47 protein-coding genes and 1 pseudogene (1 of these 48 only partly in view) are annotated in these 46,980 nt (G+C 66.3%); 26 read left to right on the forward strand and 22 right to left on the reverse strand.

Features of this window, described 5'->3' with window-relative positions; translation table 11 throughout:
* Both PHA81_RS04675 and PHA81_RS04680 read left to right on the forward strand, forming a co-directional pair.
* Window positions 1–910: the 3' portion of an acetyl-CoA acetyltransferase gene (locus PHA81_RS04675; protein ID WP_005044680.1), read on the forward strand. The gene continues 248 nt to the left of window position 1, outside the view; the window shows 910 of its 1,158 coding nt (coding positions 249–1,158); its start codon lies off the left edge, out of view; it ends in the stop codon at window positions 908–910.
* Window positions 907–1,320 (forward strand): OB-fold domain-containing protein, encoded by a 414-nt coding sequence (locus tag PHA81_RS04680; RefSeq protein ID WP_005044682.1) that lies wholly within the window; start codon window positions 907–909, stop codon window positions 1,318–1,320. Before PHA81_RS04675 ends, PHA81_RS04680 begins: the two co-directional genes overlap by 4 nt.
* A gap of 53 nt (window positions 1,321–1,373) precedes the next feature.
* Here the strand turns inward: PHA81_RS04680 and PHA81_RS04685 are convergent, their stop codons facing one another.
* A complete protein-coding gene (locus PHA81_RS04685; RefSeq protein ID WP_005044683.1) occupies window positions 1,374–2,066 on the reverse strand; it encodes a hypothetical protein in 693 nt (230 codons plus the stop codon).
* Between the two features lie 120 nt (window positions 2,067–2,186).
* Between PHA81_RS04685 and PHA81_RS04690 the strand changes: the two genes are divergently transcribed.
* Window positions 2,187–2,378: a hypothetical protein gene (locus PHA81_RS04690; RefSeq protein WP_005044685.1), complete on the forward strand. Its 192-nt coding sequence runs from the start codon at window positions 2,187–2,189 to the stop codon at window positions 2,376–2,378.
* A gap of 385 nt (window positions 2,379–2,763) precedes the next feature.
* Here PHA81_RS04690 and dpsA read toward each other — a convergent pair whose 3' ends face one another.
* Window positions 2,764–3,321 (reverse strand): DNA starvation/stationary phase protection protein DpsA, encoded by a 558-nt coding sequence (gene dpsA / locus PHA81_RS04695; RefSeq protein ID WP_005044687.1) that lies wholly within the window; start codon window positions 3,319–3,321, stop codon window positions 2,764–2,766.
* Window positions 3,322–3,578: 257 nt separating this feature from the next.
* Here dpsA and PHA81_RS04700 point away from each other — a divergent pair, with 257 nt between their 5' ends.
* The 3 genes from PHA81_RS04700 to PHA81_RS04710 are packed head-to-tail and all read left to right on the forward strand — an operon-like array spanning window position 3,579 to window position 5,029.
* A complete protein-coding gene (locus PHA81_RS04700) occupies window positions 3,579–3,752 on the forward strand; it encodes a hypothetical protein (protein WP_169317825.1) in 174 nt (57 codons plus the stop codon).
* 39 nt (window positions 3,753–3,791) lie between these two features.
* Window positions 3,792–4,265: a YbaK/EbsC family protein gene (locus tag PHA81_RS04705; RefSeq protein ID WP_005044689.1), complete on the forward strand. Its 474-nt coding sequence runs from the start codon at window positions 3,792–3,794 to the stop codon at window positions 4,263–4,265.
* 38 nt (window positions 4,266–4,303) lie between these two features.
* Window positions 4,304–5,029, forward strand: a complete 726-nt coding sequence (locus PHA81_RS04710; RefSeq protein WP_049910276.1) for an alanyl-tRNA editing protein — start codon at window positions 4,304–4,306, stop codon at window positions 5,027–5,029.
* Window positions 5,030–5,277: 248 nt separating this feature from the next.
* Here PHA81_RS04710 and PHA81_RS04715 read toward each other — a convergent pair whose 3' ends face one another.
* Together PHA81_RS04715 and purL are read right to left on the reverse strand one after the other, a co-directional pair.
* Window positions 5,278–5,856, reverse strand: a complete 579-nt coding sequence (locus tag PHA81_RS04715) for a DUF998 domain-containing protein (RefSeq protein ID WP_005044694.1) — start codon at window positions 5,854–5,856, stop codon at window positions 5,278–5,280.
* Window positions 5,857–5,925: 69 nt separating this feature from the next.
* Complete coding sequence (gene purL, locus PHA81_RS04720) at window positions 5,926–8,169, reverse strand: phosphoribosylformylglycinamidine synthase subunit PurL (protein WP_005044696.1); 2,244 nt, start codon at window positions 8,167–8,169, stop codon at window positions 5,926–5,928.
* 737 nt (window positions 8,170–8,906) lie between these two features.
* Here purL and PHA81_RS04725 point away from each other — a divergent pair.
* Window positions 8,907–9,593 (forward strand): PHP domain-containing protein, encoded by a 687-nt coding sequence (locus PHA81_RS04725; RefSeq protein WP_005044698.1) that lies wholly within the window; start codon window positions 8,907–8,909, stop codon window positions 9,591–9,593.
* A 135-nt stretch (window positions 9,594–9,728) separates the two neighbouring features.
* On the forward strand, window positions 9,729–10,799 hold the full coding sequence (locus PHA81_RS04730) for a phytoene/squalene synthase family protein (RefSeq protein ID WP_005044701.1): 1,071 nt from the start codon (window positions 9,729–9,731) through the stop codon (window positions 10,797–10,799).
* A gap of 77 nt (window positions 10,800–10,876) precedes the next feature.
* Here the strand turns inward: PHA81_RS04730 and PHA81_RS04735 are convergent, their stop codons facing one another.
* Window positions 10,877–11,353: an NUDIX domain-containing protein gene (locus tag PHA81_RS04735; RefSeq protein ID WP_005044703.1), complete on the reverse strand. Its 477-nt coding sequence runs from the start codon at window positions 11,351–11,353 to the stop codon at window positions 10,877–10,879.
* Between the two features lie 68 nt (window positions 11,354–11,421).
* Entirely contained in the window at window positions 11,422–12,435 is a 1,014-nt protein-coding gene (locus tag PHA81_RS04740) for a transcription initiation factor IIB (protein ID WP_273835511.1), read from the reverse strand.
* A 207-nt stretch (window positions 12,436–12,642) separates the two neighbouring features.
* On the opposite strand from PHA81_RS04740, the gene PHA81_RS04745 reads away from it, so the two are divergent.
* From PHA81_RS04745 to PHA81_RS04765, 5 genes are all read left to right on the forward strand, one after another.
* The gene (locus tag PHA81_RS04745) at window positions 12,643–13,224 is read left to right on the forward strand and encodes an IS6 family transposase (RefSeq protein ID WP_273835513.1); all 582 of its coding nucleotides are present in this window, start codon (window positions 12,643–12,645) and stop codon (window positions 13,222–13,224) included.
* A 120-nt stretch (window positions 13,225–13,344) separates the two neighbouring features.
* Entirely contained in the window at window positions 13,345–14,706 is a 1,362-nt protein-coding gene (gene dinB / locus PHA81_RS04750; protein WP_005044711.1) for a DNA polymerase IV, read from the forward strand.
* A 30-nt stretch (window positions 14,707–14,736) separates the two neighbouring features.
* Entirely contained in the window at window positions 14,737–15,297 is a 561-nt protein-coding gene (locus PHA81_RS04755; protein ID WP_005044713.1) for a DUF420 domain-containing protein, read from the forward strand.
* Window positions 15,298–15,415: 118 nt separating this feature from the next.
* Entirely contained in the window at window positions 15,416–17,056 is a 1,641-nt protein-coding gene (locus PHA81_RS04760) for a hypothetical protein (protein WP_241430409.1), read from the forward strand.
* 95 nt (window positions 17,057–17,151) lie between these two features.
* A complete protein-coding gene (locus PHA81_RS04765) occupies window positions 17,152–17,778 on the forward strand; it encodes a uracil-DNA glycosylase family protein (RefSeq protein ID WP_005044716.1) in 627 nt (208 codons plus the stop codon).
* Window positions 17,779–17,954: 176 nt separating this feature from the next.
* Here PHA81_RS04765 and psmA read toward each other — a convergent pair whose 3' ends face one another.
* The 6 genes from psmA to PHA81_RS04795 are packed head-to-tail and all read right to left on the reverse strand — an operon-like array spanning window position 17,955 to window position 21,225.
* The gene (gene psmA, locus PHA81_RS04770; RefSeq protein ID WP_005044718.1) at window positions 17,955–18,704 is read right to left on the reverse strand and encodes an archaeal proteasome endopeptidase complex subunit alpha; all 750 of its coding nucleotides are present in this window, start codon (window positions 18,702–18,704) and stop codon (window positions 17,955–17,957) included.
* A gap of 3 nt (window positions 18,705–18,707) precedes the next feature.
* Window positions 18,708–19,184, reverse strand: a complete 477-nt coding sequence (locus PHA81_RS04775) for an Rpp14/Pop5 family protein (RefSeq protein ID WP_005044720.1) — start codon at window positions 19,182–19,184, stop codon at window positions 18,708–18,710.
* Window positions 19,181–19,867, reverse strand: a complete 687-nt coding sequence (locus PHA81_RS04780) for a class I SAM-dependent methyltransferase (protein WP_005044723.1) — start codon at window positions 19,865–19,867, stop codon at window positions 19,181–19,183. The genes PHA81_RS04775 and PHA81_RS04780 overlap by 4 nt, the downstream gene beginning before the upstream one ends.
* Window positions 19,851–20,579: an RNase P subunit p30 family protein gene (locus PHA81_RS04785; protein WP_005044725.1), complete on the reverse strand. Its 729-nt coding sequence runs from the start codon at window positions 20,577–20,579 to the stop codon at window positions 19,851–19,853. Before PHA81_RS04785 ends, PHA81_RS04780 begins: the two co-directional genes overlap by 17 nt.
* The gene (locus PHA81_RS04790; RefSeq protein ID WP_005044726.1) at window positions 20,580–21,005 is read right to left on the reverse strand and encodes an RNA-binding protein; all 426 of its coding nucleotides are present in this window, start codon (window positions 21,003–21,005) and stop codon (window positions 20,580–20,582) included.
* A 37-nt stretch (window positions 21,006–21,042) separates the two neighbouring features.
* Window positions 21,043–21,225 carry a DUF1918 domain-containing protein gene (locus PHA81_RS04795; protein WP_005044728.1) on the reverse strand — a complete coding sequence of 61 codons (183 nt, stop codon included), beginning with the start codon at window positions 21,223–21,225 and terminating at the stop codon, window positions 21,043–21,045.
* A 179-nt stretch (window positions 21,226–21,404) separates the two neighbouring features.
* Between PHA81_RS04795 and PHA81_RS04800 the strand changes: the two genes are divergently transcribed.
* Window positions 21,405–21,959, forward strand: a complete 555-nt coding sequence (locus PHA81_RS04800; RefSeq protein ID WP_273835526.1) for an NUDIX domain-containing protein — start codon at window positions 21,405–21,407, stop codon at window positions 21,957–21,959.
* Window positions 21,960–21,999: 40 nt separating this feature from the next.
* On the opposite strand, the gene PHA81_RS04805 is transcribed toward PHA81_RS04800, so the two are convergent.
* Window positions 22,000–22,815 carry an MOSC N-terminal beta barrel domain-containing protein gene (locus tag PHA81_RS04805; protein WP_005044732.1) on the reverse strand — a complete coding sequence of 272 codons (816 nt, stop codon included), beginning with the start codon at window positions 22,813–22,815 and terminating at the stop codon, window positions 22,000–22,002.
* 253 nt (window positions 22,816–23,068) lie between these two features.
* On the opposite strand from PHA81_RS04805, the gene PHA81_RS04810 reads away from it, so the two are divergent.
* A complete protein-coding gene (locus tag PHA81_RS04810; RefSeq protein ID WP_005044733.1) occupies window positions 23,069–24,382 on the forward strand; it encodes a polysaccharide deacetylase family protein in 1,314 nt (437 codons plus the stop codon).
* Window positions 24,383–24,514: 132 nt separating this feature from the next.
* Here PHA81_RS04810 and PHA81_RS04815 read toward each other — a convergent pair whose 3' ends face one another.
* The 5 genes from PHA81_RS04815 to pyrB form a co-directional block, all read right to left on the reverse strand.
* Window positions 24,515–24,898: a hypothetical protein gene (locus PHA81_RS04815; RefSeq protein ID WP_005044735.1), complete on the reverse strand. Its 384-nt coding sequence runs from the start codon at window positions 24,896–24,898 to the stop codon at window positions 24,515–24,517.
* A 71-nt stretch (window positions 24,899–24,969) separates the two neighbouring features.
* Window positions 24,970–25,791 (reverse strand): hypothetical protein, encoded by an 822-nt coding sequence (locus tag PHA81_RS04820; protein ID WP_005044737.1) that lies wholly within the window; start codon window positions 25,789–25,791, stop codon window positions 24,970–24,972.
* 44 nt (window positions 25,792–25,835) lie between these two features.
* A complete protein-coding gene (locus PHA81_RS04825) occupies window positions 25,836–26,042 on the reverse strand; it encodes a hypothetical protein (RefSeq protein ID WP_273835530.1) in 207 nt (68 codons plus the stop codon).
* A gap of 289 nt (window positions 26,043–26,331) precedes the next feature.
* A complete protein-coding gene (gene pyrI, locus PHA81_RS04830; RefSeq protein WP_005044740.1) occupies window positions 26,332–26,799 on the reverse strand; it encodes an aspartate carbamoyltransferase regulatory subunit in 468 nt (155 codons plus the stop codon).
* A complete protein-coding gene (pyrB, locus tag PHA81_RS04835; protein ID WP_005044742.1) occupies window positions 26,796–27,767 on the reverse strand; it encodes an aspartate carbamoyltransferase in 972 nt (323 codons plus the stop codon). The genes pyrI and pyrB overlap by 4 nt, the downstream gene beginning before the upstream one ends.
* 205 nt (window positions 27,768–27,972) lie before the next feature.
* Between pyrB and PHA81_RS04840 the strand changes: the two genes are divergently transcribed.
* The 6 genes from PHA81_RS04840 to PHA81_RS04865 all read left to right on the forward strand — a co-directional run bounded on the left by PHA81_RS04840 (window position 27,973) and on the right by PHA81_RS04865 (window position 35,232).
* Window positions 27,973–31,020 carry an oligosaccharyl transferase, archaeosortase A system-associated gene (locus PHA81_RS04840; protein ID WP_005044743.1) on the forward strand — a complete coding sequence of 1,016 codons (3,048 nt, stop codon included), beginning with the start codon at window positions 27,973–27,975 and terminating at the stop codon, window positions 31,018–31,020.
* Window positions 31,017–31,967, forward strand: coding sequence for a DUF368 domain-containing protein (locus PHA81_RS04845; protein ID WP_005044744.1), 951 nt, complete (start codon window positions 31,017–31,019; stop codon window positions 31,965–31,967). Before PHA81_RS04840 ends, PHA81_RS04845 begins: the two co-directional genes overlap by 4 nt.
* A 155-nt stretch (window positions 31,968–32,122) precedes the next feature.
* Window positions 32,123–33,352 carry a cytochrome P450 gene (locus PHA81_RS04850; RefSeq protein WP_005044746.1) on the forward strand — a complete coding sequence of 410 codons (1,230 nt, stop codon included), beginning with the start codon at window positions 32,123–32,125 and terminating at the stop codon, window positions 33,350–33,352.
* Window positions 33,353–33,557: 205 nt separating this feature from the next.
* The gene (locus PHA81_RS04855) at window positions 33,558–33,965 is read left to right on the forward strand and encodes a hypothetical protein (RefSeq protein ID WP_241430410.1); all 408 of its coding nucleotides are present in this window, start codon (window positions 33,558–33,560) and stop codon (window positions 33,963–33,965) included.
* Between the two features lie 63 nt (window positions 33,966–34,028).
* Window positions 34,029–34,670 carry a transcriptional regulator GfcR gene (gene gfcR / locus PHA81_RS04860; RefSeq protein WP_273835535.1) on the forward strand — a complete coding sequence of 214 codons (642 nt, stop codon included), beginning with the start codon at window positions 34,029–34,031 and terminating at the stop codon, window positions 34,668–34,670.
* A gap of 82 nt (window positions 34,671–34,752) precedes the next feature.
* Window positions 34,753–35,232, forward strand: a complete 480-nt coding sequence (locus PHA81_RS04865; RefSeq protein WP_005044756.1) for a hypothetical protein — start codon at window positions 34,753–34,755, stop codon at window positions 35,230–35,232.
* A 19-nt stretch (window positions 35,233–35,251) separates the two neighbouring features.
* On the opposite strand, the gene PHA81_RS04870 is transcribed toward PHA81_RS04865, so the two are convergent.
* Together PHA81_RS04870 and PHA81_RS04875 are read right to left on the reverse strand one after the other, a co-directional pair.
* Window positions 35,252–36,643 carry a nucleotide pyrophosphatase/phosphodiesterase family protein gene (locus PHA81_RS04870; RefSeq protein ID WP_005044758.1) on the reverse strand — a complete coding sequence of 464 codons (1,392 nt, stop codon included), beginning with the start codon at window positions 36,641–36,643 and terminating at the stop codon, window positions 35,252–35,254.
* Window positions 36,640–37,920, reverse strand: coding sequence for an inositol-3-phosphate synthase (locus tag PHA81_RS04875; protein ID WP_005044761.1), 1,281 nt, complete (start codon window positions 37,918–37,920; stop codon window positions 36,640–36,642). The genes PHA81_RS04870 and PHA81_RS04875 overlap by 4 nt, the downstream gene beginning before the upstream one ends.
* 399 nt (window positions 37,921–38,319) lie before the next feature.
* Here PHA81_RS04875 and PHA81_RS04880 point away from each other — a divergent pair, with 399 nt between their 5' ends.
* The 5 genes from PHA81_RS04880 (at window position 38,320) to folP (ending at window position 44,396) form a co-directional block, all read left to right on the forward strand.
* Window positions 38,320–39,123 carry a TatD family hydrolase gene (locus tag PHA81_RS04880; RefSeq protein ID WP_005044763.1) on the forward strand — a complete coding sequence of 268 codons (804 nt, stop codon included), beginning with the start codon at window positions 38,320–38,322 and terminating at the stop codon, window positions 39,121–39,123.
* A complete protein-coding gene (locus tag PHA81_RS04885) occupies window positions 39,120–39,950 on the forward strand; it encodes a sugar phosphate isomerase/epimerase family protein (RefSeq protein WP_005044765.1) in 831 nt (276 codons plus the stop codon). Before PHA81_RS04880 ends, PHA81_RS04885 begins: the two co-directional genes overlap by 4 nt.
* A gap of 4 nt (window positions 39,951–39,954) precedes the next feature.
* Complete coding sequence (locus tag PHA81_RS04890; RefSeq protein WP_005044767.1) at window positions 39,955–40,875, forward strand: UbiA family prenyltransferase; 921 nt, start codon at window positions 39,955–39,957, stop codon at window positions 40,873–40,875.
* A 49-nt stretch (window positions 40,876–40,924) separates the two neighbouring features.
* The gene (locus tag PHA81_RS04895) at window positions 40,925–41,773 is read left to right on the forward strand and encodes a sugar phosphate isomerase/epimerase family protein (RefSeq protein ID WP_005044770.1); all 849 of its coding nucleotides are present in this window, start codon (window positions 40,925–40,927) and stop codon (window positions 41,771–41,773) included.
* A gap of 145 nt (window positions 41,774–41,918) precedes the next feature.
* The gene (gene folP, locus PHA81_RS04900) at window positions 41,919–44,396 is read left to right on the forward strand and encodes a dihydropteroate synthase (RefSeq protein WP_005044772.1); all 2,478 of its coding nucleotides are present in this window, start codon (window positions 41,919–41,921) and stop codon (window positions 44,394–44,396) included.
* 29 nt (window positions 44,397–44,425) lie between these two features.
* Here the strand turns inward: folP and PHA81_RS04905 are convergent.
* Both PHA81_RS04905 and PHA81_RS04910 read right to left on the reverse strand, forming a co-directional pair.
* Window positions 44,426–45,010, reverse strand: a pseudogene (locus PHA81_RS04905) (IS6 family transposase).
* 195 nt (window positions 45,011–45,205) lie between these two features.
* A complete protein-coding gene (locus PHA81_RS04910) occupies window positions 45,206–46,333 on the reverse strand; it encodes a methyltransferase (RefSeq protein ID WP_005044776.1) in 1,128 nt (375 codons plus the stop codon).
* Between the last annotated feature and the right edge of the window lie 647 nt (window positions 46,334–46,980).

The following is a 46,980-nucleotide window of genomic DNA, read 5'->3' on the forward strand; positions in this document are numbered from 1 at the left end:
GACCTCTTCGTCGGGTGGGGCCGGGATGTACGCCGCGTGGCAGTCGATCGCCTCGGGCGCGAGCGAGATGACCTTGCTGGTGGGCGGCGAGAAGATGACCCACCGCTCGACGAGCGAGGCCACCGACGTCATCGCGTCGCTCACCCATCCTGTGGAGTACAAACACGGTGTCACGCTCCCGAGCTTTGCGGGCCTCACGGCACGCCTGTACCTCGATCAGTACGACGCACCGCGCGAGAGCCTCGGGAAGGTCGCGGTCAAGAACCACAAAAACGGCGTCGACAACCCCCACGCCCAGTTTCGAAAGGAGGTCGATCTCGACACCGTCCTGGAGAGCCCGATCGTCGCCGATCCCCTCCGACTGTACGATTTCTGTCCCATCACCGACGGGAGCGCGGCGCTCCTGTTCTGTCCGGAGTCCGTGGCGAAGGAGTACACCGACGAGTACGTCGTGATCGCGGGCGTCGGCGGCGCGACCGATACCCACGTGGTCCACGAGCGCAGTGATCCTACCACCATGGGCGGCGTGGTCGAATCCGGTCGCGAAGCCTACGAAATGAGCGGGTACGACCCCGACGACATCGACGTTGCCGAACTCCACGACATGTTCACGATCCTCGAGTTCCTCCAGATGGAGGGGCTCGGCTTCGCCGAGCCTGGCGAAGCGTGGCGCGCGACCGAGGATGGCCGGACCGAGCGCGACGGCGACCTCCCGATCAACACTTCGGGAGGGTTGAAGTCGAAGGGCCATCCCCTCGGCGCGAGCGGCGTCGCACAGGGCTACGAGATCTACAAACAGCTGCTCGGCGAGGCCGGCCCGCGTCAGGTCGACGCCGATGTCGGACTCGCGTGCAACGTCGGCGGGTTCGGCAACTGCGTCATCACCACGATCATGGAGGCGAGCGCATGAGCCACGAAAACGACGGCGCGCCCGACCGCGACGCCGACGCGGGCGAGACGCCCCCGATGGAAGCGACTCGGTACGCCGACGGTTCGATCACGTACCCCGGCCACACGATCGGGCCCGGCGGGGCGGAGCCGGTCGAAACCGTGGATCTGAGCGAGCATACCGCGACGGTGGTGACGTGGACGACGAGCACCGCGCCGCCGCCCGGCGTGGACGCACCCAACCATCTTGCGATCGTCGCATTCGACATCGATGGCGAGACGGTCCGAGCGCTCGGCCAGGTCACGACCGACGAGATCGCAATCGGCGACGACGTCACGCCGGTGTACGCTGCGGAACTCCGCAACCCCGAAGCCGGAATCCGCGAGCCCGAGAGTCAGGACTGGGACGGGTATCGGTTCGAACCGGTCTAATTTGCGGGGCCGGCTGTCAGAGCGAGTGTTCGAGCCAGGACGACCGCCCGTCGCTACGAGTCTTCCTCGTCGTCGTCGCCGTCGACCTCGTCGCGGATCGAGTCGAGTTCGGAATCGACATCGATAGTGACGCTCTCGCCGGCAGGGTCGTCGGTCGCGCCCGACTCCGCGTCCTCAGGCTCGCCGTCAGCGGAGCCGCGCGGCCGCGTCGTGTCCGCTCGGGAGCCGTCCTCGTTTCCGGCCTCGTCGAGGCGATCGTCGATCTCGCGCCGAAGTTCGCGGGCGTCGTCGAGCAGGGTTCTGGCCTCGGGGTTTTCGGGACGGCCGTCGAGCGCGTCCTGAAGGTCCACGAGCACGTCGTCGAGCCGATCGAGACCGTCGCGGCCGAGCCGTTCCGTCCGCGATCGCATTTCGCGCCCGCGCTCTCTGGCTTCCTCTCCGGTGCGAGCCAGCCGGATGACGCCCTGGAGTGCTTCGAGCAGCCGGATGTTGGCTTCGAGCACCGCGATCGCGGTGGGGATGGTGTACTCGTCGGTGAACCGGACGAGCTCGCCGGCTGTCGGCGGCCGCGGCAGCCCGAGCGGCCCCCGTGGCGGACCGCGCTCGCCCTCCAGCTCGTCGCGGAGATCGTCCAGCGTGGTCGAGAGATCGCCGGCCAACCGCCCGAGATCCTGGTCAGTCCCTCGGTCGCGGTCGCGCCGTCGATCGTCGCTGGATCGCCGATCGCCGTCCGGTCGGTCACTCATACCGATTCGTTGGCGGCGCGCGGTGAAAAGCACGGGTGCTCGCGGTCGGTCGCTGCTCGTTCGTGGATGGAGCTAGGGCGACCAAAACCCTTTTAGAATTAGGCCCGCCTAAGCATTCGTATGGCAGTCCCCGCCCACGAACAGGACGCCGACGCCGATTCCACTTCCGACGGCCGTGCCGAACCCGACTCCTCCGCACCGGAAACGGCCGTTTCGATGCACTCGACACGACCCGAACGCACCGTGTTCGTCGAAAAAGACAACACCGACGGCTGGATCGCGACCGATCTGACCGTCGAGTTGTGGCAGTAAACACGCGAGTCGATTCGGCTCGTTTCGACTATCGTCGTCGGAATCACTCTTCTTCTGCGATCTATCGGCCCTTCTTGCGGCCTATCGTCGATGCTTTCGTGACCGCACTGATGCCGGTACATCTGAGAACCGTCCAGCACCGCAGCTGCCCACGAGCCTCCCCAGTCGACTCACTCCGCTCGCGTCGCTCACTCCGTTCATCCACCGTCAGAGCTTCGCTCTGACGGGCCTGCGTTCGCTTCGCTCACGCAGACCTCGCACGCCGATCCGTGCTTGGTGTTCGCGTTAGAGGCGCTCCCGCTGGTCGCGCCTCGTTGCTCACACACACGAGCGCGCGCCGACGCACGTCACCAAAGAAAAATCGGGTCGTCGATATCGCCGTGTCTCAGTGGGTCGCCTCGTCGAGCACGAGGGTGTCGTCTTCGAGGTAGTGTTCGAGATGGTGGGCGTACTCCTCGTAGTCGGCGATCGCACCGCGGACCACTTCCTCGGAGGTGTAGTCGCCGAGGTTGTTCGTGAGTTCGATGTGGTCACGCATCCGCTCGATGATGTCGGCGAACATCTCCATGTCGCTGCGGAGCGACGTCCGGACGTCGTAGACGTCCTCGCCCTCGAACTCGACGTAGCTGTGTTCGGCGTGGGCTTCGGGCCCGGCGATCGGGACGCCTCCGAGCGCCTGGGCGCGCTCGGCGATCACATCGGAGTGGTGCTCGACGGCCTCGTAGGCCTCTTCGAGGAACCGATGGACTTCGAGGAACTCTGCGCCTTCGACGTTCCAGTGGTGTTTCTTGAGCTGGTGGTACAGCACGTACGACGACGCGAGGTCGGCGTTCAGCGCGTCGACGATCTGCTCGGCCCGGTCGCCTTCGATCCGGAGTGCCGGCGATTCCTCGACGGTCCCGAACTCCTGCTGGAGTTGCGAATCGGATTTCTGTGCGCTCATTACACTCCCAGCTACACCCTCCTCCCACTTAGGTATTGCTATCGAGAAAAATACTTTCGGTTAGCCAAAACAGAGTTTGTCTTTGCCGCAGTCGATTTTGTTATGCCACGGCAGGCGATCGTCGATGGCCGAGTGGATCATCGACGAACACCACCGCGGCGTTCGTTCCGGGTGGTGGGGGTGGCAACCTTTATCACGATCTGGCCCGTTCGTTCAATCGTACAGCGAGTACCAAACAGGCCCCCTATACCACGACAATGAGCACGTCCCCGCACGAGACCCCCTCCGAGTCGTCCAGTGACGCGCCCGCTCCGATAGAGCGCATCGCCGCCTTCGAGCGCGACGACGGCGCGATCGTCATCTACGACGAGCGCGAGCCAACGGCGTGGATCCAGTCGAGCGGCGCTGTCGACGTCGACGAAGCGCGCTGACCCCGCAGTCTTTTCTCACGAGCGGTGTGAGCGATCGGTATGCATCCCCGAGCACGTGCGTTCGCCGACCGCGCCGCCGCAGAACACGACCTCGACGTCGACGTTCACGAGTTCCCGGAAGGAACCAAGACGGCGGCCGACGCCGCCGACGCGATCGGGTGTGACGTCGCCCAGATCGCGAGTTCGCTCGCCTTTCATGCGCCCGACCTCGTCGTCGTGGTCACGAGCGGAGCCAACCGGGTGAGCGAGGCGCGCCTCGCCCGGATTCGAGACGTTGCCGAGAGCGAGGTCGAAATGGCCGACGCCGACGACGTACGCGAGACGCTCGGCTGGTCGATCGGCGGCGTCCCACCCTTTTGCCACGAGTCGGACGTGCCGGTGTATCTCGATGAGACCCTCACCGGGTTCGAGACGGTCTGGGCCGCCGCCGGCACCCCCGAAGCGGTGTTCCCAGTCGCACCGGACCGGCTCGAAGCGCTCGCGAGCGCGCGATCGGTCGACGTGGCCGAATGAGGCACAATCCCGATACCCTTCCGCGCCGAACCCGTGGTGTGAGCGACCAGCGCTATCTCCCCGACGACGAGTACACCCGCGAGTTCGAAGCTCGCGTGACGAGCATCGACGAAGCGGACCACACCGTGGTTCTCGACGGCACGTACTTCTACAAGGAGGGTGGCGGCCAGCCCGCCGATCACGGGAGTCTCTCGTGGGATGACGGCTCGGCGCGCGTGGTCGACGTCCGCCAGGATCACGGCGAAATCCGCCACACCCTGGAGGGTGATCTGCCCGAATCCGGAACCACGGCTCACGGCGAACTCGACTGGGAGCGCCGCTACGCCCACATGCGCTACCACACCGCCCAACACGTCGTCTCGAAGGTCGTCCTCGACGAGTTCGACGCGAGTACGGCGGGCAATCAGATTCACGCCGATCGCGCCCGGATCGACTTCGAGCCCGCACAGTTCGACGCAGAGGACCTCCGGACGATCGAGCGACTCTCGAACGACCTGATCGAGCGCGATCTCCCGGTCGAAAAATCCCGTCGCTCGCGCGACGCTCTCGAAGCCGAAACTCCCGATGGCCGGACCAATCTCGATCTCATCCCCGAGCACGTCGACCCGCTCCGGGCGGTCGCGATCGGTGATGTCGATGTCTGTCCGTGCGGCGGCACCCACGTCGACAGCCTCGGCGAGCTCGGCCGAATCGAGATCGTTGAACGAACCTCGAAGGGAGCGGATGTCGACCGGATCGAGTTCGTTCTCCACGATCCCGACTGACACCGCCGGCGTCGACTGCCGCGGACGACGCTCCCTCGCCATCGGGCCACAACGTTCGCCGGAAACGGCTCGCCGTGACCCTCTCTTCGACCGTCGGCCACACAAAGCTTATTACAATACCTCGAAAAACGTTCAGATGGAGCCCGACTGGCTCCGCATCGACGGGGACGACTCCGCTGCCTGGCATCATACCCTCCCCCTCCCCTTTCGTCCCCGTTTTTCCGCCACACAGCGCCGCTGACCGTCGGCTACGCCCGAATTTCGGACGAGCGGAGCTGCAACGCGACTCCCCACACCCAGATCGCGAACAGCACTGCGCCGATCGCTTCGGGGATCGCGAGCCCCGATCCAGGACGGACACCGGTGCTCCACGCGGCCCACGAGCCGATGTGGACGAGCGCGAGCCCGAGGGCGGCGAGACCCCACGTCCGCGCGCCCGCTCGAAGCGCCCCGATCCCGTCGACCAGCATCGTCAGGGTCGCCCCGAGATAGAAACTGAGCGCGACCGGGAAGTGAAGCGGGTGTCCCGACCGGAAAACCCCAACAAGCGCCATCGAGACGGCCGTGAGACCGAACACCGCTCCCAGAGTCGATCGACCATCGGCTGCGAGCACCCACGCGAGCGGGAGCGCGAGCACGCCGCCGGCGACGAGACCGCCGTTGAACGCGAGCGCGCTCGCGGGCGTCACGCCGAGGTCCGAGAGTGCACTTCCTGCCCACGAGAACGTCGGTGAGAGGGCGGTTCCGAGAAAGATCGATCCGAGCGCGACGACCGGAGCGAGCGCACCCGAGACCACGACGAGACGCCGATCGAGCGAACCGTTCACGCGCAGATCTCCCGACGCGGCGGACGAAACAGTTGTGGTACGCCGTCGTCGTTCTCGCGGTCCGTCCGCTCAGTCCATCTCGCGATCGAGCACTGCCCGACGTTCGGCGACCGTCTCGGCCGACATCGAGAGTTCGGTGTCGCCGACGCTCGCTTCGAGTCGGCCGGTGTCGGTCGTCGACCCGAGTTCGTGGACCGGCGCGACGCCCGTGAACGCCTCGCGGACCGCCTCCGGGTCCCGGGTCTCGATCACTGCCCGGCCTGGCTGTTCGTGAAAGAGGTGCTCGGCCGGACTTGCTGGGCCCTCGATCTCGACAGCCGCACCCACAGCCGGCGTGACCATCTCCGCGAGCGTCACCGCCAACCCCCCGTGGCTCGCGTCGTGGACCGCGGTCGTCGCCTCGTGAGTCGCCACCGTCGCGAGCGCTTCGACGAGCGCGGCCGGATTCGCCGGCAGCGAGGCGAATCGGTCGGAGCCCTCCGGAGCGAGATACGCCGATCCGCCGAGTCCTGCCTGTTCGCCGTCGAGAACGCGATCGCCGACCACGAGGAGCGCCCCCTTGCCAGCGAGCGCGGTCGACGGCCCGGCGTCGGCGTGCGTCGGTCCCTCGTTGGCGTTCGTCGGTCCTTCGTCGGTGCTTGCGTCCTGGCCGTCGTCGTCCCATGCTCGCGTGCCGACCATCGCGAGCGTCGGTGTCGGCGGGATCGGGCCCGCCACCGAGTCGTTGTAGAGCGAGACGTTGCCGCCCACGACCGGCACCGAGAGGTCGCTGCACATCTCGGCGAGGCCGTCGACGATCGCCGAAAAGCCGCCGTAGACGTCGGGGTTCTCGGGGTTGCCGCCGTTGAGACAGTCGACGGCGGCGAGCGGCTTTGCCCCTGTGGCGGCGAGATTCGTGGCGTTTTCGAGCGCGATCGCGCACGCACCCTCGTAGGGGGCGGCGCTCGTCCAGCGCGGCTCCGCGCCCGCCGAGATCGCGAGGCCGACGCCGGCCTCGTGGAGGTCCATCACCGCCGCGTCGTCGCCCGGTCGGACGGCGGTCCGAAGCCCGACTTCGTGATCGTACTGGCGGTAGACCCACTCCTTACTCGCGGTGTTCGGATCGCTCAGAACCCGCTCGAACGCCGAATCGACCGGGCTGCCGGGGAGATCGCGCTCGGGTTGCGTGGGTGGTTCGGCGGGAAGGTCGTTCATCGGTGCGCCGTCGGCGAGGTAGGTCGCGGGGACGTCGACGACGGTCTCACTGTCGAACGAACAGGTGTAGTTCCCCCCGGAAATCTCACCGATGACCGAACATCCCAGATCGAACCGCTCGGCGATCTCCTGCACTCGATCGGTGTCCTCCGGTCGGACCTCGTAACACATCCGTTCCTGAGACTCGGCGAGCAGGATTTCGGTCGCGTTCATCCCCGGCTCGCGCCGGTGGACTGCTTCCAGATCGATCTCGGCCCCGAAACCCCCCTTGGCGATCAGTTCGGAGGATGCTCCGCCGAGTCCGGCGGCTCCAAGATCCCGCGCCGCCTGCACGAGGTCCTCGTCGATCAGCGCCTCGTTCGCCTCGATCAGGAGTTTTTCAGTATAGGGATCGCCGACCTGAACCGCCGGTCGATCCTCGGTTTCGGCGTCCTCCGCGAGGTCCTCACTCGCGAAACTCGCCCCGCCCAGTCCGTCGCGCCCCGTGGCGTTCCCGACGAGCACTAGCTTGTTCCCCGCGCGCTGTGCCTCGGCGGTAACGAGCCGATCCGCAGAGAGGAGGCCTGCACACGCCACGTTCACGAGGGGGTTGCCCTCGTAGTCGGGATGAAACGCGACGCTGCCGCCGACGGTCGGCACGCCGATCGCGTTGCCGTAGTCCGCGATCCCCTCCACGACGCCGTCGAACAGATAGCGGGAGTGTTCGGCGTCGAACGCACCGAAGTAGAGCGAGTCGGTCAGCGCGATCGGGTACGCCCCCATCGAGAGCGTGTCGCGGACGATCCCGCCGACGCCCGTCGCCGCGCCGTCGTACGGATCGACGTACGAGGGATGGTTGTGGCTCTCGATCCCGAGCGTGACGTAGAGGTTGTCGATGTCGTCGTTCCCATCCGCACCGTCGGTTCCATCGGGCGTCGGCACGGCCACCACGGCGGCGTCGTCGCCTGGGCCGATCACCACGTCCTCACTATCGCTGTCGAACGCCGACAGTAGTGGGCGCGAGGAGCGGTACGCACAGTGTTCACTCCAGAGATTCTCGAACAGTGCGGCCTCCGCCGGCGTCGGCTCGCGGCCGAGCTCCGCGACGATCCGCTCGCGGTCGGCCTCGGGAAGGGGCATATCCGTGCATTCGCGACATCGAGTAAAGCGCTTGTGATGGCCCGAGAGCACGGGACCGTCGCAGTGGGCTGAGTTACTGTCGGGCAAGACCGGTCGAACGACAGCACGAGTTCGGCGACGATGGCTGACTCGTCTACGACGATCATGACTCACATGAGAGGCCGCAGGCCACGCCCTCCCCAACCGATTCCTTCGCTCGCTCACTCCGTTCGCTCGGCTCAGTCATCCACCGTCAGAGCGACGCTCTGACGAGCCTGCACTCGCTGCTCACGGCTCGCTTCGTCTGCTCGCGGGCGAAGCCCGCTCGCATGGTCCGAGGGACCGAAGGTCCCTCGCTACTCGCCGTTCGCATTCGAGGTCGTCCGAGAGAGCGAAGCTCTCTCGTGATGACGAAAGACGCGAAGCGTCTTTCGAACCACGCTCACTCCGTTCGCGCCTCGCACCGCTCGCGCAGACCTCGCACGAGTCGCGCGTCTTCGGCGTGCTCACGGGTCGGCCCTCCCCGTTCGCGTCCGCGGCCCTCCCTTCGGTCGCGCCGCGCTCCGCTCCCGCGCTCACGGGTCGCTGCGCTCCTCGTTCGCGCATTCGGCGGCGCTCGCTCCGTTCGCGCCGCCCGCGCGCCACCGCCCCTAAAAGTGACGGCATTGCGAACACAAGTGTACCCATGCAGTCCGGCTGGTGACGGGGGAACGTTGGGAACCGGGACGCTTTTGCTCTACCGACCGATGATCTCACCCGTGCTGTCGGCCGAGCTCCACTGTCACTCAGAACTCTCCTTCGACGGCCGTGATCCGGTCGACCTTCTGCTCTCCCAGGCCGAGGCCGTCGGTCTCGATGTGCTCGCCGTCACCGACCACGACGAGATCGACGCCAGCCTCGCGGCCGCCGAGCGGGCGTCGGACTACGGTCTCATCGGGATTCCCGGCTCCGAGGTGAGTAGCGCCGCCGGCCACGTGCTCGCGCTCGGAATTGACGAACGGGTTCCCGCGGGGCTGCCGTTCGAGGAGACCCTCGCGCGCATCCGCGAGCAGGACGGGATCGCGGTCGTTCCCCATCCGTTCCAGCGCTCGCGCAGCGGCGTCGCCCCCCACATCACCCGCGACACGCTCGCGAGCGCCGACGCGATCGAGACGTACAACTCCCGGCTGCTCACCGGGCGCTCGAACCGCCGGGCCGAGCGCTTTGCGGAGACGAACGATCTCCCGATGACGGCGGGCAGCGACGCCCACATCGCGGAGCTCGTCGGTCAAGCCGTCACGGAGATCGACGCCGACGAGCGGTCGGTCGAAGGTGTGCTCGACGCGATCCGTGCGGGCCGCACCAGAGTGGTCGGCAAGCGGACCCCGTGGCGGATCAGTTTCCGCCAGGCGAGCGGCGGCGTCAAACGCCGGATCAAGAACCGACTCGCGAGCGTCTTCGGGTAGGGGTTCGGTGTGGTGTCGCTCGGACGATCCGCGACGACCAATCGTCGACACGGTTGTGGACCGGGCGACGATCGGTCGAAAACGGGCGTTCGTTTCTCAGGGCTTTTGTAGCTCAACCCCGAACATCGGGGCGAGATGACTGCTGGCTCCGGCGAGTCGACGGACGCGGAGCGTCGACAGTGGTGTCACGATGCGCTCGACGGGACCTCGCGCACGTTCGCCATCACCGTCGACGTGCTCGACGAGCCGATGGCCACCCAGATCTGCGTCAGCTATCTCCTCTGTCGCGTCGCCGACACCGTCGAGGACGCCGGCCACATTCCCTCCGATGTCCAGGTCGATCTGTTAGAGACGTACGACCGCGCGCTCGATCCCGACGACACGACCGGGATCGAGGCGTTCGCCGAAGCAGTCGAGCCGTGGCTCCCCGCCGATCCCGACGCCGACTGGACCGTGGTCGCTCGTGCCCCGCGCGTCGTCCGGGCATTCGAGGACCTCGATCCGAGCGCGCGCGAGGCAGCCCGCGATCCCATCCGCGAACTCGTCTCCGGGATGGCGATGTTCGTCGAACGCTACGCCGATACCGAGGGCATTCGAATCGAAACCGTCGACGAACTGGAGGAGTACTGCTGGTACGTCGCGGGTACGATCGGGACGCTGATCACGAACCTCCTCGCACGGGACGCCTCCCCGGAGCGGACGCGCCAACTCCGTGAGAACGACCGCTCGTTCGCCCTCCTGCTCCAGCTCGTGAATGTCGCGAAGGACGTCACCGACGACTACCGCGAGGAGAACAACGTCTATCTCCCCGCGACGTGGCTCCGCGAGCACGGCGTCGAGCCCGACGGGGTCTGTGACCCCGAGAACACCTCCGCGGTCGCGAGCGTGATCCGGCGGGTCGCCGACCACGCGTCGGGCTACGTCGACGGCGCGCGAACCTACCTCGAAGCGACGCCCGAGACCCGCGGCAACACGCTCGCGGCGTGGACCGTCCCTTACCTGCTCGCGGTCGGCACCCTCCGCGAACTCGACGAGCGTGCCGAGGACGTCGTCCGTGATGGGGGTGTGAAGATCTCGCGAGCGGAGGTACTCGCGATCGTCGATCGCTTCTCGGACGGCGTCGACCGTGCCGCGATCGAACGGCTCCGAACACAGATCGCCGCCGCGCCCTTCCACCAGCACGCAAAACGCCAGCAGTCGAACTGATCGTTCATCGAACTGAGCGCTCACGATCGATTTTCTGCCCCCGCCCCCGGTCGCGACAGCAGCCCCACTCGATCCCATCAGATGTCGTTCCCGACGGTAGCGATGGCTTCACAACCGATCTGCACCGTGTCGGCGTCGAGGTCACTCGTGTGGAGATCGTCGGACGCGTACCACGCCCACGCGTCCGATCCGGGCTCGTCGTCGCCCGCGGGTTCGATCTCGCGACGATCCACACGGGCGAAGTAGACGAGATCGATATGCTGGTGGCTCACTCGACCATCGGGATGCACGTCGACGTCGTAGAGCATCCGGTACCGCGGCTGTGGGAGCGCCCGTCCGGCAGGCGCGTCGATGTCCGGCACGCTGGCGACGAGATCGGCGTCGAGCCCCGTCTCCTCGTGGACCTCACGGAGTCCCGCCTCGTACGGTAGTTCGTCACGGTCGACGTGGCCGCCCGGTGGGATCGTGATACCGAGTCGAGGATGTTCGTGGAGCGCCGTCGCTCCGTCGTTGACGACGTACACCGTCGCCGTGAGATGGCGGGTCGTTTCCATGATCGACGAACACGACGGTCCGGTTTCGGCTTTGCGACACGCGAACGAGCGGCTGAGGAGAACGCGATCTACGGAGCCTGAACCTGCTCTTCGGCTTCGAGGAGTTCGTGATATCGGTTGCGGATGGTGACTTCGGAGATGTCGGCGACTTCCGAAACAGCGCCCTGGGTGACTTTCTCGTTGGTGAGGAGCGCAGCGGCGTAGACCGCAGCAGCCGCCAGCCCGACGGGGCTCTTCCCGCTGTGGACGCCCTCTTCTTTGGCAGTGTCGAGGAGCTGTCGGGCGCGGCGCTCGGACTCCTCGGAGAGGTCGAGATCGGAGGCGAAGCGGGGGACGTAGCTCGCGGGGTCGGCGGGCCGGATCTCCAGGCCGAGCTCGCGTGCCACGTACCGGTACGTCCGGGCGACCTCGCTCTTTTCGACCCGAGAGACGGTAGCGATTTCGTCAAGCGAGCGAGGGGTACCGGCCTGCCGTGCCGCCGCATACAGCGCACTGGTCGAGACACCCTCGATGGAGCGCCCAGGCAGAAGGTCCTCGTCGAGCGCGCGGCGGTAGATGACGCTCGCGGTCTCGCGCACGCTGTCGGGAAGCCCCAGAGCGGAGGCCATCCGATCGATCTCGCCGAGGGCCTGTTTGAGGTTTCGCTCCTTGGAGTCGCGGGTGCGGAAGCGCTCGTTCCAGGTGCGGAGGCGCTGCATTTTCTGGCGCTGACGGCTGGAGAGACTGTTGCCGTAGGCGTCCTTGTCCTGCCAGCCGATGTTGGTCGAGAGGCCCTTGTCGTGCATCATGTTCGTGGTGGGCGCACCCACTCGCGACTTCTGATCGCGCTCGGCGGAGTCGAAGGCGCGCCACTCGGGGCCGCGATCGATCTCGTCGGCCTCGACGACGAGTCCGCAGTCAGTACAGACGGTCTCGCCGTGTTCGGTGTCGCTGACTAGTCGGCCGCTACACTCCGGACACACCAGCTCGTCCTCGGGGGCCTCCTCTTCGTGTTCTCGTTCCTGATCTACCTCACTTTCGCGTTCGGTTTCGGCGTCGCTCTCCTCCTCGGCCTCTCGTGTGCGTTCGCGCGTATCGGCCATGATGCTGGATGCTCGAATGGTGTGATCGACGACACTACAGAACGTTCGAAGTGTTTTTCAGTTTGGGGTCGAGCAATATAACTCCTTCGCTGGTTCTCAGGGCGGTGTTCAGATACGGCTGAACAGTGAGGCGCGGTGTGATTTCAGTGATCCATGCGGAAATCCACCCGCCTCAACGGTTGTTTGGACGAGATCGAGTGAGGTTTTGTGAAGCGAGAAGCAACGCCACGACTGTTGATGAAGCTCGGAATCCAGTTGCATCTCGCCGGTCTTTCGCTTTTAAATACTGTCTCGATTCTCGATGTGTTCGGCGTTAGTCGCGCTCGATCCACGATCAATAACTGGGTTCACAAGGCGGAGTTACAGCCAGAGTCCGGCAGGACGCCGGATCACGTCGCGGTCGACGAGACCGTGATCCGACTCGACGACGAGCGCTACTGGCTGTACGCTGCGGTCGATCCCGAGTCGAACGAACTGCTGCACACGAAGCTTGATCCCACCAGAAACACCGCTCTCGCTCTGGCTTCTCCGCCGAACTCCGTGAGAAGCACCACGTCGATGACGCCACGTTTCTCATCGACGGCGCAACACCGCTACACGAAGCCTGCCGCCGCCGACAGCCTCGATTTCCGCTCCGAACGACACGGAAATCGTAACAGCGCCGGACGTGTCTTCCGCGAGGGAAAACGACGTACCGCCTCGTTCTCGAACTGTTTCAGTCATGCCGGCGCAGCAACTGCCGACGAGTGGTTGCGATCGTTCGCCGTCGCATCGAATCTGCGTATCTGAACACTACCCTGGGAAAACGACAGTTTCGACGATCCATCGACCCTCGATTCAGTGCCATCACGGAACGCCGTACGTCCAGCGAGTCCGAACGCTCATGACGACCGCCGGCCTCCTTGATGTATGGCCGAGCGTGGCGATCCGCGCCTGCCGGGCGTCGCTGACGACGACCCCGACCGCGTGATCTGTCACGTCGACATGGACTGTTTTTACGCCGCGTGCGAGCGCCTCCGCAAGCCGGAGCTGCGTGGTGAGCCCGTGGTCGTCGGGATGGGCTACGAACCCGGCGAGTCCCACGGTGCGGTTGCGACTGCGAGCTACGAGGCCCGTGCCCACGGGATCGAGAGCGCACAGGGGATCACGACGGCGCTCGACCGCCTTCCGCGCGTCGAAGACGTCGACGATCCCGACGACACCGACGCGGTGGGTCACTACTGTGCGGTCGACATGGAGTTTTACGAAACCATAAGTGACGAGGTACGATCCGTCCTCGACGACTGCGCCGACACCGTCCGGGCGGTGAGCATCGACGAAGCGTATCTCGACGTCACCGACCGCACAGGATGGGAGCGCGTCAACGACCGGACGCTCGCCGAGGGGTACGCCCGCCACGTGAAAGAGCGCATCCACGAGTCCGTGGGTGTGGTCGCGAGCGTCGGCGTCGCGCCCACGATGAGCGCCGCGAAGGTCGCGAGCGACCACGACAAACCCGACGGGCTCGTGGTCGTCGAACCCGGCGAAGTCCGCGAGTTCTTCGCGCCGCTCGATGTCGAGGCCGTTCACGGGGTGGGGCCCGTCACGGCCCGCGAACTCCGCGAGATCGAGATCGAGACTGCGGGCGATCTCGCGGCGGCCGATCCCGACGTACTCGCCCCCTTCGGCGAGCGCGGTCGGGAGATTTGGGAATTCGCCCGAGGCGACGACCACAGGCCGGTGACGCCCGTCGGTCGGCCGAAGAGTCTCTCGCGTGAGTCGGCGTTCACCGAGGCGACCGCCGACACCGACGCGAAACGCGACCGAGTGACGACGCTCGCGGCGGCGGTCGCCGACCGTGCCGACCGCGAGGACGCGCTCTACCAGACGATCGGTATCAAGGTCGTGACGCCGCCGTTCGACGTCAACACCCGCGCACGCTCGCTGCCCGGTCCCGTGGCCGACGCCGATCTCGTCGACGATGTCGCGCTCTCCTTGCTCTCCGAGTTCCACGAGGCCGACGTCAGAAAGCTCGGCGTCCGGGTCTCGAACCTCGCGTTCGCTGCGGGCGAACAGTCCGACCTCGACGGCTGGGAGACGGTCGAGCCCGTTGACGAACAGGCCGACGGCCGATCGGACGGCGGAACCGATCCGACCGACGAGACCGGATCAATAGGCGCGGCCGAACTGACGGAGTGGACGAACGAAGATTCGAACACCGACGAGGAACGCTCCGGCGCTGGGTCGAGCCAGGGACAGCGAACCCTCGGTGAGTTCGACGCAGACGGGTAGGTACAAGGGTTTCACGAGCCAATCGGAGCTATGGAGCTCCGCGCTCGCGATCACGTCCCCGCGCTGACCGGTGTGCTCTCCGCGATCTCGCTCGCGCTCGTGTTCGGAGCCGTTCTCGGGGCCCTCCCCGTCGAATCGCTCCCGCGCGTCCCCGCCGGAATCGTCGACGCGATCCCGCACGTGAACGCCGCCATCAGCCTCGTCGCCATCGGCACCATCACGACCGCGTGGCGCGCCATCCGTCGCGGCAACGTCGACCGCCACCGCGCGCTCATGCTGGCGTCGCTCGTTTTGTTCGTCGCCTTTCTCACCCTCTATCTCTACAGGGTCGCACTCGTGGGCACTGCGCCCTTCCCTGGCCCCGAGACGATCTACCAGTTCGTCTATCTCCCGGTCCTCGCGATCCACATCACGCTCGCGATCGTCTGTGTGCCGCTGCTGTACTACGTCCTCTTGCTCGCGCTCACGCGACCGATCGAGGAGCTCCCGCAGACGAGCCACCGCCGCATCGGGCGCGTCGCCGCGAGCCTCTGGCTGGTTTCGTTCGCTCTCGGCGTGGTGGTGTACGCGATGCTCTACGTGATCTACTGACGGTCGTTCCGGTTGGAAAGTATTTTGTTCGAGCTTACACGACCGGGTGCATGGCCGATCCGCCCCATTCTGGACCTCGATCGACGAAGCCTCCCGGCCGACCGAACGGGATGGCATCGTGACGACACTGCCTTCGGTCCGCAATGCACGTCTCGTCGCACGGATCGAGATACGGCGGTCGTGGCGCAAACTCCAGGCGAACCCCGGTCGACTCGCGCTGCTCGGGCTCGCGATGATGTTCCCCGCGTTGCTCGTCGTCGCCGCGCCGTTCGGGGCGTACTTCCTCGGACGTGCACTCCACGAGGGCGGACTCTCGTTCCCGCTCAGTCCGATCCGCGGAGTCACGACGTTTTTCCTCCTGCTCAGCGCCGTTGGCAACGCCTATCGCGTGCTCCAGCAGACCGGCGATCTCGACGAACGCGAGGGAATCTTGACCACGATCCCCGCACGCGACGCCGCTGCCGGGGTGCTCCTCACGGAGTTCGCGCGACTGCTCGTCATCGGCATCGTGCCGGTCGCCGGCGTCGCGATCGGGTTCGCACTCGGCGCGCGCTCCCCGCTCAGCGCGGTAGTGCTTCCCGGAGCGGTGCTGGGACTCGCTGCCCTCGGAGTCACCGCCGGATTCGCGCTCGGGATGGCGCTGAAGCTCGGGTTCGCCCGCTCGCAGTTCCTCGCGAGCCACAAGACCGCCATCGGCGCGGTCGCTTTTCTCGTGTACATGGCGGTCGTCTTCTTCCCACAGTTCGCGAGCATCACGGGCAGTTCGTTCGATCTCTACGCACTGCTCGGCGGGCTGCCGACAGGCTGGCTCGCGGATCTCGCGCTGCTCGGCGCGCCCGGCGCGAGCGTGAGCCCACTGCGGGCCGGATTCGCCGCAGGCACGCTACTCGTCGGCGTCCCGGCGTTCACCGGTCTCTCGATCCGGCTCGCGGGCCGGTACTGGTACGCCGACGCCATCCAGCCCGACGACGATGGCAACGCTGTGGAGGCGAGCGGGATCGACGATACACCAGTATCGATTTTCGAAGGTATCGTTGCACGGCCCACGCTCGCGGTCGCGAGGAAGACGTGGCTGCGTGCGCAGCGCGCGCCGATCACCCTCAGCTACGTGCTCTACCCGGCGTTCGTGTTCGTTGTCCCGCTTCAGAACGCCGTCCGCACGGGCGCGGTCCCGCCGACACTCCCCGCGCTCGTCGCGATCTACGGTGCGTGGATGACCGGTGCGGCGTTCGCACTCAATCCGATCGGCGACGAGAGTGCGACGCTTCCCGTCACGCTCACTGCGTCGGCATCCGGCACGCGGCTGGTCCGGGGAAAGATCCTCCCTGGAGTCGCGATCGGCGCGCCCGCAACGACGATCACGACGGTCGTCGTGGGTGCTTTCAGTCCGCTCGATGCCGTCTCGATCGCCGCTCTCGCCGTCGCCGCAGTGACGTGCTGTGTGGGTGGTTCGGGGCTCGCGGTCGGCATCGGGGCCGCCTTTCCTCGATTCGGGAGTGTAACCATCACGGGGAATCGTGAGGCGGTCGTCCCGAGCCTCACGGCGTTCGCAGTGTTCTCACTCGGCTTGTTCGTGTTCGCGCTGCCCGCTCTCGCCGTTGGTGTCCCATCGATCGCACCGGGAATCGCCACAGCCATCGACGTCTCGCCCACGACGGTAACGACGGTCGGTGTTCTGCTCACCGCGCTGTCGATCGGCGTCGTGGGCTGGCTCGCCTCCCGGTACGCCGGACGGACGATCGACGGGTACACGCTGTAGTGTTCCGGTCGCGTACCGTCGATCGATGTTTCCATGGTCGTTGGGCTCCCGTCGCGAACCGTACCACCTTTTGACCACGACTGCGGACACCGACCGTGCAGAACGTCACCGACCGCACGAGCAACCCCTTCGGGATGCGCCCGCCGTGCGAGCAGTTCGTCCCCGGCTACGGCGACGCCAACGCCGATTTCCACGTCATCGGCGATCATCCCGGCGTTCACGGTGGCGTCGAAACTGGCGTTCCCTTCACGAACGCCGCCGGCCGTCGCCTCCAACGCGTTCTCCATGCAGCCGGACTACTCGACGAACCAGACTCCGACGCCCCAACGACCGACGAGACCTTCTTCTCGTATCTCCACACCTGCGTCGCCGACGAACCCACGCCGGCGTCGTACGCCGACTGTGAGCGCTTCTTCGACGCCGAACTCCGCGCGATCAGCGCCCACGTCCTCCTCCCGGTCGGCGAGCGCGCGACCAGATACGTTCTCGAACACTACACCGCTCGCCCGGTGGCTGGCGATCTCGATATGGACGCACTCCACGCGACCGAACTCCGCGGCGGCGGCTGGCTCGTCCTCCCGGTCACCGAACTCGCGGACTGGACCGAGGACGACGCCGATCGGCTGACCCGCGCGCTCGAAACCCTCCTCGCGACCGACTACCGGCGCGAGACCGATCTCGGCCGGTTCATCCCCGGCGGTGACTCCTACCGCGTCCGGTGACGATTCCGACACCACTCACTGGCAAGCTGCTGCCGAAGACCCCACCGGCGGAACACTGACGACCGAGACGTAGCCTAGCAGCCACACTGATCGGCCAATCGGTGACAGCCGCAACGGTCGCTCACGACCCAAAACAGAACTGTGGCCCGAGAAGGGAACCGGGAACGTGGTGTCCGTTATTCCTCGGCCGACTCGTCGACGTCCAGCTCGAGTTCGTCGATGTACGAGTCGATCTCGTCGTCGTCGAGCTGGGCGAGGCGTTCGGTCTCGACGTCGACGGTGGCGACGCCGATCTCGGCGGCGTCAGGCTCGTCGTCGGTCGCGGTCGCGAGGGTTTCGAGCGCGAGCCCGACCCCGGCGTCCAGGTCCATCTCCTCGCGGTAGTTCTCTTCGAGGTGATCGAGCATCTCCGCGCGGCCTGACCCGACCGCGAGCGCCTGCCATTCGCTCGCCGTCCCCGACGGATCGGTCTCGTAGAGACGGGGTTCGCCGTCCTCGACGCCACCGATGATGAGTGCGACGCCGAACGGGCGCGCACCGCCGACCTGGGTGTACTGCTGGATGTGGTCGGTGATGTCCTTGGTGAGCGTCTCGACGCCGACCGGCTCGCCGTACCGGAGCTGGTTGACCTGGGCCTGCTGGCGGGCGAAGTCGATGAGCTGGCGGGCGTCGGCGACGTGGCCCGCGCTGGCGATACCGATGTGATCGTCGGCCTTGTGGATCTTCTCGACGCTGGAGCGCTCTTCGAGCGGCGACCGGAAGCGCTTGTCGACCGCGAGCACGACACCGTCCGGCGTCCGGACGCCGATGCTCGCCGTGCCGCGCTTGACCGCCTCGCGAGCGTACTCGACTTGATAAAGCCGCCCGTCCGGTGACCAGATCGAGACCCCGCGGTCGTAGGCCTGTTGTTGGGATTGTCCCTGCATAGTTCAGATATCGAGCGACGTCGCTCCCACGAACCCGGGTTCCCCGTGAACGTCGAATCGCCCGTTCCGCACGACAGCGGGCCGCTGTGAGTCCGCGAACACGACGTTTCTCTCGGCCGCTCCTCGGGACGCGCGACCTATATACCTTTCTTCACAGGCACGAACCGTCCCGCTCACTCCGAGCACCCGAACGCCGACCGGCGACCCCGAGATCTCGTCGACGCACGCGATCGCAGCGCGCGCCCGCTCGACCTCCCCGTGTCGCACACGGACGATCGCGGTCCCGTCTCCGTCGGCGAACGAGAAGTCGAGAACCCGGAGATCGACGTCCGCGGCTCCCGGATCGCCAAGCAGGTTCTGGGCGGCGTACCAACACGCGCGCTGGAACGCGTGTTTCCCGGGATCGGCGTCGGGCCACGCCTCGATCGCGATCGCGAGATACCGCCGGCGCGGCCGGAGGTGTTTCGGGAGGTGTTTCATTCCTCCGCGTCCGCCCCGTCCAGCCCGAACGCCCCTGACGCGCCGTCCGCAGCCGTCGCGTCGACACCGTCGCCGACTGCGGCACGTTCGGCGACCAGCACGCCGACCTGATCGTGGACGCGCTCGACCGCGGTGAGCGAAAAGCCCGCGTCGGTCAGCGCGTCCGCGAGCGTCCCGACGGTCGCGGGATCGTCGACCTCGGGGCTGTAAAACGGTGCGTCGGGATCGGCCTCGCCGAAGAGCATCACGTCGCCGAGGACGAATTTGTGGGGAGCCAGCCCCGCGATCGTCTCGATCGCCTCGCGCTTTTCGTCGTCGCTCAGGTGATGCATCGCGAAGTTCGAGACCACGATATCCACGGGATCGTCGACGGCGGGCTCTCGGAAGCTTCCCTCCGCAAGCGCGAGGTTGTCGATCCCGACCTCCTCGGCCTTCGCTTGGGCTTCGTCCATCATCCCTGCGGAGATATCTCGGCCGACGACGCGCTCGGCGTCGGGCGCGAGTGCGAGCGCGATCGCCCCCGTCCCTGTCCCGAGATCGAGCACGGTGTCGTCGGGCTCGGGGCTGGCGTGTTCCACGACGAGAGAGGCACACGCCCGGTACTCGTCGCTGTCCTGACTTTCGTCGTAGGCCGTAGCGTGATCGTCGAACCGTGCCGCGTGCTCCTCAATCGTCTTCTTCATACCGACCACGTTCGACCCCTGGCTCAATGAACGACTCGCTTAGGCGCTCACGATTCCGCGCGGCGAGTCGACTCCATTCGGCGAGCCCCCGCTCGATGTCCTCGCGATCGAACCCGATCGTCTCGCCGATCGCGAGGAGTTCGCGCGGTGCGCGGAGCTGAAGGTGGTTCTCTGGGCTCGCGCTCACCACGTACGGCGCGTCGTACTGGAAGGCGATCTCGCGGAGCTTCCGGAGGTCGGCAAGTGCCTGGACTCGCCGACCGCCGCTCAGCCGGAGCACTCGCCCGAAATCGAACTCGAAACGCACGCCGTTCCGTGCGGCCGCACGCGCGAGGACGTGGTTCACGTCGCCGTCGGCCATCGGACCGGCGAGCACGTCGACGCGGGGTTCCTCGCACGCGAAGCGGTTCAGCGCGCGTGATCCCTCGACCAGCACCAGGGTGCGCTCGTCGCGACAATCCTTGACGCGCGCGCTCGCCGCGGAAGCGTCGTCGGCCTCGATCCCGATCGCGTCAACGACATCGACGTCGTACTCCGCAGCGATCTCTTCGCCGTCCGGCCCGTCGCGATTGGATTCGTCGAGCAGTCCCGCTTCGGCTGCGTTTCGGACCACGATCCCGTCGAACTCGTACTCCGCCGCGGTCTGGGCGAGCCGTGCAGCGGTGCTCTCGCCGTCGGGAGACGCCCGGACTGCCTCGTAGTAGTTGACCATCTACGACCGCGCTTCGAGCGCGTCGGCGGCGTTCTCGACCGCCGCTTCCTTCTTCGCGGGGTAGGCTTCGATCTTCCCCCGGAGTTCGAGTCCCTCGCCCCGCTCGACCCGGCCCTTGTAGGCCGCCTGCTTGTCGAGGCGCATGAACAGCGCGCAGTTGTCGTTCACCCGGTCGCCGAGCTCGTCGCGGATCCGATCGAGGTCGAGGTCCGCGAGGCGGTCGAGAACGTGACGGACGTCGTCGGCGTTCTCGGCGCGCGCCGAGAGCACCACGATCCGGTCGCCGTGATGGCCCTCGCTCACGGCTCGGTTGATCTCGAACTCATCCGGCAGGAGGGTCCGAAGCGCGCGCTCGACACGAGCCTCGTCCTCGGTGGCGTAGCAGAACGAACGAAGATCGACGTAGTGGAAGGGAACCTCAGTCATATAGTCAGTACGGTGGTGCGGGTAAAAGGAACTGCGTTCAGTCCTCGGCGGGTTCGAGCGAGTCCTCGGGGACGCCCGATTCCTGGCCGTCCTCGAAGTTCACGGTGTAGGTCGGGTCGCCGAACATCGTCTCCATCACCTGCGTGACGGTGCCGGTTTCGCCGTCGTACTCGCTGTGCTCGTCGTGAAAGAGTACCTGATCGTCTTCCTCGAAGCTCATGGCTCCGCTACCGCTCGGTCGGATAAAAACAGCGTGGATTCGCCCGGTCGGACTCTCGCCGGCTGAACGTTTATGTCAGGGGCCGACGAACCCACCTCCATGATTTTGCATGTTCGATCACTGGTGTCGTCGAACCGTCGCAGTCCATGGAGCCCACCGCTCCGTCCCGACGCCGAACGATGACCCTCGACGAGCTCTGGTTTCTCGCCGACGAGGCCGACCAGCGCGCGGCGCGGGCCCACCACGACCTCCTCGACGGCCGCGAGCCGACAATGGAGACCACCCACCACCGTCGGGTGTCGCGACAGCGGTTTCGCACTCTCGCCGAGCGCATCCGCGAGACCGGCGCGCCGTACGGCGTACACACCATCGTCTATCAGCCATCGGGCGAACTCCTGCTGTGTCGCCACGAGGGCGTCGGACTGTGGGTCCTCCCTGGCGGCGAGATCGACGGCAACGAGGGGTTCCGGGCGGCCGCCGAGCGCGAACTCGCCGAGGAGGCCGGAATCGAGGCGCACTACGATGGCCTCGCCATCGCCGCGCGGATCGAGGTTCGGTGTGACGACCACGCCACGTGGGGCGTGATGCCAGTGTTCGCCGCCGTGGCCGAGACCACCGCCACCACGGTCGCCGATCCCGACGACGAGATCTCGGCCGCCGAGTGGTTCAGCGACCTCCCTGCCGACACTCGCGATCGTGAGGACCTGGTTGCGTGGCGCGAGCGAACGCGCTGAACGACTCCACGACGAGACGTAACGGGACTCGCTGTCGCTCTTACGCTGACTCGGAACGCTTCTCCATCGGCCGTTCGCCGAGAATCTCGACCTCGTCACCGACCGCGAGTTCTGCTCCCCAGTCCGACTGGGGAACCTGCGTGTTGAGCATCAGCCGAAAGAAGTGATCGAATCGGTCGGAATCCGTCCACTCGGGCAACGTCTCCTCGCGCTTCTCGACGAAGACCCGCTGGAACTCGTCGTGACTCTCGCCGGTGTGTGGATCGCGTGTCGGCACGACACATCGTTGACACGGGTTGATCCCCTCGAACACGACGTCACCGATCTCGAACGCGACGAGGTGGTCGTGATCCGCGAACAGACGGTCCTCCCAGAACGGCGGAACGCCGTCGATTTCGAGGTTCGCCCGCAGTCGGAGCCGCAGCTCCTCGACATCGATCTCGGGGAACCACGAGGCGACCGCACGGAGCGTCCCAGTGCTGATGAGCGTCGGTCCCGAGAGGTCGGTATCGTCGGGGAACCCGCCGGCTGTCTCCCGCTTTAGCCGGGCTGGCGGATCGAAATGGGTGCTCAGCCAGTTCTCGGCCGATTCACGATCGGCTTCGAGATCGAACCGCTCGGCACTATCGTCGCCCTCCCGACGGAGCGCGACCTCGGTGAATCCGGGGTCGAACGATGAACGGATCCGATGGACCTTCGCAGTGCGCTTCCCGTTGATGTAGCGGCCGTCGTCGTCGATCATGGCGTACTCGCGGTCGTGTTCGAGCCCGCCGTTTTCGACGATCCGTGCCGTGTCGCACGCGACGGGATCGAGCGATTTGATCGGAAAGACGGCGATGCGTGCCAATCGGACCATTCGTGTTCCGCGACGATTGCACTGTGACTGACTACCGCGTTTCGATTCGTCGTGATGCGGCCAACGCAGTCGTCTCGTCTTCCGCCTCGTTGGTGGGGCGGTTCGGTCACAGCGACGGCAGCGATCGCAATCAAGCGTACTCGTCTCACCCGGAATCGTCGCAAACGGATTCCTGATTGCACGGATACACTATCGGTAGAAAGTCGTTGGTGAAACAGAAGACAGATGCCGAAATCATTCGAGAAACGAGCGAATGGACGAGCTTCGACGCCGCGACGCCCTCACGGTGTTTGGGTCGCTGTCGGCGTCGTTGGCAGCGATGTTCGGGGTAACGATGGCGGACTCGGCCCGAGAGGATGCAGACGAGCCATCATCGTCCGGTGAATCGCCCACAGACTCCAACAGTTCGTCGTCCCAAACGAACAGCAGCGCCGAGCAGCTCGCGTACGCGCACGACGTTCGAGCACGTGCTCGTGCGGCCGGCAGGCCACTGTCTACCGTCACCGATCTCGGGGAGTGGACGGCCACTAACGGGAAGATCACGCCGACGGACTGGCGAGACGACGGGACGGAAACCGCTGTGCGACTCGATTCGCCGGCGAGCGCGACGCGAACGGGAATCTCGACGACGTTCGATAGGGAAATCGACCTGACTACTGCGGCGCTGTCGCTGGGTATCGAACTCGAACGGGCCGCCACGGAGACCCTCCGGATCCGGCTGTTCGCGCCAGATGAACGCAACCAGTTCACCATGCAGCGCTACTGCAAACGGCGGCAGGGGGCCATCCGCCTCGACGTTGCTCCGGGAGAGACGATCGGTGCGCCCGATCCGACCGCCGTCCGCGGTCTGTCGGTCGAATCGTACACCGGCGGTGGGAAATCGCTCGGTCTCACGACAGGCGCGCTTCGGGTCAGGGACTCGCCACAACGCCGCCATGGCGCGGTTATTCTGACCTTCGACGACGGCGATCGCACCCAGCTGGAAGCCGCGAAACCACTGATGGACGAGTACGGTTTCGCCGGCACTGTCGGCGTGATCCCGTGGCTGGTGGGCGAGGACAACCGGATCGGCCGGCAGGAGCTCCACGAGATGGCGGCCGACGGCTGGGAGATGGCCTCCCATCCCCAGCGTGAGGGATCGCCGCTCCCGTCGCTATCGAAGTCCGACCAGCGCGCCCTCGTCGAGCGATCGAAGCGCTGGCTCCTCGACGAAGGGTTCGAGCAGCGCGGTGAGAGCCTGATCTGGCCGTTCGGCGCGTTCGACGAGCAAACGCTCGACCTCGTCGGCGAGTACCACCGGCTCGCTTTCGCCGGTGGCTCCTCGACGGCCCCGTGGGCGATCACCGAGCCGGGATGGGTGCCACGAGTGAACGGCGACGATTCGAACGCCGTCAAACGGGCCATCGACATGGCCGAGCAGTTCGGGAGCGTTGCAACCCTGATGTACCACACGATCGGAGAGACACGCCTCTCGATCGATGGGTTTCGCGAACAGCTCCGATACATCGATCGGGCCGACGTCGACGTGATCGTCCCGTCCGCACTCGCGAACGCACAGCCGTACTGACCGCTGACCGATCGCTGTCCCGCCGGCCGGCCGCCGTGACGGCAGTCGGCGATTCGTCGCCCATCGAGTTCTCACTCCCTCTCGCGCCCCGGTGTTCGGCCGTCGGAGCACTCAGCCGTGCTCGTGGTCCGCTCAGGCCGTCTCGTCGGGATCGATCTCGACGTGCCGTCCGCCACGAGCGAGGTCGACACCGATGAATCCGAGCACGAGCGCGAAGCCGACCATCCACACGGTGGAAAACGTCGCTCCCTCGTCACGGAGGAAACCGAACGTGGCGTTCAGGACGAGTGCAACCGCCAGCAGGAAGTAGGCGGCCCCACAGAGACGGTGCCAGCCGACCAGCGCCGTGAGTGGGGTGTCGAAACCAGCGAGCACGAACAACACGCCAGCCACGAGAAAACAGCCCAGCGGGAACGCAATGCCGACCGATTTCGGCACGCCAACGACGGCGAGAAATCCGCCCACAACGGCGAAATCCACGAGACCGAGCCACCGCGACACTCGACGATAGTTCATGGACGCATGCTCGCCGCCGACGAAATAGTGCTGTCGGCATCACGATCCGTTTTCCGTGGACCGATGCTTGACTACCCGTGGGATTTTCCCTCTCGCGTCTCGGCATTCAGCCGCCGGATCGCGGCCTGGGCGTTGCTCGCGTCGTAGCCGAAGAGGACGTCGGTCGCGTAGGCGTCGGCGACCTCGGCGGCGTGGACCAGATTCTCGATCTCGATGTCGACGGCGTAGAGTTCGATCGCGAGCGGTGCGTCGAGCGCGTCACGAAACCCGCTCGCGATCGATTCGAGCCAGTAGGTCGTGCCGTAGGCCGTGTCGTAGAGCGGGACGACGAACTCGTCGACGTGTTCGGAAAGCCCATCCAGATCGAGTCCCGATCGCTCGTGGAGATGCCCGGGGTAGGGATCGGGGTGGAGCGTGAGCGAGAGTTTGCCGGGAATCCGGTCGGCGGCCTCGCCCACGAACTCGGTGACGACCGACGCGCGCCACGCGAAGCGGTCGTCGTACTCGCTCGTTGCGAATCGCTCGACGCAGCGATCGCAGAAACAGTACTCGGGTCGGGGGAAGCCGACGTCGTCGAGGCGGACGTCGCCGCTCGTGTCGGCCGCGTCCGCGATGGTTTCGAGCAGGCCCTCGCGGTAGTCGGGATGGGTGGGGCAGACGTACCCCCAGTCGAAGTACTGGCGTTCGCGGGTGGCGAGGTCGCCGTCCTCGGTCACGGGGGCGAGCTCGGGGCTCGCGTCGGCGGCCGCGGTGTCGGCGTGACACGCGATCATGCTCGTCGCGCCGGCGATCGGTTCCCTGGCCTGGCCGCTCACTGACTTGACCTCGTAGCATCGCCGATCGAACGTCGGCCAGTCGAGCTCCTCGGCGTTGCGCGTCACGACCCCGAACATACCCGTGCTGGGAGCCGCCACGGGGTAAGCGGTTCGTTCGGACGCTACTTCGAGCCGGTGGCAGCGAGCACGACACCGAACAGGAGCCCGACGACCAGTAACCCCCCACCGCCGAGGGCGTAGAGCTCGGTGGTCGTGAACTGGAACCGGTCGCCGTAACGGACGATTCCCGCCGTGAGCAGTAGTGTGTGTCCTGATCCAACGAGCGTCGTCACGAAATCGAACCCGAATCGAGCGCCAGGATCGGCCATACTTCCTCCGCTCCCCGCCACGAGTTCGTTCTTCGGGTGGCTGTTGCAAGCCATCGATCCGCCCGCCGAACCGTTGTCGCCACTACGGCACGGAACACTGGAAGGCCGCCATCGCCGTGTCGGCCTACCGACGCGCGACAGCGACCGCGAGAACGATTGCGAACAACGCGACCACGGCGGTGAGTTTTCGAGACATCACCCGATACGACAGAACAGACGAACATAATCGTTGTGGCATCACGCCGCGAGTCGAACCGCGGTTCGATGTGGATCGGTCCGGTGTCGCCGCTCAGACGTCGATGTGCTCGGTGAGGTTTTCGCGGAGGATGGTCTCGCAGTACGCACACCGCACGCCGTCGTCGAGCACTTCGAACCGCGAGGTCACGGGCTCGCCGTCGGTGGTGATGCAGTCGTGGTTCGGACACGAGAGCACGCCCTCGACGACGGCGGGGCGTTCGACACGGTGTTTCTCGGCGACACCGTACTCCCGGATGATGTTGATCGAGGCCGCGGGCGCGATCAGCGAGATCACGTCGACCTCGTCCTGGCTGAGTTCGCGGCCCTCGATCTTCACGACGTCCTTGTGGCCCAGCCGATCGGACGGGACGTTCATCCCGACGCTCACGACCTCGTCGGTCGAACTGCCGATCCCGAGGATGGCGAGCACGTCGGGGGCGTGCCCGCCCGCGATGTGATCGATCACCGTGCCGTTTTCGATCTTGCTGATCCGGAGCTCGTGGTCGTCGCGCTCGCTCATCGAGACCCTCCGTTCGCGCTGTCGTCCTCGGTAGCGTCTACGGCCTCCCCATCGTCGGTATCGTCGAGCAGCAGATCGAGCAGCGCCATCCGGACGGGAACGCCGTTGTGGGCCTGCTCGAAGTAGTGGGCGTGATCGGTCGGGTCGACATCGGGCGCGATCTCGTCGACCCGCGGCAGCGGGTGCATCACGATGCACTCGTCGCGGGCGCGGTCGAGGGTTTCGGCGTCGATGCGGTACTCGCCCGCCACCGCACGGTACTCGTTCTCGTCGGGGAAGCGTTCGCGCTGGATTCGGGTGACGTAGAGCACGTCGAGCTCGGAGAGGACGTCATCGAGATCCTCGTGCTCACGGACCTGCGCGCCGGCCTCGTGGAGGTCGTACCGCACGGAACGGGGAAGCCGCAGACTTTCCGGACTCACGAAGTGCTGACTGGCATCGAACTTGGTGAGCGCGTACGCGAGCGAATGTACAGTCCTGCCGTACTTCAGATCGCCCATGATCCCGACCGTGAGATCGGTGAGCCCGCCCGCGTTCTCGCGCATGGTGTAGAGATCGAGCAGCGTCTGCGTGGGATGCTGGCCCGCGCCGTCGCCGGCGTTGAGCAGCGGCACGTCGACGAAATCGCTCGCCATCGTCGCCGCGCCCTCGCTGGGATGGCGGAGCACCAGCGCGTCGGCGTACCCTTCGATGACTCGTACTGTGTCGGCGAGACTCTCACCTTTGGTCGCGCTGGAGGAATCGACCGGCCCCATGTCGAGCGCGTCGCCGCCGAGGCGCTTGATCGCGGCCTCGAAGCTCATCCGCGTGCGCGTGCTCGGCTCGAAAAAGCACAGCCCGAGCAGCCGCCCCGCGTGGCGGTCCCGGTCCGGGGGATCGCGCTCGATGGCGGCCGCACGATCGAGCACCGTCTCGATGTCGGCGCGCGAGAGGTTCTTCGCGGTGATGACGTGATCACGATCGAGCATCGGTTGTGAGGAGACACCTCCGTTGTGCGGCTAGGTGGGCCATTCTCGTGTCGAGTCGAACGGCCGATCGTCTTGTAGTTGTGGATACGGCGATCGCGGCGCTCGAACCGGGTGTGCGGAGCGATCGATCGTGCGAACCGTCGCCGTCGGGCGGTGATCGGACGTTTCACAAGCCTTATGCGCGTCTCGGGGGTGGATAGCGCCAATGAGTCAACGCCGGGAGCAACTCGCCGAGCGACTCCCCGCGCTCGACGCCGTCGAGTCGTGGTATCACGTTCCTCTTCTGGTCGTTCTCGTCGGGTTCATGTTCTGGATCCGGGTGCGCAACTGGCGGCGATTCGTCGTCGACGGCGAAGTCCTCTTCAGCGGCAACGACGCCTGGTATCACCTCCGACAGGTGGAGTACACGGTCGTGAACTGGCCGTCGACGCTGCCGTTCGAGCCGTGGACCAGCTTCCCCACGGGGACGGCGATCGGCCAGTTCGGCACGCTGTACGATCAGATCGTCGCCACCGCGGCGCTCGTGATCGGGCTCGGCAGCCCTTCGGAGCAGACCACCGCCCTCACGCTGCTGTTCGCGCCCGCAGTGTTCGGGACGCTCGTCGCGATCCCGGCGTACTTCCTCGCCAAACGCTTCGGCGGCCGGTTCGGCGGCGTAGTCGGGGTAGCGATCCTCGCGCTCTCGCCGAGCACGCTCCTCGCACGCTCGGTCGCGGGCTTTTCGGACCACCACGCAGCGGAGGCGTTCTTCCAGGTGCTCGCGGTCGCCGTGATCGTGATCGCACTCACGGTCGCCGAGCGCGAGAAACCCGTCTACGAGCAGTTCGTCGAGCGCGACGTGTCCAGCCTGCGCCGACCGATCGGCTGGGCCGTCCTCGCCGGGATCGCCATCTCGGTCTACATCTGGGTGTGGCCACCCGGCCTCCTGCTCGTCGGGATCTTCGGCGTCTTCCTCCTCGTCGCGCTACCGGCCGCGTATCTGCGTGGCGAGAGTCCGGAACACGTCGCCATCGTGAGTGCGGTCGCGCTGTCGGTCGTCGGCGTGCTCACGCTCGTCACCTTCCAGTCGACCGAGATCAGCGTGACCAGCTTCTCGCTGCTCCATCCCGCGCTCGCGTTCCTGGGGGCGATCGGCTGCGTGTTCATGGCGTGGCTCGCCCGGACGGTCGAAGCACGCGACTTACCGGGACTCGCTTACCCGGGGACGATCCTCGGGCTGTTCGTCGCTGGTGCGGTCGTGATGGCGGTCGCCACACCCTCGCTGTTCGAGTACTTCCTCAACCAGCTCGAACGCATCGTGGGGCTCGGGTCGAGCGCGACATCGCTGACCGTCGGCGAGGCCCAGCCGCCCTTCCAGGCCGGCGTGCCGTTCGGAGAAGCGGTCAACCAGGCGCTCGGCTTCTTCCGGAACTCCTACGGGCTCGCCTTCTTCACCGGGATCGCCGGTGCGGTGGTGTTGATGGTGCGACTCGCGCTCGGCCGGAGCAAACAGCCGGCTGCTGCGGTGTTCGTCCTCGTCTGGACCGCACTGATGATCGCGGCGACGCTGACCCAGACCCGGTTCGACTACTACCTCATCGTCCCGATCTGCGTGCTCAACGCCGTCCTCGTCGGGGAGCTGATCCGATTTCTCGCTTCCAGTGATGCAGCAACGGGCCTCCGGAACCTCGAGGCCTATCAGGTGCTCACGGTGCTCGCGGTCGTTTTGCTCATCACCGCACCGCTCGTCGTGGGCAGCGGCGCCGCGCTGACGAGTGCCGGCGGCCATGCGGACGAGCGTTCGTACCCCGGCTCCACCGTCCGTGGCTGGAGCGGAAGCCTCGACTGGATGGCGAACAACACGCCTGCGGAGGGGACTTACGGCGGGCACAACAACTCGATGGACTACTACGGGGAGTACGAGCGTACCGACGACTTCGACTACCCCGACGGAGCCTACGGCGTGCTATCGTGGTGGGACTACGGCCACTGGATCACGACGCTCGGCGAGCGCATCCCGACGGCGAACCCCTTCCAGCAGAACGCCCGTCAGGCCGCGAACTTCCTGCTCGCCGACGACGTCTCGCGAGCCAACGAGATCACACGGACGGAGGATGGCGAGGGCGTGCGTTACGTGATGATCGACTGGCGGATGGCCGATCCCGCCGGCGGGGCGTTGTTCACCGCGCCGTTCACGTGGTACAACGACGGCCCGCTGTCGATCTACGACGACGTGACGCCGATCGTGACCCAGCAACCGGGGAGCCAACAGCCCTCGCTCGCGTTTTACGCCTACGAGCAGCGCCACTACGAGACGATGCGGACCCGGCTGTACTCGTTCCACGGCAGCGCGGTCGAACCCGAGCCGGTCGTGGTCGACTACGAGAGTCCGATCCCGCAGGGCGACTCCACAGCACAGGCATCCGTCCCGTCGGGCAACGAGTCGGCGATCAAGCGCTTCGACAACATGTCGGCCGCACGGGCGTTCGTCGAGGAGGACGGCTCGGCCCAGATCGGTGGTGTCGGAGCCTATCCCCAGGAACGCGTGGCAGCACTCGAACACTACCGACTGGCCGACGCGAGCCAGCAGCCCTCGAGACAGCTCGCCCAGAGCCTGTTCCAGCGACTCCAGGCGACGGGCCTGAACGCGAGCGAGCTGGTCCCCACGTCGCCGAGCTGGGTCAAGACGTTCGAGCGGGTGCCCGGCGCGACGGTCGAGGGCACCGGCCCGGCGAATACAACTGTCGAAGCCACCGTCGAGATGGGTATGCCCGGCTCCGAAAGCACGTTCAACTACACCCAGCAGGCCACGACCGACGACCAAGGTGCGTTCACGATGACGCTGCCGTACTCCACCACCGGCTACGACCAGTGGGGGACCGAGCAAGGCGCGACGAACGTCTCGGTCCAGGCGAACGGGCCGTACACGTTCCAGACGCCGGTCGAGGGTGGCGGTGACAACGCGACCCGGTGGAACGCGACCACCGACGTCTCCGAGGGAGCGGTGATCGGCCGCACCAACGAGAGCGTCACGGTCGATCTCCAGCAGGAATCGGTGTCGCTGCCGACGAACACCTCGGCCGGAAATGCGACGGCCGGGAACGCGACGAACGGCACGTCGAGCGGCAACGCGAGTGCCGCGACGAACGCCTCAACCACCGAGAACGGCTCCACCGGCACGAACACGACGAACGCGAGCGCGATGGCGGCTCCCGGCGAGCGTGTCGCCGGCGCGGCTCGGACAGCACCGAGCCAAGCACGGGTAGCACGATGAGCGGGCGAGAGTCGATGCGTGAGTGGTTCATCGTCTACCTCAAGGGGATGTTCATGGGGGCTGCGGACGCAGTGCCCGGCGTCTCGGGCGGGACGATCGCGCTCATCACGGGGATCTACGAGCGGCTGATCGCCGCGATCACGGCGCTCGATCCGGGCGTGCTCCGGTACCTGCCGCGGGTCCACCGCCGGACGGAGCGCGCCGAGCTCCGGGCCGCGCTGGTGGCAATGGACGTTCCCTTCTTACTCGCGCTCGGGGCAGGGATCGCCACGGCGCTGGTCACCGTCGCACAGGTTATGACCTACGCCTTCGAGACCTACCCGGGGCTCGTGGCGGCGCTGTTTTTCGGCCTGATCGCGGCCTCGGCGATCGTGCTTTACGACCACGTCTCGCTCGACACGCCACGACGAGTCGCGGTCGCAGTCTTCGGGTTCGTGCTCGCGTTCGCGCTCTCGGGGCCGGAAGTCAGCAACTCGATGCCGAACTCGCCGCTGTTCGTACTCGTCGCCGGCTCGATCGCGATCGCCGGCATGATCCTGCCCGGGATCTCGGGGGCCTTTTTCCTCTACGTTCTCGGCCAGTACGAGTTCTTGACGGGCACCCTCACGGAGTTCACCGACGGACTCGTCGGCCTCGCGTCGGGCGGCAGCCTCGAAGTGCTGATCGAACCAGGCATCGTGATCCTCGCGTTCGGCGCTGGTGCGCTCGTCGGTCTCTTCTCGATCGCCTACGCCATCCGGTGGGCGCTCGCAAACTACCGAGAGGCGACGTTGACGTTCCTCGTGAGCCTGATGGTCGGCGCGCTTCGCCTACCCGCGACTGAAGTGATCAACAACACGCCCGTCGCGACACCGACCGCGATCGGATCGGTGCTCGCCGTCGCCGCGGTCGGTGGCGCGCTCGTGCTTCTCGTCGATCGCTACACCGCCGACATCGACTTCTCCTGAGGCGCGCTCGACCATCCGTTTCAGTCGCCCGGTTCGTTGCTCTACACCCCGTACCGAACGGTGAGAACGGCGAGTCATGACTGGTGGAGACTAGGCCGACCGTCCGGGGAACGTGACGGGAAAGGTTGATAGTTAGTAGGCGAGTACCAACAGGTATGAGCTCCGCCGACCCGCAGGGGATCCAGGCGTTTCCCGAGGCGCTCACCGAGCCCGACGCGTGGCTCGAACCGTTCGAGTGGTACCAGGAGATGCGCGAGGGGTCGCCGGTGCGGTACGATCCGGCACGCGGGTCGTGGGACGTCTTCCGCCACGCAGACGTCAAGCGTGTCATCAGCGACGACGAGACGTTCTCGGTGGACCCGCGCAACGCGAGTGATTTCGTCGAAGCCGGCGGCGAGGGCGAGGGACTCATCCTCGATACGATGCTGTTTCAGGACCCGCCGCGCCACGACGAGCTCCGCGCGATCGTCGAGGAGGCGTTCAGTCCGCGCGTCGTGGCCGAACTCGAACCGCGCCTCCGCGAACTCATGGGTGACCTGCTCGACGACGCCCTCGCCACGAACGACGGCACGATGGATCTCGTCGACGAACTCGCCTATCCGTTCCCGGTCATCGTGATCGCCGAGGTCCTCGGCGTGCCGAGCGAGGACCGCGCGCAGTTCAGGGAATGGTCGGAGTCGCTCGTCGCGGCCGCGGACGGCGAGGCGGGTGCAGAAGTCGCCGAACGACAGCAGGCGAGCCAGCGCGAGATGGCGATGTATTTCCTCGAACTCATCGAGGACCGTCGCGAGAACCCGCGCGACGACCTCCTCTCGACGATCGCCACGGCGGAGTTGTCCGACGGCAGCACACTCCCCCAGCAGGAGGCGCTCGGGATGTGTATGCTGTTGCTCATCGCCGGCAACATCACGACCACGAACCTCATCACGAACGCCGTGCGGTGTTTCGGGAACCACGATCTGTTCGCCGAGCTGGCGGGCGAGGAGAACGCCATCGGGACTGCTGTCGAAGAGGTGCTGCGGTATCGCGCACCCGTGCAGGCGATGACGCGCGTCGCGCGGTCCGACGTCACGCTCGGCGGCGAAACGATCGAGGAAGGCGACCGACTCGTGGCGTGGCTCGGCTCGGCGAACCGCGACAGCCGCCAGTTCGCAACCGCCGACGAGTTCGTGGTCGATCGCGCGCCCACCGGGCATCTCGGCTTCGGCCACGGCACGCACTACTGTCTCGGCGCGCCGCTGGCCCGACTCGAAGCCCGCGTCGCGCTGTCGGAACTGCTTTCGCGAGTCGACGGACTGGCGCTCGCCGACACCGACCTCTCGCCGACGCGAAGCTCGTTCATCTACGGTGTGGAGTCGCTGCCGATCCGCTACGACGCGGCCTGACGGCGCGTCAACTGCGCCCGTCGATGGAGTTGCGTGGATGGTCGGTCCGCTGAATCGCGGCGCCACGACGGTCAATCGCCGATCGATGGCACACGAGACCGGCAGCAGAGTCGGGAGCGCGGACGGGAGGCTATATAGTGTGCCGGCAGCCGCAGGCAGAACTGAAAGACGGTTGGTAAGTGTTTGTCGGGACAGGGGGAGAAGAATGAGTACACTATCCGAAGACGTACGGCTACCGTGTGGGTGGGTGTGCAAACACGCCGAGGAGGACGAACTCGTGTTCGCGTACGACACCTTCGAGGTGGAAGCAACGAAGGCCGACAGATCGGACCCGCTATCGTTCGATATGGCCGGGCGCTGGCGGCTGACGTGCCGGAAGCGCGCCGGCGGGACGGTGAACGAGCGCTCGATCGGCTACGTCACGAGCCGCGGGGCCGCGACCGATACGCTGCTGTCGTGTATGAAACACGCGAGCGCGAGCGCCAGACGGAGCGATTCGACCGATCCGTTCACGCTCGACACCATCGCCGCGGGCGCGGACCGCTGTGACGGCACGTCGCCGATGCGGACCGACACGCGCCCTGACGCTGGCCGGCGAGGACGGACGTACTGATCCCGTACGTCCGACGGACCCGACGACAACACACCTATTACACGCCGGGCGCAACCCCCGGCGATGAAGAACGTCGACGACCTGATCGGCAGCGCGAACGAACTGGCTGACCAGGGGCTCTCGAACGGCGAGATCGCCGACGAGCTCAACGTCTCGCGCGAGACCGCGAGCTGGCTGGTCGAACGCGGCGGCGGCACCGCGACCCGGGAGCCCGCACCGACCGACGCGCTCGAAGACATCCACGTCGACTGGAGCGCGTTCGGCCGCGATAGTACGAGACTCTCGTACGTCGGCCGCGCGATGGCCGACCTGCTCGGTGGCGCGGCTGCCGACAACGAAGAGATCGATCTCGTGGTCGGGATCGAGAAGGCCGGCACGCCGCTCGCTACTACTGTGGCGCTCGAACTCGACGCCGATCTCGCCACCTACGCGCCCCGGAAACACCAGTGGGAGGAGGGCGATATCGACGACCTCAGCGGCAACTTCTCACGGAACTTCGCCGAGATCCGCGGGCGGGAGTGTTACGTGGTCGACGACACCATCACGAGCGGGACGACGATGACCGAGACGATCGACGCCATCACCGAGCAGGGTGGCACGCCGGTCGGCTGTGGCGTGCTGGTCGACAAGCGCGGTGTCGGGGAGTTGGAGGGCGTGCCGGTCGAATCGCTTCTCCAGGTCATCCGCGTCGGGCAGGAGGGTTGAGGTAGCCTGCCGCGATCTGTCGTGGTATACCACCACGTGGTCAGTAGTAACATGTATCAACTGCCGGAGTGAATCGAGAACAGTGTCGCCGGATAGCGGATCCGACAACGCCACCGAACGGCGCAAGGCCGGACCACGAACCGCCGAGAAAGTCGGCGTCGAGCGGTGGATCGAAGGCGTCTTCTTCGGTTGTGCGGAGGTCGCGATACTCGGCTTGCCGGCACTTTTCAGTCTACTCGACGCATCCGCCAACGCCGAGGTGAAACTCGCTGCTATCGTCGCGCTGTCGACCGCCGCGATCGCCATCGGGACGATCCGAACCGGATGGACGAGGCTTTCGTGGCCGCCGCTAACGCCACGACTGCTTCTCGCCCGCGCCGTCGTCCACAACCTGCTCGTCCTGGTCGCGGCCTACGGCGGCGCGACGATCGACCTCCTCTCGGGATCGGCGCTCGGCTCTGCCGCGTTCGCCGTCCTCGTCGCGGCCGGCACGGTGTGGGTGTTCCCGCAGATCACCGCCCACGCCTCGACGCTCCCGTCGTGGTGGAAATGGGGTCCGTAGTGGCCTCGGACCGCGCCTCTCAGAGCGGGTCGGTCTCGAACTCCATCTCCACATCGATGTCGAGAACGTCGACGAGCGTCGGTGCGACCGTCCGCGCGTCGACCGTCTCGGGCACCGACGCGGGTGCGGCCGGACCGCCGAGCCCGTAGAACCCTTCACAGTCCCGGCGGCCGTGTGAGCCGCCGACGAGCGTCGGGTCGAGCGATGCGAGGCCGCTGTCGCCGAAGAACAGTTCACAGGGATCGAAGCCGGGCTTGGCGTGGATGTCCATGTCGGTCGCGTAGTACGGTGCATCGCTTTCCTCGCGCCACCAGTAGTACTGGAACCACGCCGAGGACTCCGCGACGAGCACTAAGTCGCCCGCGCTCGGATGATCGACGCCGTACTCGACCTTCCCCTCACCACCGAGCACGCGTTCGACGCCGTCCAGCGGGGCGAGCGCCTCACGAGCGTCATCGACACTCCCCTCGTCGGTGTAGACGTGTGTCACCTGGTGATCGACCATCGCAAACGCCCTCGACGAGCCGAGATCGACCTCTTCGCCACCCTCGCCGTCGTCCATCACCGAGAGCAGTCCGGCGTCGCGGAGCGCACGGTTCGGAAACACGGGCGTATCGACGTCGTGAAAACCGTATTCGCTGACGACGTTCACGACCGTCTCGTCCCACCGGTCGTCGCCACGGAGGCCGTCGATGAACTCGCCGACGAGATCATCGACGACGCCGATCGCGTCGTCGAGTTCGTCGCTGGAGCCGTGTCGGAGACCGTCGTAGTCGAGGTGGGGGACGTAGATCCAGAGCAGGTCTGGATCGTGGCGCTCGATCGCCTCGCTCGCGGCGTCGAGGATCCACGTCGACGATTCCTCGTTCGCGCCCGGTCCCCAGTAGGTGTGCAGCGGGAAGTGGCCGAGCTCTTCCCGAAGATCGTCGTAAAAGTCGTCGGGGTTGGTCCAGCAGTTCATTTCGAGGATGTTGTTGTCCTCGTCCTCGATCGGTGAGGGCGTGAGCGCGACGTCGGCGGTCGTGTCGATGAGATGCTGGAAGCAGAACACGCCGGTGGTGAGGCCGGCGTCGCTCGCGGTCTCCCAGAGGCGGTCGCGGTCGGCTCGGTCGCGCTCCCAGAACGCGGCCACGTCGTGCTCGCGGTCGTACTCGCCGCTGGAGACGTCGCCGTGGGATTCGGGCGAGCGTCCGGTGGCGAGCGTGGTCTGCACGGGAAGGGTGACCGCCGGGAACGGTGGTTCGAGCGTCGCCCGCGCGGGCTCGCCGACGAGATCGGCGATGTTCGGTGCGAGCCCTCGGTCGAGGTGGTCGGGTTCGAGGCCGATGACGTCGAGGACGATCGCCCGGCCGGCACTTGTGGTTCCGCCAGCGGTTGTCGTGGTTCCGTCGTCGTCAGGTTCGGTGGTCATGGCGAGTTCTCCGTCTCCACCTCGGTCGTCGCTGCGTTCGTGTGTCGGTCCACGTACTCGGAGAGTCGTTCGAACTGCCGAGAGAGATCGTGTTCGTCGACACCGAGCGGGTCCTTGAAGAAGGAGGCGAGGTGGGGCTGGAGCCCGCCTTCGTCCTGTGCGTCGGCGTGGGCAAGGAGCCGAACGAGATCGAGCACGAGCGGTGCGGCGAGCGCCGAGTCCGACCCCTCCCACGTGAACTGCAACTTCATCTGCGTGTCGAGAAAGCCCTGGAATCGGATGTCGTCCCACGCGGTCTTCCAGTCGCCGAGCGCGGGCGTGTAGTCGATTCTGACCCGGTTGTGGATGTCGTCGTCGAGAATTTCGTCGAGGACGCCACCCTTGCTCTGGAGCTTGCCCGCTTTGTTCGCGTCGTCTTCGAGCACTTCCCCATCGCGGTTCCCGAGGATGTTGTGGCCCTCCCACGAGAGCACTCGGAGGTTCCGTCCGGCGAACATCGGCGCGAGCGCGCTCTTCAGGAGCGTTTCGCCGGTTTTGCCGTCACGGCCCATGTGGGGGACGTTCTCGCGCTCGGCGAGGTCCTGAATCCCACCGAGCGCGTTCGCGGCGTTCGGCGTGAAGTTCACGAACGGGTGGCCGTCGTCGATGGCGGCGTAGGCGTAGAGCGCGCTCGCCGGCAGCGGGTCGTCGGCGTCGAGCGCGGCCTCGATCGCTGCGATCGAGTCGTACTGGTCGGGATCGGTCGGCATCGGCTCCGAGGAAGCGACGTTCACCACCACGACCCGATCGAGACTCTCATCCTCGCGGAAGGCGGCGTAGTCGGCACGGATGCGCTCGACGATCTCCCGAATCGAGAGCGTCTCGTCGTCGAACGCTGCATCGTCGGCGATCTCCGCGACGGTGCGCCCGCAGTTGCGCGCGGTGCCGGTCACGATCCGGTCGTCGATCGTGGCGAGGTCGTCCCGAACCGCGTCGAGGGTGTCTCGATCGGGAACGCCGTTGCGTTCGTGGAGGCGTTCTGCCGTCTCGACGACGCTGCCGGCCTGGATGTCGTGGCCGCCGAACACCAGCGATTCGACCGCTGGAAGGTCCAGATCCGTCAGGGGAGCGCGTTCGGTCACCATCCCGTCGGTGGCGGTCGCCTCGCGAGCGATCGCGTGCGCGCCGATCATCGCGGTCGTGGCGACGTTTCCGCGTGCCCCGATCAGCCACACGCCGATTCTCGCGCTCACCGCGACCGCCCGACCATCGTGGCGCTTGCCTTCTCCTGCTGGCATGGCTGCGATTCGCTCCCCTGTTTCCCGATCGGTTCAGAATTCCGTCGCTGCATCGCTTGAGACGACGGTTCCGAGACACACCTACTTTGTGATGTCGGCACCGAACGGTGTGAGTCGTCAGTCGAAACGTCCTGAAAGACAGTCGACTCGATTCTCATAGCAGCCGACTCCGACACGACGAATACTGACTCAGCTCAGATGAGAACCGCAACAGCCCACATACCTCCCCAGCCGATTCGCTCGTCGCTACGCTCCTCGCTCATCCCTCGCGCAGTGTCCGCGCTCGGCGCTCACTTCGTTCGCACACGAGCGCGCGCCAACCGTCAACGATGGTATCGAGTCGCGAACCGAGCGTGTACGATCAGCACATAGTAGTGCGTCCGGCACCCACCCACGGACATGGAGATCATCGACCCGCACATGCACATGGTGTCGCGCTCGGCCGACGACTACCGACGTGCGCGCCGTGCCGGCGTCGAGTGCTGCATCGAGCCCGCGTTCTGGAGCGGGACCGACAAACAGCACGCCGGCTCCTTTTTCGATTACTTCGAGCAGATCATCGACTTCGAGACCGACCGCGCGGAGCGCGCGGCGGGGATGGATCACTACGTCACGATCGGGCTCGAACCCAAGGAGGCGAACTACCGCGAGATGGCCGAAGAGGTCCTCGAACGCCTCCCCGAGTACCTCGACCGCGAGAACGTCGTCGGCCTCGGCGAGATCGGGTTCGATCAGGGAACCGACGACGAGGAGTGGGCCCTTCGCGAACAGCTCCGGATGGCCGACGAGCGCGAACTCCCGGTCATCATCCACACGCCACACACAGACAAACTCGAAGGCACCGAACGGATCGTCGAGATCATCGAGGACGAAGGTGTGAGCCAGGAACGCATCGTCATCGACCACAACACCCCCGAGACGATCGAGACGTCTCTCACGACGGACTGCTGGGTTGGCTTCACGCTCTACCCCGGCAAGATCGCCGACGAGAAAGCGATCGATCTCCTCGAAGAGTACGGGACCGACAAGATGCTCTTCAACAGCGCCGCCGACTGGGATCCCTCCGATCCGCTCGCGGTGCCGAAGGCGAGGGACAAGATGCTCGATCGGGGCTGGCCACGCGAGGACGTCAAGAAAGTCGTCTTCGACAACCCCTACGAGTTCTTCGATCAGTCGCCGAACTTCGAGTACGACCCACGATGAAGTTCGGGTTCTCGGCCAACGCGTTCCGCGAGTACGACTGGAAAGAAACGATCGAAATCGTCGCCGACGCGGGCTACGACGGGATCGAACTCCTGTTCGACCGGCCGCATCTCTACCCCCACGACGTCGACGACCAGACGGTCGCCGACGTGCACGACGCGCTCGACGAGCACGCACTCGCAATCAGCAACTGCAACGCGTTCATGCTCACGGCGATCGAGGGGTTCCACCATCCCTCGTACGTCGAGCCCGACCCCGACTACCGCCAGGAGCGCATCGACTACACGAAGGCCGCGCTGCGGACCGCAGCCGCGCTGGATCACGACTACATCTCGATCGAGCCCGGCGGGCCGATTCCGGACGAAAAATCCCGCGAGTGGGCGCTCGATACGTTCGTCGAGAGCCTCCGTGAGGTGCTCCCGGTCGCCGAGGACGTGGGCGTGGATCTCCACGTCGAACCCGAACCCGATCTCCTGATCGAGACCTCCGCCGAGTTCCAGGAGTTCGCCGACCGGATCGACCATCCCCGGATTCGGTGTAACTTCGACGCCGGCCACCTCTTTTGTGTCGGCGAGGACCCCGTCGAGGCCTTCGACGCGCTCGAACCGTTCGTGGATCACGTCCACCTCGAAGACATCCCCGAAGATCGGAGCCACGAACACACCCAGCTCGGCGACGGCGCGATGGACATCGACGGGTTCCTCGGCGCGCTGGACGACCGGAGCTACGAGGGGTTCGTCACGGTCGAGCTCTACCCCTACGAGGAAACCGCGGCCGAGACCGCCCGCGACGCGATGGCCTACCTCGAAGACGGCGGGTGGGTCTGAGAGGGTGGCCGTCGGCGAGTCGAGTCCGCGGGAGCGAGTCGCGGCCTACGCGAGCCTGGTGCGCGTCCCGAACCTCTTCAGCGCGCCGCCGGACGTCCTGCTCGGCGCGGCGCTTGCGACTGCGGCCGGCGCGTCGGTCCCGATTCCCGCGCTCGTCGGCCTCTGTCTCGCGTCGGTGCTGCTGTACGCCGGCGGCGTAGTATTAAACGACTACTTCGACGCGCCGATCGACGCGACCGAGCGACCCGAACGACCGATCCCCTCGGGGGAGGTGTCGCGGCAGGCGGCGGGCGTGCTCGGCGGATCGCTGCTGGTCGCGGGTGTCGCGCTCGCGTTCGTCGCTGCCGGCCTGCGTGCTGGCGTTCTCGCGGCGGCGCTCGCGGCCACGATCGCACTCTACGATGGCGTACTGAAAGGCGGTCCCGTCGGTTTCCTCGCGATGGGGACTGCACGCGGGCTGAACGTCCTCCTCGGGACGGCCGCCGCCGCGAGCGCGGTCGCCCTCCCACCGTGGGCGCTCTCGGTGCCGGCGGTCGTCACGCTCTATATCGCCCTGGTGACGTACATGGCTGCGAACGAGGCGACCGACACCCCGCGAGGGGCGGTCGCTGCCACGGCCGCCGGCGTCGTCGTGGCCGCCGCGGCGGTGCTCGGGCTGGTCGCGACTGTCGGTCCGCCGATCGTCCGGGCCGGACTCGCGGTCGTACTCGTCGCCGGCTTCCTCGCGTGGACCGGGCGCGCGCTCGAACCGGCGTACGTCGATCCTCGCCCTCGAACTGTCGGTCCCGCGGTGGGGGCCTGCGTGCTCGGGCTCGTGATCCTCGACGCGGCGTTCGCGGCAGTCGCCGGCGTCGCGTGGGCGCTCGTCGTGCTCGTCTTTCTCGCTCCTGCGGTCGGACTCGCCCAGGTGTTCGACGTCTCGTGAGGGGCGGTGCCTCGTAAGGTGTTTGTCGTGGACGGCCGTTCGGATGGGTATGGTCGATCTCGCGTTCTCGACGAACGCCTACACCCGCCACGCGCTGCCTGAAGCGGTCGAGCGAATCGCCGATCACGGCTACGCTGGCGTTGAGGTCCTGGGCGACGAACCCCACGCGTACTTCCCTGAGTTTGACGAGGCCAACGAGGAGGATCTGGTCGCGGCGCTCGACAACTCTGAACTACGGGTCTCGAACATCAACGCCAACACCGCGACGGGCTACTACGACGACGCGCCGCCCTCCTCGTTTTTCGATCCGAGCGTGGTCACCGCCGACGATGGCGATCGCGAATGGCGGGTCGAGTACACGAAACGTGCGATCGATCTCGCCGCCCTGACCGATGCGCCCGCGGTCTGTCTCGCCACTGGCCGGCCGCTTCCCGGCACGCCGCCCGAACGCGCCCACGAGCATCTCCGCGACTCGCTCGATTCGATCCTCGATTACGCCGAAGAGCACGGCGTGGAGATCGGGATCGAATACGAGCCCGAACTCCTCGTGGAGTGCACCGAGGAAGTGCTCGACCTCATCGACGATGTGGGCCGCGACTCGCTCGGGATCAACCTCGACGTCGGCCACGCTGCGGTCTACGGCGAGGATCCCGCCGAAGCGATCCGTCGGAGTGCAGGCCACATCACGGGCGTTCATCTGGAAGACATCGTCGGCGGCGTTCGAGGCAAACACTACCACCGGATTCCCGGTGAGGGCGACCTCGACTTCCGCGCGATCTTCGACGCGCTCGACGATGTCGGCTACGACGGGTTCGCCACGCTCGAACTCTACACCTACCCCGATCGCCCCGACGAGGCCGCCCGCGAGGCCTACGAGGCGCTCTCGGGATACTGCTGAGATCACAGTCGTCTCGGTGGGGCGGACGACCACGGAAAACGATCCGATATTTTCAACACAGTCTCCTATACGGGGAGGAGTCGTGGGAAACGGGGTGAGCGAGCCCGTCCGATACCCTCAAACCACGTCCCCACGGGAATCCGATATGGAGTTCCACGACGCCGCGAACTTCCTCTTCGGGCTGCGGCGCTACCCCCCCAAGCCGCGGCTGTCCGCGACGCGCGACCTTCTGGCCGCACTCGACGATCCACAGGACGGGATCGCGTTCGTCCAGATCGCGGGCTCGAACGGGAAGGGATCGACCGCCCGGATGACCGAGTCGATCCTCCGCGAGGCGGGACTCGATGTCGGACTCTACACCTCGCCACATCTCGATTCGGTCCGCGAGCGCGTCACGGTGAACGGCCGGTCGATCACGGAGGCCGCTCTCGCGGAGTACGTCGAAGCGGTGCGGCCCTACATCGTCGATCGCGCGACCGACGGCGATTCGCCGACCTTCTTCGAGACGATCACGGGGCTCGCGTTCTGGGAGTTCGCCCGCCAGGACGTGGACTGCGCGGTGCTCGAAGTCGGCATCGGCGGGCAGTACGACGCGACCAGCGTCGTCGATCCGGTGGCGAGTGCGGTCACGAGCGTCACGCTCGAACACACCGACGTGCTCGGCGACACAGTAGAAGAGATCGGACGCGACCTCGCCCACGTCGCCCCCAGCGACGGGCCGCTCGTGACCGCCGCGACCGGCGACGCACGGTCGGGGATCGACACGGTGGCCGACGAGGTCGTGACGGTGGGATCCGGCACCGAGGACATCGCCGTGAGCTACGACGGCCGCGTCGGTATCGAGGGGCGCATCGAGCTTGTGGGGGACGACTGGACGGTCGAGACCCGACTCCCACTCGTGGGCGCACACCAGGCCGACAACGCCGGCGTCGCGGTCCCGCTCGCCCGCCACGTCGCAGACGAACTCGGTGTCGGGGTCGAACCGGACGATCTCGCGCACGGCCTCCGCAGGGCTCACTGGCCCGGTCGGTTCGAGGTCATGGGCCGCGAACCACTGATCGCGCTCGACGGCGCACACAACCCCGGAGCGTGCGAACGCCTCGCGAGCGTCCTCGACGAGTTCGAGTACGACGATCTCCACGTGGTGTTCGGCGCGCTCGCCGACAAGGATCACCGAGGCATGGTCGAGGCGCTCCCGACGCCGGATCGCGCCGTCACCTGCCAGCCCGACATCGACCGCGCCGAGGACGAGGGCGTGCTCGCGACGTCGTTCGAGCGCGAGGGCGTCGCCGTCGAATCCCGCAATGCCGTCACCGACGCGGTGGCCGAGGCAGTCGCGGCCGCCGATCCCAACGACTGCGTCGTCGTCTGCGGCTCGCTCTACACCGTCCGGGAGGCCCGGACCCGGTGGAGTCGCCTCGACGTCCCGAAACGTGTCGATGATCTCGACGACGCCCGCCGCGTGCTCTCCGGGGCGCACGTCACCGATCCCGGCGTCTACCGGATGCGAGGGAAAACCGTTCACCGTACCCTGAAAACGCGGGTACGACCGCGCCAGGCCCAGTATCTCAAAGAAGAGCTGCTCTCGCTCGGCGGCGAGTGTGCGGTCTCGGGGTTGAACGACCAGAACGAGGAGCGACTCGACGTCGTTCTCGCGGGCACGCTCGCCCAGTTCAAACGCCTCGTCGCGAAGCTCGACGCCCAGCCATACGGGCTCGGCCCGCTCGCCGCCGATATCGCTCGCGCGCTCGACATCGATACCGCGAGCAGCGGTCCCGATGGTGATACGGCGCTGGAAACGAGCCGCCCGTGGGACGACGGCACCGCCGTCATGGGGATTTTGAATGTCACGCCCGACAGCTTCCACGACGGCGGCGAGTTCGACGAGACCGACGCCGCGGTCAAGCAGGCCGAGGAGATGGTCGCAGCGGGGGCCGACGTGATCGATATCGGTGGCGAAAGCACCCGTCCCGGTGCGGAGCCGGTGTCGGTGGCCGACGAGCGCGATCGGGTCGTCCCCGTGATCGAGCGTATCGCCGATGTCGACGCGCTGCTCTCGATCGATACCCGGAAGGCCGAGGTCGCCCGGGCGGCGCTTTCGGCCGGAGCCGACATCGTGAACGACGTCTCCGGACTCGATGACCCCGAGATGCGGTTCGTGGCCGCCGAGTTCGACTGTCCGATCGTCGTGATGCACAGTATCGACGCGCCAGTCGATCCCGACGCCGAACCTGAGTACGACGACGTGGTCGAGGACGCGATCCGGGAGCTCGAACCCCTCGTCAGGCGGTGTGTGCAGGCGGGGCTCGACCGCGAGCAGATCATCGTCGATCCCGGACTGGGCTTTGCGAAAACCGAGCGTGAGGACTTCTCACTTCTCGGGCGTCTCGGGGAGTTCCGGGCGCTCGACTGCCCCGTCCTCGTGGGCCATTCACACAAATCGATGTTCGGCCTCGTCGACAGCGAAGCCGGCGAGCGACTCCCGGCGACGGTGGCGGCGAGCGCGCTCGCGGCCGAGCGCGGTGCCGACATCGTCCGTGTTCACGACGTCGCCGAGACCGTCGCCGCCGTCAGCGTGAGTGCGGCCACCACTGCACCGCAGACGTTCGATCGCGACGAGTGAACCGTTTTTCCTCGTCGGGTGCGTAGTGTTCAGATACGCAGATTCCATGCGACGGCGAACGATCGCAACCACTCGTCGGCAGTTGCTGGATCGGCGTGGCTGAAACAGTTCGAGAACGAGGAGATCGTCGTTTTCCCTCGCGGAAGACACGTTCGACGGCGTTACGATTTCCATGCTGTTCGTCGCGGAAATCGAGACCATGGCGGCGGCGGCAGGCTTCGTGTAGCGGTGTCGCGCCGTCGACGAGAAACGTGGCGTCGTCGACGTGGTGCTTCTGACGGAGTTCGGCGGAGAAGCCATGAGCGAGAGCGTTGTTTATGGTCGTTTCAAGCTTCGTGTGCAGCAGTTCGTACGACTCGGGATCGACCGCAGCGTAGAGCCAGTAGCGCTCGTCGTCGAGTCGGATCGCGGTCTCGTCGACCGCGACGTAGTCCGGCGTCTTGCCGGACTCTGGCTGTAACTCCGCCTCGTGAACCCAGTTATTGATCGTGGATCGAGCGCGACTAACACCGAAAACGTCGAGAATCGAGATAGTATTTAAAAGCGAAAGACCGGCGAGGTGCAACTGAAATACTCAGCTTCATCAACAGCCGCGGCGTCGCTTCTCGCTTCACAAAACCTCACTCGATCCCGTCCAAACAACCGTTGAGGCGGGTGGATTTCCGCATGAATCACTGAAATCACACCGCGCCTCACTGTTCAGCCGTATCTGAACACCGCCGACGAGAGCCGTCGTGGTAAAGGTTCTACATGTTCCGGACGGATACAGCATCGGTTCATCATCGACCGTTTGGCCGAATCGTCGCCAGTCAGGCGGTCGCGCTCAGTACGACGTGATCGGTTCCCGTTCGGCGTCTTTCGACTGTTCCGTAGCGGGAAAGATGGTTCCGGAGGTCGAGTTCGCGATGGTGTACGATCGTCAGGCTGCCGTCGGCAGCGAGAACACCGTGTATCCCGGCGAACAGCTCCGAGAGCACACCGTGACCGGCGTGTGTCGGGGGATTGCAGAGCACGCTGTCGAACGTCCGGTGGGCGATGCCTGCAACGCCATCGGCAGTGACGACGGTTCCGTCCACCTGGGACGCGCGGAGGCTGCGCTCCGCGCACGATGTTGCAACGCAGTCGTCGTCACTGAGCCAGACCTCACAGTCCGCCACCCGGCCAGCGTACGCCCCGATCGCACCGTAGCCACAGCAGAGGTCCAACACCGTTTCGCCGTCCTCGATCGTTGCCGTTTCGAGAAGGAGGCGTGTCCCGTCGTCCAGTTTGTCGGCCGAGAACAGACCCGGGACGGTGACGAGCGAGAGTGCCGTCCCGTTCACTTTCGGATGAATCGTTCGCGGCGAGACGTACGTCGGCGGCTCGAACGACGGTGAGAGAGTCGCCGCGAGAAGCGCACAGCCGTTGCGGTCGGCGACCCGTTCGACAGTCGCAGCCACCTCCTGGAGACACGCCTCGTAGCGCGCGAGGCCGGAGCGTTTCGAGGCCGCCAGATAGAGGGTTCCACCGAGTCGCAGCATGGCGAGAGAGTCGACGAGACGTTGTTTTCCGACCGAAATCGGCGTATAGGGCTTCGGGGCGTATGCGACCGTATCGAACGTCTCATTGAGGACGGTGACGTCGGCGTTGAGCGTGATCGCTGCATCGGCACCGTTCTCGGCCGCGTTTCGTTCGCAGAGCTGTGCCGCACGAGCACTCGATTCCACCATGTGGACGGCGGTTGCACAACCAGCGAGAACGGTCCCGACCACGCCGTAGTTCGCAGCGCGATTCAGGAGATGGCCGAGATCGGCGTTCCAGAGCGCGTCCACTAGCAGGAGTTCGGCGTCCCGGAACGAACGTTTCGAGTGGACGCCATCCGCGGTGTGGAAGCGGTACGTTGGGCGCGCGTCCGCAACGCGCGATTCGAGGGTCAACTGGTAGGGCGCGCGCTTCATCGAAAGCGCCCTCCAATCGATAGCGAAACCGGGGATTGCCCTCGATCAACTCGTCGTTCGAGGGAGAGACGGTGCTGTTGGGTGTCGAACGGTCGCGTCGACGGCGTGATTGGCATATGCGTGGGTTCGGCAGCTCAGGGGTGATCGAACAGCGAGGCAGCCCACGCACTGCGCTCGTGGCAGTGAGAACCGACGAAAACGGTTCACGCACGACTGAGCGCAGCGCGCGAACCAGGTGCCAATCAGCGTGACGCCCCGGCGAGGTCACAGCCGGTCGTGAAGCCGGTTGGGTCGCCGAACCGCCCACAGTTGGCGAGCCGGCCGAACCTGTCCCACAGCCGCACGATGACGTGCGCTACTGTGAAACGACGATCGGCCCGAAGCTCTTGTCCAACGTGCTTCGGCATTTCTGTCCCACCTACTAAAGATTCGTGATCGAGTCGATCGTCTCTCCGTTGAATTCTGCTGTCTACGGAGCTACTCCTCGGAAATCGTTACGGGAAGTGGATTTGAACCACGCGAACCTCGGTCGCTGCGCTCTCCTGGTGGATGAAGGGCGAAGGAACGAACGCCGGAGCACGCTTCGCGCGTGGTTCGAGGGAGCGAAGCTCCCTCGTCATCACGAAAGGCGCGAAGCGCCTTTCGAA

Origin of the sequence: Halococcus sp. PRR34, from assembly GCF_028617175.1 — an archaeon.
GTDB classification, from domain to species: Archaea; Halobacteriota; Halobacteria; order Halobacteriales; family Halococcaceae; genus Halococcus; species Halococcus salifodinae.

What these genes read in the sequence shown, in the direction of transcription:
- PHA81_RS04680 (WP_005044682.1), top strand. Translation starts at nt 907, where the DNA reads ATGAGCCACGAAAACGACGGCGCGCCCGACCGCGACGCCGACGCGGGC.
- PHA81_RS04685 (WP_005044683.1), bottom strand. Translation starts at nt 2,066, where the DNA reads ATGAGTGACCGACCGGACGGCGATCGGCGATCCAGCGACGATCGACGG.
- PHA81_RS04690 (WP_005044685.1), top strand. Translation starts at nt 2,187, where the DNA reads ATGGCAGTCCCCGCCCACGAACAGGACGCCGACGCCGATTCCACTTCC.
- dpsA (WP_005044687.1), bottom strand. Translation starts at nt 3,321, where the DNA reads ATGAGCGCACAGAAATCCGATTCGCAACTCCAGCAGGAGTTCGGGACC.
- PHA81_RS04700 (WP_169317825.1), top strand. Translation starts at nt 3,579, where the DNA reads ATGAGCACGTCCCCGCACGAGACCCCCTCCGAGTCGTCCAGTGACGCG.
- PHA81_RS04705 (WP_005044689.1), top strand. Translation starts at nt 3,792, where the DNA reads ATGCATCCCCGAGCACGTGCGTTCGCCGACCGCGCCGCCGCAGAACAC.
- purL (WP_005044696.1), bottom strand. Translation starts at nt 8,169, where the DNA reads ATGCCCCTTCCCGAGGCCGACCGCGAGCGGATCGTCGCGGAGCTCGGC.
- PHA81_RS04730 (WP_005044701.1), top strand. Translation starts at nt 9,729, where the DNA reads ATGACTGCTGGCTCCGGCGAGTCGACGGACGCGGAGCGTCGACAGTGG.
- PHA81_RS04735 (WP_005044703.1), bottom strand. Translation starts at nt 11,353, where the DNA reads ATGGAAACGACCCGCCATCTCACGGCGACGGTGTACGTCGTCAACGAC.
- PHA81_RS04740 (WP_273835511.1), bottom strand. Translation starts at nt 12,435, where the DNA reads ATGGCCGATACGCGCGAACGCACACGAGAGGCCGAGGAGGAGAGCGAC.
- dinB (WP_005044711.1), top strand. Translation starts at nt 13,345, where the DNA reads ATGGCCGAGCGTGGCGATCCGCGCCTGCCGGGCGTCGCTGACGACGAC.
- PHA81_RS04755 (WP_005044713.1), top strand. Translation starts at nt 14,737, where the DNA reads ATGGAGCTCCGCGCTCGCGATCACGTCCCCGCGCTGACCGGTGTGCTC.
- psmA (WP_005044718.1), bottom strand. Translation starts at nt 18,704, where the DNA reads ATGCAGGGACAATCCCAACAACAGGCCTACGACCGCGGGGTCTCGATC.
- PHA81_RS04775 (WP_005044720.1), bottom strand. Translation starts at nt 19,184, where the DNA reads ATGAAACACCTCCCGAAACACCTCCGGCCGCGCCGGCGGTATCTCGCG.
- PHA81_RS04780 (WP_005044723.1), bottom strand. Translation starts at nt 19,867, where the DNA reads ATGAAGAAGACGATTGAGGAGCACGCGGCACGGTTCGACGATCACGCT.
- PHA81_RS04785 (WP_005044725.1), bottom strand. Translation starts at nt 20,579, where the DNA reads ATGGTCAACTACTACGAGGCAGTCCGGGCGTCTCCCGACGGCGAGAGC.
- PHA81_RS04790 (WP_005044726.1), bottom strand. Translation starts at nt 21,005, where the DNA reads ATGACTGAGGTTCCCTTCCACTACGTCGATCTTCGTTCGTTCTGCTAC.
- PHA81_RS04795 (WP_005044728.1), bottom strand. Translation starts at nt 21,225, where the DNA reads ATGAGCTTCGAGGAAGACGATCAGGTACTCTTTCACGACGAGCACAGC.
- PHA81_RS04800 (WP_273835526.1), top strand. Translation starts at nt 21,405, where the DNA reads ATGACCCTCGACGAGCTCTGGTTTCTCGCCGACGAGGCCGACCAGCGC.
- PHA81_RS04805 (WP_005044732.1), bottom strand. Translation starts at nt 22,815, where the DNA reads ATGGTCCGATTGGCACGCATCGCCGTCTTTCCGATCAAATCGCTCGAT.
- PHA81_RS04810 (WP_005044733.1), top strand. Translation starts at nt 23,069, where the DNA reads ATGGACGAGCTTCGACGCCGCGACGCCCTCACGGTGTTTGGGTCGCTG.
- PHA81_RS04815 (WP_005044735.1), bottom strand. Translation starts at nt 24,898, where the DNA reads ATGAACTATCGTCGAGTGTCGCGGTGGCTCGGTCTCGTGGATTTCGCC.
- PHA81_RS04820 (WP_005044737.1), bottom strand. Translation starts at nt 25,791, where the DNA reads ATGTTCGGGGTCGTGACGCGCAACGCCGAGGAGCTCGACTGGCCGACG.
- PHA81_RS04825 (WP_273835530.1), bottom strand. Translation starts at nt 26,042, where the DNA reads ATGGCCGATCCTGGCGCTCGATTCGGGTTCGATTTCGTGACGACGCTC.
- pyrI (WP_005044740.1), bottom strand. Translation starts at nt 26,799, where the DNA reads ATGAGCGAGCGCGACGACCACGAGCTCCGGATCAGCAAGATCGAAAAC.
- pyrB (WP_005044742.1), bottom strand. Translation starts at nt 27,767, where the DNA reads ATGCTCGATCGTGATCACGTCATCACCGCGAAGAACCTCTCGCGCGCC.
- PHA81_RS04840 (WP_005044743.1), top strand. Translation starts at nt 27,973, where the DNA reads ATGAGTCAACGCCGGGAGCAACTCGCCGAGCGACTCCCCGCGCTCGAC.
- PHA81_RS04845 (WP_005044744.1), top strand. Translation starts at nt 31,017, where the DNA reads ATGAGCGGGCGAGAGTCGATGCGTGAGTGGTTCATCGTCTACCTCAAG.
- PHA81_RS04850 (WP_005044746.1), top strand. Translation starts at nt 32,123, where the DNA reads ATGAGCTCCGCCGACCCGCAGGGGATCCAGGCGTTTCCCGAGGCGCTC.
- PHA81_RS04855 (WP_241430410.1), top strand. Translation starts at nt 33,558, where the DNA reads ATGAGTACACTATCCGAAGACGTACGGCTACCGTGTGGGTGGGTGTGC.
- gfcR (WP_273835535.1), top strand. Translation starts at nt 34,029, where the DNA reads ATGAAGAACGTCGACGACCTGATCGGCAGCGCGAACGAACTGGCTGAC.
- PHA81_RS04870 (WP_005044758.1), bottom strand. Translation starts at nt 36,643, where the DNA reads ATGACCACCGAACCTGACGACGACGGAACCACGACAACCGCTGGCGGA.
- PHA81_RS04875 (WP_005044761.1), bottom strand. Translation starts at nt 37,920, where the DNA reads ATGCCAGCAGGAGAAGGCAAGCGCCACGATGGTCGGGCGGTCGCGGTG.
- PHA81_RS04880 (WP_005044763.1), top strand. Translation starts at nt 38,320, where the DNA reads ATGGAGATCATCGACCCGCACATGCACATGGTGTCGCGCTCGGCCGAC.
- PHA81_RS04885 (WP_005044765.1), top strand. Translation starts at nt 39,120, where the DNA reads ATGAAGTTCGGGTTCTCGGCCAACGCGTTCCGCGAGTACGACTGGAAA.
- PHA81_RS04895 (WP_005044770.1), top strand. Translation starts at nt 40,925, where the DNA reads ATGGTCGATCTCGCGTTCTCGACGAACGCCTACACCCGCCACGCGCTG.
- folP (WP_005044772.1), top strand. Translation starts at nt 41,919, where the DNA reads ATGGAGTTCCACGACGCCGCGAACTTCCTCTTCGGGCTGCGGCGCTAC.
- PHA81_RS04910 (WP_005044776.1), bottom strand. Translation starts at nt 46,333, where the DNA reads ATGAAGCGCGCGCCCTACCAGTTGACCCTCGAATCGCGCGTTGCGGAC.